This is a genomic window from Lacihabitans sp. CCS-44, assembly GCF_024343735.1.
Taxonomy (GTDB): Bacteria; Bacteroidota; Bacteroidia; order Cytophagales; family Spirosomataceae; genus Leadbetterella.
In genome coordinates this window covers 173,014-230,684 of sequence record NZ_RJUE01000066.1, presented here as the reverse complement: position 1 = coordinate 230,684, position 57,671 = coordinate 173,014, and the positions used below count along the sequence as shown (strand labels likewise).

Annotated in this window: 46 protein-coding genes and 1 riboswitch (1 of these 47 running past the window's edge); of the genes, 17 read left to right on the top strand and 29 right to left on the bottom strand. The window is 37.1% G+C overall.

Going from position 1 to position 57,671, the window contains the following annotated elements; genetic code table 11:
• From EGI26_RS20955 to EGI26_RS20935, 5 genes are all read right to left on the bottom strand, one after another.
• Window positions 1–158, bottom strand: partial view of a hypothetical protein gene (locus EGI26_RS20955; protein WP_255081036.1) — the beginning only. 277 nt of this gene lie to the left of the window's left edge; only the first 158 of its 435 coding nucleotides appear in the window; it begins with the start codon at window positions 156–158; its stop codon lies beyond the left edge, outside the window.
• 203 nt (window positions 159–361) lie between these two features.
• On the bottom strand, window positions 362–871 hold the full coding sequence (locus EGI26_RS20950; protein ID WP_255081035.1) for a hypothetical protein: 510 nt from the start codon (window positions 869–871) through the stop codon (window positions 362–364).
• A gap of 202 nt (window positions 872–1,073) precedes the next feature.
• A complete protein-coding gene (locus EGI26_RS20945) occupies window positions 1,074–3,776 on the bottom strand; it encodes a metallophosphoesterase (RefSeq protein ID WP_255081034.1) in 2,703 nt (900 codons plus the stop codon).
• Between the two features lie 214 nt (window positions 3,777–3,990).
• Window positions 3,991–5,034, bottom strand: coding sequence for a hypothetical protein (locus EGI26_RS20940; protein ID WP_255081033.1), 1,044 nt, complete (start codon window positions 5,032–5,034; stop codon window positions 3,991–3,993).
• Window positions 5,035–5,038: 4 nt separating this feature from the next.
• Window positions 5,039–5,350: a LytTR family DNA-binding domain-containing protein gene (locus tag EGI26_RS20935; protein WP_255081032.1), complete on the bottom strand. Its 312-nt coding sequence runs from the start codon at window positions 5,348–5,350 to the stop codon at window positions 5,039–5,041.
• Window positions 5,351–5,802: 452 nt separating this feature from the next.
• Between EGI26_RS20935 and EGI26_RS20930 the strand changes: the two genes are divergently transcribed.
• Together EGI26_RS20930 and EGI26_RS20925 are read left to right on the top strand one after the other, a co-directional pair.
• Entirely contained in the window at window positions 5,803–7,653 is a 1,851-nt protein-coding gene (locus tag EGI26_RS20930; RefSeq protein ID WP_255081031.1) for a beta-ketoacyl-ACP synthase III, read from the top strand.
• Window positions 7,654–7,661: 8 nt separating this feature from the next.
• Entirely contained in the window at window positions 7,662–8,552 is an 891-nt protein-coding gene (locus tag EGI26_RS20925; protein WP_255081030.1) for a DUF6999 family protein, read from the top strand.
• Between the two features lie 131 nt (window positions 8,553–8,683).
• Here EGI26_RS20925 and EGI26_RS20920 read toward each other — a convergent pair whose 3' ends face one another.
• The 7 genes from EGI26_RS20920 to EGI26_RS20890 form a co-directional block, all read right to left on the bottom strand.
• A complete protein-coding gene (locus EGI26_RS20920) occupies window positions 8,684–10,243 on the bottom strand; it encodes an OmpA family protein (protein WP_255081029.1) in 1,560 nt (519 codons plus the stop codon).
• 10 nt (window positions 10,244–10,253) lie between these two features.
• Window positions 10,254–11,153, bottom strand: a complete 900-nt coding sequence (locus EGI26_RS20915; RefSeq protein ID WP_255081028.1) for a hypothetical protein — start codon at window positions 11,151–11,153, stop codon at window positions 10,254–10,256.
• A 13-nt stretch (window positions 11,154–11,166) separates the two neighbouring features.
• Window positions 11,167–12,936, bottom strand: a complete 1,770-nt coding sequence (locus EGI26_RS20910; protein WP_255081027.1) for a hypothetical protein — start codon at window positions 12,934–12,936, stop codon at window positions 11,167–11,169.
• A 63-nt stretch (window positions 12,937–12,999) separates the two neighbouring features.
• Window positions 13,000–16,023 (bottom strand): hypothetical protein, encoded by a 3,024-nt coding sequence (locus EGI26_RS20905; protein ID WP_255081026.1) that lies wholly within the window; start codon window positions 16,021–16,023, stop codon window positions 13,000–13,002.
• Window positions 16,024–16,044: 21 nt separating this feature from the next.
• Entirely contained in the window at window positions 16,045–17,751 is a 1,707-nt protein-coding gene (locus EGI26_RS20900; RefSeq protein ID WP_255081025.1) for a hypothetical protein, read from the bottom strand.
• 180 nt (window positions 17,752–17,931) lie between these two features.
• A complete protein-coding gene (locus EGI26_RS20895; protein ID WP_255081024.1) occupies window positions 17,932–19,515 on the bottom strand; it encodes a papain-like cysteine protease family protein in 1,584 nt (527 codons plus the stop codon).
• A gap of 151 nt (window positions 19,516–19,666) precedes the next feature.
• Window positions 19,667–20,194, bottom strand: coding sequence for a hypothetical protein (locus EGI26_RS20890; protein ID WP_255081023.1), 528 nt, complete (start codon window positions 20,192–20,194; stop codon window positions 19,667–19,669).
• A 60-nt stretch (window positions 20,195–20,254) separates the two neighbouring features.
• Between EGI26_RS20890 and EGI26_RS20885 the strand changes: the two genes are divergently transcribed.
• Window positions 20,255–20,956: a hypothetical protein gene (locus EGI26_RS20885; protein ID WP_255081022.1), complete on the top strand. Its 702-nt coding sequence runs from the start codon at window positions 20,255–20,257 to the stop codon at window positions 20,954–20,956.
• Here EGI26_RS20885 and EGI26_RS20880 read toward each other — a convergent pair.
• The 3 genes from EGI26_RS20880 to EGI26_RS20870 all read right to left on the bottom strand — a co-directional run bounded on the left by EGI26_RS20880 (window position 20,928) and on the right by EGI26_RS20870 (window position 25,391).
• On the bottom strand, window positions 20,928–21,563 hold the full coding sequence (locus EGI26_RS20880; protein WP_255081021.1) for a response regulator transcription factor: 636 nt from the start codon (window positions 21,561–21,563) through the stop codon (window positions 20,928–20,930). The genes EGI26_RS20885 and EGI26_RS20880 overlap by 29 nt on opposite strands.
• A gap of 113 nt (window positions 21,564–21,676) precedes the next feature.
• Window positions 21,677–22,795: a sensor histidine kinase gene (locus EGI26_RS20875; protein WP_255081020.1), complete on the bottom strand. Its 1,119-nt coding sequence runs from the start codon at window positions 22,793–22,795 to the stop codon at window positions 21,677–21,679.
• A gap of 370 nt (window positions 22,796–23,165) precedes the next feature.
• Entirely contained in the window at window positions 23,166–25,391 is a 2,226-nt protein-coding gene (locus tag EGI26_RS20870; protein WP_255081019.1) for an NADP-dependent isocitrate dehydrogenase, read from the bottom strand.
• A gap of 208 nt (window positions 25,392–25,599) precedes the next feature.
• Between EGI26_RS20870 and EGI26_RS20865 the strand changes: the two genes are divergently transcribed.
• The 4 genes from EGI26_RS20865 (at window position 25,600) to EGI26_RS20850 (ending at window position 30,449) form a co-directional block, all read left to right on the top strand.
• A complete protein-coding gene (locus EGI26_RS20865) occupies window positions 25,600–26,184 on the top strand; it encodes a DUF1684 domain-containing protein (protein ID WP_255081018.1) in 585 nt (194 codons plus the stop codon).
• Window positions 26,185–26,293: 109 nt separating this feature from the next.
• Window positions 26,294–27,316, top strand: a complete 1,023-nt coding sequence (gene murB, locus EGI26_RS20860; RefSeq protein WP_255081017.1) for a UDP-N-acetylmuramate dehydrogenase — start codon at window positions 26,294–26,296, stop codon at window positions 27,314–27,316.
• A gap of 57 nt (window positions 27,317–27,373) precedes the next feature.
• The gene (locus EGI26_RS20855) at window positions 27,374–27,964 is read left to right on the top strand and encodes a hypothetical protein (RefSeq protein ID WP_255081016.1); all 591 of its coding nucleotides are present in this window, start codon (window positions 27,374–27,376) and stop codon (window positions 27,962–27,964) included.
• Between the two features lie 33 nt (window positions 27,965–27,997).
• Window positions 27,998–28,094, top strand: a riboswitch (TPP riboswitch).
• A gap of 129 nt (window positions 28,095–28,223) precedes the next feature.
• Complete coding sequence (locus EGI26_RS20850) at window positions 28,224–30,449, top strand: TonB-dependent receptor (protein WP_255081015.1); 2,226 nt, start codon at window positions 28,224–28,226, stop codon at window positions 30,447–30,449.
• Between the two features lie 158 nt (window positions 30,450–30,607).
• On the opposite strand, the gene EGI26_RS20845 is transcribed toward EGI26_RS20850, so the two are convergent.
• The 3 genes from EGI26_RS20845 to EGI26_RS20835 form a co-directional block, all read right to left on the bottom strand.
• Window positions 30,608–31,354 (bottom strand): DeoR/GlpR family DNA-binding transcription regulator, encoded by a 747-nt coding sequence (locus tag EGI26_RS20845; RefSeq protein ID WP_255081014.1) that lies wholly within the window; start codon window positions 31,352–31,354, stop codon window positions 30,608–30,610.
• A gap of 275 nt (window positions 31,355–31,629) precedes the next feature.
• Complete coding sequence (locus EGI26_RS20840; RefSeq protein WP_255081013.1) at window positions 31,630–33,126, bottom strand: RagB/SusD family nutrient uptake outer membrane protein; 1,497 nt, start codon at window positions 33,124–33,126, stop codon at window positions 31,630–31,632.
• Between the two features lie 12 nt (window positions 33,127–33,138).
• Entirely contained in the window at window positions 33,139–36,303 is a 3,165-nt protein-coding gene (locus tag EGI26_RS20835) for a SusC/RagA family TonB-linked outer membrane protein (protein WP_255081012.1), read from the bottom strand.
• Between the two features lie 554 nt (window positions 36,304–36,857).
• Here EGI26_RS20835 and EGI26_RS20830 point away from each other — a divergent pair.
• From EGI26_RS20830 to EGI26_RS20815, 4 genes are all read left to right on the top strand, one after another.
• Entirely contained in the window at window positions 36,858–38,189 is a 1,332-nt protein-coding gene (locus EGI26_RS20830) for an APC family permease (protein WP_255081011.1), read from the top strand.
• Between the two features lie 78 nt (window positions 38,190–38,267).
• Window positions 38,268–39,242 (top strand): polyprenyl synthetase family protein, encoded by a 975-nt coding sequence (locus tag EGI26_RS20825; protein ID WP_255081010.1) that lies wholly within the window; start codon window positions 38,268–38,270, stop codon window positions 39,240–39,242.
• 4 nt (window positions 39,243–39,246) lie between these two features.
• Entirely contained in the window at window positions 39,247–39,864 is a 618-nt protein-coding gene (locus EGI26_RS20820; RefSeq protein ID WP_255081009.1) for a rhomboid family intramembrane serine protease, read from the top strand.
• 98 nt (window positions 39,865–39,962) lie between these two features.
• Window positions 39,963–40,706 carry a LytTR family DNA-binding domain-containing protein gene (locus EGI26_RS20815; RefSeq protein ID WP_255081008.1) on the top strand — a complete coding sequence of 248 codons (744 nt, stop codon included), beginning with the start codon at window positions 39,963–39,965 and terminating at the stop codon, window positions 40,704–40,706.
• A 2-nt stretch (window positions 40,707–40,708) separates the two neighbouring features.
• Here the strand turns inward: EGI26_RS20815 and EGI26_RS20810 are convergent, their stop codons facing one another.
• Genes EGI26_RS20810 through EGI26_RS20800 form a run of 3 tightly spaced genes read right to left on the bottom strand, consistent with a single transcriptional unit; the run spans window position 40,709 to window position 42,719 of the window.
• Window positions 40,709–41,377: a hypothetical protein gene (locus EGI26_RS20810; protein WP_255081007.1), complete on the bottom strand. Its 669-nt coding sequence runs from the start codon at window positions 41,375–41,377 to the stop codon at window positions 40,709–40,711.
• Between the two features lie 59 nt (window positions 41,378–41,436).
• The gene (locus EGI26_RS20805) at window positions 41,437–41,934 is read right to left on the bottom strand and encodes a hypothetical protein (RefSeq protein WP_255081006.1); all 498 of its coding nucleotides are present in this window, start codon (window positions 41,932–41,934) and stop codon (window positions 41,437–41,439) included.
• A 53-nt stretch (window positions 41,935–41,987) separates the two neighbouring features.
• Window positions 41,988–42,719, bottom strand: coding sequence for an intradiol ring-cleavage dioxygenase (locus EGI26_RS20800; protein ID WP_255081005.1), 732 nt, complete (start codon window positions 42,717–42,719; stop codon window positions 41,988–41,990).
• A gap of 249 nt (window positions 42,720–42,968) precedes the next feature.
• Here EGI26_RS20800 and EGI26_RS20795 point away from each other — a divergent pair, with 249 nt between their 5' ends.
• Together EGI26_RS20795 and EGI26_RS20790 are read left to right on the top strand one after the other, a co-directional pair.
• Entirely contained in the window at window positions 42,969–43,667 is a 699-nt protein-coding gene (locus EGI26_RS20795; protein WP_255081004.1) for a hypothetical protein, read from the top strand.
• A gap of 76 nt (window positions 43,668–43,743) precedes the next feature.
• Complete coding sequence (locus tag EGI26_RS20790) at window positions 43,744–44,229, top strand: hypothetical protein (RefSeq protein WP_255081003.1); 486 nt, start codon at window positions 43,744–43,746, stop codon at window positions 44,227–44,229.
• Between the two features lies 1 nt (window position 44,230).
• Here EGI26_RS20790 and EGI26_RS20785 read toward each other — a convergent pair whose 3' ends face one another.
• Both EGI26_RS20785 and EGI26_RS20780 read right to left on the bottom strand, forming a co-directional pair.
• Window positions 44,231–44,644, bottom strand: a complete 414-nt coding sequence (locus EGI26_RS20785) for a DUF1801 domain-containing protein (protein WP_255081002.1) — start codon at window positions 44,642–44,644, stop codon at window positions 44,231–44,233.
• 20 nt (window positions 44,645–44,664) lie between these two features.
• Window positions 44,665–46,035 carry a DUF1214 domain-containing protein gene (locus tag EGI26_RS20780; protein ID WP_255081001.1) on the bottom strand — a complete coding sequence of 457 codons (1,371 nt, stop codon included), beginning with the start codon at window positions 46,033–46,035 and terminating at the stop codon, window positions 44,665–44,667.
• 187 nt (window positions 46,036–46,222) lie between these two features.
• Here EGI26_RS20780 and EGI26_RS20775 point away from each other — a divergent pair, with 187 nt between their 5' ends.
• From EGI26_RS20775 to EGI26_RS20760, 4 genes are all read left to right on the top strand, one after another.
• Window positions 46,223–47,071, top strand: a complete 849-nt coding sequence (locus EGI26_RS20775; RefSeq protein ID WP_255081000.1) for a sterol desaturase family protein — start codon at window positions 46,223–46,225, stop codon at window positions 47,069–47,071.
• Window positions 47,072–47,325: 254 nt separating this feature from the next.
• On the top strand, window positions 47,326–48,153 hold the full coding sequence (locus tag EGI26_RS20770; protein ID WP_255080999.1) for a universal stress protein: 828 nt from the start codon (window positions 47,326–47,328) through the stop codon (window positions 48,151–48,153).
• Window positions 48,154–48,320: 167 nt separating this feature from the next.
• Window positions 48,321–49,388 (top strand): 3-oxoacyl-ACP synthase III family protein, encoded by a 1,068-nt coding sequence (locus EGI26_RS20765; RefSeq protein ID WP_255080998.1) that lies wholly within the window; start codon window positions 48,321–48,323, stop codon window positions 49,386–49,388.
• A gap of 3 nt (window positions 49,389–49,391) precedes the next feature.
• Window positions 49,392–50,345 carry a YheT family hydrolase gene (locus EGI26_RS20760; protein WP_255080997.1) on the top strand — a complete coding sequence of 318 codons (954 nt, stop codon included), beginning with the start codon at window positions 49,392–49,394 and terminating at the stop codon, window positions 50,343–50,345.
• A gap of 97 nt (window positions 50,346–50,442) precedes the next feature.
• Here the strand turns inward: EGI26_RS20760 and EGI26_RS20755 are convergent, their stop codons facing one another.
• The 6 genes from EGI26_RS20755 to EGI26_RS20730 all read right to left on the bottom strand — a co-directional run bounded on the left by EGI26_RS20755 (window position 50,443) and on the right by EGI26_RS20730 (window position 57,643).
• Window positions 50,443–52,908 (bottom strand): outer membrane beta-barrel protein, encoded by a 2,466-nt coding sequence (locus EGI26_RS20755; RefSeq protein WP_255080996.1) that lies wholly within the window; start codon window positions 52,906–52,908, stop codon window positions 50,443–50,445.
• Window positions 52,909–53,565: 657 nt separating this feature from the next.
• On the bottom strand, window positions 53,566–55,311 hold the full coding sequence (locus EGI26_RS20750; RefSeq protein WP_255080995.1) for a gliding motility-associated C-terminal domain-containing protein: 1,746 nt from the start codon (window positions 55,309–55,311) through the stop codon (window positions 53,566–53,568).
• 153 nt (window positions 55,312–55,464) lie between these two features.
• Window positions 55,465–55,884 carry a hypothetical protein gene (locus EGI26_RS20745; protein ID WP_255080994.1) on the bottom strand — a complete coding sequence of 140 codons (420 nt, stop codon included), beginning with the start codon at window positions 55,882–55,884 and terminating at the stop codon, window positions 55,465–55,467.
• Window positions 55,881–56,333 carry a DUF3592 domain-containing protein gene (locus tag EGI26_RS20740; protein ID WP_255080993.1) on the bottom strand — a complete coding sequence of 151 codons (453 nt, stop codon included), beginning with the start codon at window positions 56,331–56,333 and terminating at the stop codon, window positions 55,881–55,883. The genes EGI26_RS20745 and EGI26_RS20740 overlap by 4 nt, the downstream gene beginning before the upstream one ends.
• Before the next feature lie 9 nt (window positions 56,334–56,342).
• Window positions 56,343–57,380 (bottom strand): hypothetical protein, encoded by a 1,038-nt coding sequence (locus EGI26_RS20735; protein ID WP_255080992.1) that lies wholly within the window; start codon window positions 57,378–57,380, stop codon window positions 56,343–56,345.
• Between the two features lie 11 nt (window positions 57,381–57,391).
• A complete protein-coding gene (locus EGI26_RS20730) occupies window positions 57,392–57,643 on the bottom strand; it encodes a hypothetical protein (protein WP_255080991.1) in 252 nt (83 codons plus the stop codon).
• Window positions 57,644–57,671 lie beyond the last annotated feature (28 nt).

Here is a 57,671-nt window from a genome sequence, read left to right as displayed (position 1 = left end):
AGTGTAGTGCCTTCGTTACTTTGAACGAATTTTTCAATTTTATTAAGTTGCTCAAACTCTGAATCGATGTTTTTTGCATCAAAATTTATTGGCTCGGCTGCTGTTGCCACAGTAAAGCTTAATGCCAAAATGGTGATTAGGGAAAGGATTTTTTTCATGATTTTAAAAATTTAGATGTTTAACGTTTTACAATATTAAAGATTAATAATATACGAATTTTTAAATATTCATATTTTTTTCACAATATAATAAGAATTCAAGGTTCGAATAAATTTTAGCTAAAAAAATGCTATAGGTTTTTTATTTAGAGGTAAATATAGGCTCTGAAATAAAAAATATTCCAATTTGCAAAAGCTTGGTTTTAAAACTTAAAAGTTATTCCTCCTGATGAAAAAGGGGCACCAAGCTCTACCATAAAACCCAGTTTGTCTTTGAACTGATATCTAGCTCCTAAATAGCCGCCATACATGAGTCCAGCATTTACACCGTTGTATCCAGCGTAGTTGTTATCATAAGTAACCCCTCTGAAACCAGCAGTAATGCCCAAGTAAGGGTCGAGTTTGTCCACCGAGACATCAAATTCTTTCAAGATTTTATTAAAGTGGTAGGAGCCTCTACCTCCTATTACTATGTAGTTTACGCCCCAGTTGGAGCCATAATAGCCGTAGTTTCTACGCGTAACACCGCCAACTAAACCCACACTGACATCATCTACCAAAGCTACCTCAACAGAGCCTAAAACTCCCACACCTCTGTAACCTAATCCAAGGCCTAAATTTACGGTTTTGGTACCTTTAGTAAAAGACTGAGCTTGAGTAGAAAAGCAAATTGTAGAAAGCAAAAAAAGGAAAATACGGCTGATTTTGTACATATAAAAACTATTGGTTTGATTTATTATGATGCAATTCTAACCAATCAAAGCCGCATTTTCAATGCTTTTCGACAGTTTTTTGAGGATAATTTTATATTCCAACAACAATAAACTTTGTATCAAATTCGAAAAAGGTAACAGATTTGAACAGATACCTCTGACGAATAAGTAAAAAAAGCAAAAATATTAAACAAATGCAATTCTACATGCCACCCGGCGGGCATGAAATACTTGTATTTATGGTGTCGCTAAAAATTGCCCCTAGCTCTGCTTGAAATAGAACGCCAGTGCCGGTGGTTACTAAGTTATTATGCACTTTGGATATAAAAGAAACATTGGCCATGTTTTTAATCAAACTCGTACTAGTGATAATGCCTGACGAACTGACCACCTCTGGAGTTGCGGTCGGATAAAATGTATTGTTTACGGTTACATTTCCCCAGCAAGAGCCATTAAAAGTGAAGCGATAGGTTTGACTTAGACACCCAAACTGGTCTTTGATAGTATACAAAGCACCTATGTCAGGTGTTGTTACATTTACCACTCCGGGACCAAAAGGACTAGAAGTAACACCAGAAGGATTTGTAAGCGTAAACTGTGATACTCCAGGCCAAGCCGGTGTTTGAATCTTTTGTAGAGCTGGACTCTCAGCAGGGAGTTCGTTTTGATGAATGTTGTTAACTATTGGAACGCCAGTATTTACGTCTTTGAGGATAGTGAAATTGTCTCCAACATTACCGAGCTCATTAATAAATTTGGCATCGAGTCGGTTGTTCTCAATTTCTAAAATCATTGTCCCCCCTGTGAGGTAGTCTTTGTATGGCATTGCATTATGCCCAGCTAAGCTACTAATTGTAGAACTCGACTGAACTGTAGAAGACGAACCTACAATAGCGTAAACTATTCCATTAACTGAGGCCGTGTTGGAAGAGGTAGAAACATAAGGACATGAGTCAGAACTACCATCAAATTTTCCCGAAGAGGAATTTATATTATGTACTGAAGAATTAAAGTTGGCATGTGGCAGGTATGCAGGTGAGCCAAACAGATTTTTTAATTGTCTTGAACGCTCATATACATGACTGTGGCCATTGAGAACCAAGTCTACCTTATGAGCTTCAAAAACAGGTACCAGATTGTTGGCTAAATCAAGCAATTCCCTTCTTGTGTCAGAATCATAAGATCCTTTGGTGTAAGGTGGGTGATGAAATATAATGACTGTCCATTTGATTAATGAATTGGCATCATTTGCTGTTAAATCAGCCATGAGCCATGTCTTTTGAGCACTTGCTAATGTTTCGCTAAGTTTGACATTGGTCTCGGAGCCGTAGCTATCTAAGCTAACAAAATGGATATTCCCATAATTGAACGAATAATACCCTTTTGCATTTGACGGAACTCCACCCGATTGCCCTTTTTCTAGGTTTTGAAAAGTTTCAAAAAAAGCATAATTTCTGGAGTTTGCATCAACAATATCTATGGTTGAACTTGTGCTTGGATAGATATTGGTATAGCTGTAAGGAATGCCATTTCGAATAGAATTCTTCAAACCACTTCCCCTTGATTCGTAATAGTCGTGATTTCCGGGACAAGAAAAGATGGTGGCTTGTTTCATCATTTTTGAGGACTGAAAAGGGTTGAAAAAGTAATTTTGATACTCGGTACTCGTTCCATTGAGATAGGCATTATCTCCGAGTAACATCCAAAAATCTAATTGGGGATTACCATTTTCTGTCATCCAAGTATTGAATCCCGTCAGTACTGAATCCTGTACCTCGTTATAATTTGCGGATGACGGTGCAAAAGGCAAGCCTGAGTAGTCAACGTCACCATTTTGGCTGTAGCCAGCATCGCCTGTCACCCATATTCTCGTTTTCTTGGCTGTAACCTCAGCGGTTGTAATTGGCCCGGTTAAGAAATAATTATTGGGACCAACCTCTAAACTCGTAAAAGATGGGTTGTTTACACCTATTTCATAAAAGTATTTTACATTTGGGCTGAGTCCAGTAATATTAATTATATGGTCAGTGCTGGAAGCCCCTGTCCAGACAGAGGCCGTAGTTGCCAAATCGGTTGATTTCCATACCTTAACAACACCCACAGAAGCTACGTTTGTAGTCCATCTTATTTGCTTGGTGGTTTCAGATGGCCTACTATTGGCTGTAGTTCCGTCATTTGCTAACTGCAAATACGGCCCACGGGTGATGGTGGGAGCAACTGAACCTAATACACCCGTTATGTTCAAATCGAAGAAGGAATCAGATGAGCTTGTCAATAATGGAGAACCAGCGACACTTGGAAATTGATGAATTTCTGCGGAAATTGTCAAGTTATTCAAGGTTGGGTGCAAAACAAGAATACTACTGAGGGTAGAGCCCGAAATGGTGACTGATGGTGCATTTACGTCAGTAATAGCACATGAACCGCCTACCAAACCAACGCAGTTCGAGGCTGCTGTGGTAGCCAATGGTATTGGAACAGATGATACGCTAGGCATATTATCCCTAAAAACCTCGACTCCGTTGAGATAAATAACAATACCATCATCTCTTACTGAATTAAGAGTCAAAGATGTGTAGCTCGAAAGAGAAGGCACCACAATTGTCTGCCTATAATAACTCACCAATGGCTTGTTGGCTGGGATGGTACCTGGAATTATTACCGTTCCTAAAGTAGAATAATTATAGCCTAAAGGTGCATTTGCCGAAACTTGCCAAGCTGGGTCAACAGTGGTATTGTAGGATGGAGATTTCCAGTCATATATGCCAAAATTTGGCGGAGACTGTGGAGAAGCATTATTGATGTAATATTTCCACCCTCCGCTGCCATAATTAAAGGGCATTTGAGCCTCTAAAAACCTACTCGAAAGCAGAAAGAGTACGGCTAAGAGTTTAATCGATTTCATTTATTTAGAATTTTATTACATGTAAAATCTGACTCAATTTATGCTTTTTTTTACTATAGTACTATGATAAAAATCAGTATCAATTATCAAAACATATCTTTTTTGCAAGAATATTAAATGTACTGCCAAAATTGCCTCACTAAACTATCTGTAAGTTCAATTTATACATTCTTAATTGTGAGTACATTTCAATAATCAAATATATTCAAATACGCTAGTTTACCTTTAGCCAATCTGTGTTTATTGACAAAATACTTGCCCTCTGACCGGGTGACAACACCGTTCCCAACCCTATCACATTGTGCGAAAGATTTAGATTTAGCGAGGTAGTGTTTACAATAATCAGTAACCTGCCCCTAGTAGAACTGGGTGCAGGAAGGGTAAAAGTCTGTGCAGTTGTACCTTGAAAAACCACAATGTGATCATCTTCCGAAATGGTATAATTCGTAGTTTTTAACACATAAGGTACACTAAAAGAACTTTTTAGGTTAATGGTAGAGAAATTACTTGTATTGTCTTTCTCTAAAACTAGCCTATCCTTATTGTCGGTTTTGAAGGCGATTTGGTTAAACAAACTCATTGGATTCCTACCTACTATTTGGGTATTTGTATTGCCAAACTCAAGTGCCTGATTTAGATTTATTGGATAATTCAACTTGTTTGGCCAAACGGATTTCCAAGCCAAGCCATCATTGTATTGAATGGCGTTATCACACATATTGTATAATAGGCGACCTGGGTTATTGCTAAATGAAAGAATATCATTGGTTGACTTAGTCGACAAATCAATATATTCTGGGAAGGTGGCAGTGGATGTACCAGGCCCAGCACTAACTGTGGATCCAGTGATGCTTAAGTTTTGAACAGACCCTGCCGGAGCCGTTGGAGATGAGGTTGGATAACCTGACCATAAAACTCCGGGACTTGTTCCATAGCTTTGCCATTGTGCACAATCTGGCGGAAAATTGGTGGGATAGGGCAAAACCGTTCTAAGGCTCAAATAAACATTTACGGACTCCATAACACCTATTCCCCTTTGAGCCATGTACCAATAGTTATCCCTTCTAAAAAGGTAAACATCACCTCCAAATAGACCGACCGCAGCATCGAATCCATAGTAGTTTATTCCTGTATCAAACGGACTGCTCGTACCAGCTCCCAGAATAGGAAAAGTAGTTCCATTGATTATTACTTGGGCTTTCATTTGCTGAATAGCAGCTAAAAATAATGTAAGAAATAACAGTTGCTTAAGCTTCATTTTTTTAGTTAATTAGATTAAAAAAATCCTTTGCTCTCCTGCGTGAAGGCACTATAACTTCACCATTTATCAAATAAATTTGGTTGTTTTTAATGCGTTCTATGCAATCAAGGTTTATGATGGTGGATTTAGTAACTCTGTAGAAGTTTGGGAAAGGCTGCAGTTGTTCTTGGATTCTTTTGAGTGTGGTGGCTACGGTTTCCTTTCGTCTGCCGTTTTGAAAACTCACAGTAGTGTAATTAATCTCACCTTTAAGACTAATTAACTCTTGAGGATTTACAGTTTTTCTGCCACCTATAGGTATTTGTGTTTCCATGATATTGTCGGCAAAAGTTTGAATTTGTTTACGTTACAAATCTCCGAAAGATTATTATTCGGCGGTATCACTAATTATAGGGAGGAATAATTATTGGTTCCAATAATTTGGAAGCATTGAAACTACCTAGTGGATTTATTGAAAAGCAATTCCCAAATTCACTTTTTCAATACAAGTTTTTCTAATATTACTAGGGTAAGTTTGTGTAAAACGCCAAATTACTCTCCCTTATACAGCAGAAAATGTTTTTTATTCAATGAGTTAACTTTCGAAGTACATTTGTAGGAAATTTAAATTTTTCGAAAAAAAATGAGCTAGAATTATACATTGAAATCTTTTGAAAACCAGATGTATGTGGCTCAATTTCAAAGGTTATTCTCCATTTCCAACATATGCAATTCTCTACAAAAAGATTCTACGAGACTTTTAACAATTAACGAATTTTTAAAACCATGAATGACGTTTTTATAACCAGTATGGGTGTTTTTTTGCCCAATAAGCCTATTGAAAATTCCGAAATTGAAGATTATTTGGGCAGAATCGATACGAAATCGTCAAAAATTAAGGAGCGGATTCTAAAACAGAATGGAATAAAACAGAGGTATTTTGCCTTAGACAGAAACCAAGAAAGTACCCACTCCAATACCGAAATGGCCACAAATGCCATAAAAGAGGCAATAAAAAAAAGCAATTTGCGTGCACAAGAAGTAGAAATGATAGCCAGCGGTACTACGCAAGCAGATTTGCCTGTTCCGGGTTTTGCAAGTATGATTCATGCGGCTTTAAATTACCCCAAATGCGAAATTGCCAGCTTTCAAAGCGTTTGTGCCAGCGGAGTGATGGCACTTAAAAATGCGTTTTTACAAATAAAAAGCAATGACAAAACCAATGCTATAGTTGTAGGGAGCGAGTTTTCGAGTCGCTTATTTAAAGCAAGCCGCTTTGAAGCACAAAACCTTACATCGTTGCCGTTTGATACTGAATTTTTACGATGGATGCTCTCTGATGGTGCAGGTGCTATGGTACTCCAAAACAAAAAAAACACGGATAGTATATCACTAAAAGTAGAATGGGTGGATTTACAATCAAACGCCGCGGAGTTTCCTGTTTGTATGTACACTGGCAAAATAGACAACAAAAACGAGACAGAAAAAACATGGCTCGATTACCCTGACTATGAATCGGCCTCTAAAGCTGGAGCATTAAATCTTAAACAAGACATTCGGATTTTAGACAACCTAGTTAAGAAAGGCGTCAGCCATTTTTTTGAGTTAATCGACAAAAAAATGATTCAAACCTCTGAAATAGACTGGTTTTGTTGTCATTATTCGTCTGAGTTTTTCAAAGAGCCTATTAAAGAACTGTTGCTAAAAGGCGGTGCAAATATACCCGAGCAAAAATGGTTCACCAATCTTCATTACAAAGGCAATACTGGTGCAGCATCTATATTTATTATGCTTGAGGAACTTATGTATTCTGGAAAACTCAAAAATGGGCAAACTATATTGTGTATGGTGCCAGAGAGTGGACGTTTCATAACTTCATTTATTAAACTGACGGTTGTTGGGAATGATAATGTTGAAAAACCAAAATATGAACTTCGTAAAATCGAAGCTCCCGAATTGGTAGTTAACCAAAATCCTACTTCGGAGTGGCTTGTTCGTCAACTGACCCAAATTTGGATTGACTTTGAATGTAAACTTCTTAAAGTACCCATTGTAGAAAAAATACATGCTGGTACACTTCATATTAATGACTATAAGTTGCTTTTGCATGATTTAAGACAACAAGTAATTGATGGTTCCCAGTGGATTTCTAGAGCTGCCTCAAACATAGATATAGATTTGTTTGAACTCAGGTCAGCTTTTATTAGACACACCGCTGCTGAGCATAAAGATTACCAAATGCTTGAACGAAACTTTGTGGCATTAGGAGAGTCCTTAGAAAAAATACAGACACAAGAAAAAAACATTGGTAGCTTGGCATTGAGTTCATTCATGTTTCAACAAGCCAGCAAAAACAATCCGATTGATCTACTTGGAGCCATGTTTATCATTGAAGGCATAGGCAAGCGTTTAGCGGCATTTTGGGGCAATCTTATACAAGACCAATTACATTTAAAAGAAGATCAAGTGTCTTTTTTTACGTATCATGGCATGGCCGACGAAAACCATTTCCATAACCTCGAGCAGGCACTAAATCACCCGGCTATGGATATGGAAGTAGCAAAAAAAATAGTGAAAACAGCAAAAACAACTGCTTTTTTATATAAATTACAATTAGAAGAATTAGGCAATTATTAAAACATATTATGCAAAATAACTTAGACATATCAAAGCATGACTCTAGAGACCCTAACCCATGGTTGGCTTTATATTTAGACAGTAGCATACCTATGTATGAAAAAACCAAGCAAGCACTCATGCGTGACAATGACTCTAAGTCGGCACGTTATTTATTGCCATTTATTTGGTTTATATCCAAGGTAGCCATGTTTTTTATCCATATTCTAAAGTTTTTCTTGCCCAATTTGTTCAATTCGTCAAAGGTACTTCATCGGATATTATCTTGGGGTCTTAAGCGTTTTGTCAGCCCCGACGCCAACCTGTTGATATTTAGACATTTTCATGTCGGCAGTGAAATTCTACAATTTATAGCTGGAAATATTCAAGATGTCGATATTACTTTAAGCCCTCTCAAACCTTATGATTTTGAGGATGTCAAAGGCGACTTATTCCTATTACACGACCTCAATCTGTATAACTTTATTATAAAACTTAATAGCCAGCTAAGAGAAAAAAATATTGTAATAAAGGAAAAAGAGACGCTAAATACAGACATGATAACTGTGGATGGCTTCAATCATATAGATTTCCCTAACTCCTGGACGAATATCCTTGACCTCCGCTCGGCTATTGAACTTTTCACACCATTCTATCAGCTATTCTTAACGGCCAACGACTTTGTGCGAGCCTCGAATTCATTACAACTCGACGAGACCATTTCTATTTATGTTTCTCAAATATTAGGAACTCCGGGGCATCTGGGCCTTGTAAACAACAAACACCCCATGATCCCAAGCACTACTTTCAGTGCGGCTTATCGATTGGTTTTGCATGGTTTAGCCGCTGAAACTTTACATGAAATATTAGTAAACATCAAGAAAAATATATCTCATGATGGCATTATGACTCCTGCCTGAGTTTTGTTGCCATTTACAATTCCAGTTTTTAATGCTTTTTCCCTTTAAAAAACAGCATTTATGATTTTGCCAAACCTAGCAGCCCAGAAAGAAACAAGGTTCTTCTGGGCTTAGTCTGCTGAATATGTTGACTATTTAATCACCTTCATTTCCACTCTTCGGTTTTGGGCTTTGCCCTCAGGGGTTGCATTGGTGGCAATGGGCTTGTTTGGACCATATCCTACTGCAATTAATCTATTTTTGTCAATACCGTTTGAATTGAGATAATTTACTACACTATTGGCTCTGTTTTGACTCAACTTAATATTCGAGGCGAGATTTCCAACATTGTCTGTATGTCCCTGAATCTCTAATTTTGTCTCAGGATTGTCCACCATGAATTGAATAAGTTTCTGCAAATCTTGTGAGGTGGCAGTATTAAGCTCTGACTTCGCAGTGGCAAAGAATATTTTGTTTAAAACTATTGTTTTCCCTTCTTTTGCTTCTTCAATTCCGAGTTGAAGTTTTACATATAGTGTAGCACTTCTGTTTAATCCTTTGGTACTCAAGTTTTCAATATTTGAGATATAGCTTGCTTTTTTTCCTACAATCACAAAGTCACTGCCTGATTCTAACTGTGATCTAAATTCACCATCGCTCTCTCTACTAGTTACAAAGGCCGTACTACTCTGGGTGTTGTTTGAAACTGTCACTATGGTATTTCCAACAGGCTTATTGTTCGACTTGTCAATGGTATTTCCGACTAATGTAAACCTCGGGTCATTGTGCGATAGTTTTACTTGAATCTGATTTCCCTTGGTGTTGAAGTCTTCTTTGCTAAGATTTTCCGAAGTCGCATTTATTTTATTTAATCTACCTAAAACCTCGTAATTGTTTGTTTCAATGTCTTTAAACTCAGCTTTGCCATCGCCATTTGTCAGTGCTGTGAAAATGTTTCCATCGGCACTTTTTAGTGTTACCTCTACATACTCCAAGGGCTGTTCCGTGGCCTCGTCGTTAACAATAACGGCAATGGTTTTAGTTATCGGCTTAACAACTTCTGCTAGCTTTTCCGGTTCTTTTGGCTTTATTGGCTCCGGTACTTTTGCTACCAATGGCTTCGGAGTTTTTTTCTTTGAAATACCAGTACTAATGCCAATACTATAAAATAATTGCGGTGACAGGTTATTACCTATTGGTGTACGATATTCGAACGAAGTATTGATAAAGGCTTCATTGAATGCATTTATTTGAAAACCTACACCTGGAATAATATTTACTCCACTTAGGTTTTTATATTTCGAAAAACCAACTTTGCCACTAATGTAAGGCACCACTATATGCTGGTCTGTTAGCAGTTTCAAGTTCGCACCAGCATTTAAATCTAGCAATAAGTTGTTACTACCAAATGGAATACTGCCGGGTAATAAATAGTTCACCCAGCTAGTATTTAGGTTTCCATTTAAATTAATTTTTTTTGTTAGTCCATGGGTATAATCTATCCCAAAACCACCTTGCATTTTAAGTGGTTTGTTCCAAAGATTATTCTTTAAAACATAACCTAGGCTATTTGTATTGATATTGTACGGCGTTTGGAAATCATTATAGAAAAAGTGAACACCTAATGTTGGAGGTTTAACGAGAGAGTCTTTTTGAGCCATAACCGACCCATAAATCAAGAGTATTGATATTAAACATATTATTTTTTTCATTGCCTGATCTTTAATTAAATTGCCAATTGTAACCTTCACCACATTTGGTTTTATCAGCACCTGCTTCGCCGCAGATGCCGAACACTCTGGGTTCGCTTCTGCCTTGACTATTTTGGTCCTGAACGTTCACTGGCTCGCCTCTGTAATCCAATGTTTGAACAGTCCAAATGAAAGTATTATACATGGAGTTTTTAATATTCATATTTGGCCGCCAAATGTATTGTGTGGTTCTATCAACATAAGTATCTAATATTGGTTGGTTGCTTCTTAAAGCTTGCATTGGAGTTTGATTGTTAAGTATCTCAAATACTTGAAGTCGGTAGGTGGTTTTCTCCTGTGAAAGTGGCACCAAACTTGACCACCGGAAAGTAATGGCACTCTGAGCAGTGTTGGCATCAAGCCAAGATTTATCAACAGGACTCAATAAATAGGGCAAAACGTAATTTATCTGATTGAATACCCTTTCAATTGTATTTACAATCTGCCTTCCAGTATTGGCGTCAAAAATCTCTACTGAAAAGGTATAAATGCCGGGGGATAATTTTCCACTTCGGGCCAAATTGTTGGCCAACGCCGTAAACTGTTGGTTTTCTAGTTGAAGTACCCTGTCCATTCGAATTGTGTTTTGTCCACGATTTAATGCAATCGTTTGGGCAGAATTGATATTGCTTTTACAAACCAAATCTTTATTACTATCAAAAATACTAGTCCGTATCTTAATTCCGATTAAGTCTACTTGTGCTGCACCTCCAGCAGTTATCAATAACTGTCCGGCTCGGCCATTGCCCCAGTCGCTCAAATAAGATGGTGGATTACTATTCAATATCAAATTGGCTTGAATTTGACCTAATCCTTTCAGATGAGATACTATTAGAAGAGTAAGAAGTATTATATATTTTGAATGTTTCATTTCACTAAGAATTTTATTCTTTTCCGAATTTATACTGTAACGATGTCCTTAAAGTACTCTCTAAATAGTGAGCTCCTAACAAAGCAGGCGGCGGTGTCAGTTCATCACCAAATTTAAAGAAAGTACCTGTCATATTTGTATTCCATTTTAGCCGTTTATTTATTTTATAATCAATACCCAAAGTTGCCAATATTGAGTTACTCGGGCTAGAAGTATTGATGGACGTATTTGTGTAAATAAGTTGGCCTTTCAAATTGATTTTTTGTTTTGGCAAACTCAGCCCTAATCCTGTAGTAGTTGATATTAAGTTCATTGTGGAAGGTATCGAAGATTTGTTTGTAAAAAACATCACTGAGAAATCAGGACTTAAGTTGGGTTTATTAAAGAATGTTGGAGCATATAACAACATTGCGGTGTGTGTATTATTGGTTGTGGTTATGTTAATTGGAACAGTCTCTGCATACTTACTCCAATTATAGCTAAGATTCAAAAGGTTACTCATTTTCATGGTGGTCCAAATATAATTAGGACTAATGTTGAGGTCATTTCCAATGTTTTTAATTCCTAATAATCCTGGGGTTTGAAAACCAAAATTGTTGTAACTGGTGTTTAGGCTAAGCTTTTCATTAATTTGAGAAAATACATTGATATTTGCTAATATCTGCTTCGTTCTGGAACCTGGAACACTCCAGTTTCCAAATCGCTGCCCTAGGCTGGCTACCACATTTGTAGTATTCTTAAATGCATTGAATTTGCTATTTACTGTATAATCAAGCCTATCATTTTGAGCAAATGGATATCCCATCGTATTATATCCTACTCCGAGCCATTTTATGCTTGCTCCCAGATCCCAACTTTTTGTTTTTTTGCCAATAATGGCAAACATGGCATGGTCTCGAAAACTACTGCTGTTGGTTCTTATAAACGGCAGAAAGTCAGGAACCAGCGTGCTTGGTCCAGGGGCTTGAGTATTTCGATCGCTTATGGTGGTGGCTATTTCGGATTTCCCATACCAGCCCATTTTTGTTTTGAAATTATTGCTAAAGCTCAGAATGAAATTATCGGCAGCATCTGGTGTGGTGGCTCGATTGGTTGGGATAATAATTGGGTTTAGAATACTATTGAAATTGTCTTTGCCTTTTACCAGATTGAAACCGGCAAAATATACATCTTCTTTGCCTACTCCCAACTGTGCCATCCGTATTTTACGCTTATAAACCCCCGGGAAATCTACGATTCCGCTTGAAGAAGCCAAACCCGTGACAGTCTGAAAAGCTTGCTGACTAACACCTTCAAAATAGCCAATTCTAAATTTCCCAGGTTTTAGATAAAACCCATAGCCAAATGCCCCGATGTCTCCAGTACTCAAATCGCTAAACTTGAGATATTGTGTACCTAACATCACCTCCGCCCATTTATAAGTAGGATTAAACCCGATGCTGTTTATTGGGTTAGTAAGCCATTGTTTCACAGTCTGCTTCGGGAAGCCCGGTAGATTACCAAAGCCGAAAGGAGCACTGCCGAAGTTGGTACGCATGGGGCTGAAGCTAAAATTCATGGGCATCTTAAAATTGCCATAAGTAATAACTGGCTGAAAATTAAACCTCACCAAGTTCCAAGGCCTGCGAGCAGGGTAAAAACTTGGTGTTTTTGGATTTACTGTTAAGCCATAGCCGTCGTAGGTTAGGCCAGCTGTGCCTTTTATGGTGAGTTTTGGAGGGGATGGGTTTTGAGCTGTTGCATACTCAAATATAAATAATAAAAAAATGATAGATTTTTTCATACGATTTATTTATTAATTGAACCAGAATCCAAAGAAATCTGGATTCTGGTTTAAATTAATTATCTAATTTTTATCTTGAAATGATTCCTTTTCAATGCAATTTTCACAAATTTCCGATTTTTCGTTGACACTTTTTTGTGTTGGCATCATCAGACGATTTTGAATTCCAATATTATCTGGTAATGAAATGGGTTTGTATAATGGTGCCTTTGAACAAATAAGTTTTTCACAAACATTACAATTAGCATCTTTTATCGTAATTTTTAGGCAATAATAGAACTCTCCATTACAACACGGAATATTTAATAAATCAGGCCTCATTATAGATAATGGAATACTTTTAGTTAGATTAAACGACGTAGGTTGACCTAAATTCCAACTAATTTGATTTCTGATATTATTTGGATTTTGCAATGCCATAGCTTGTAATAAGCCAGTACTACCTCCTATATTGAATGGCAACCCACCGCTAATACTTTGAATATTACTAACCCCATTACCTATTTTTAATGGTTTACACTCTTCAAAATTATAAATTACATGATAGTCAACTAGAGCAATTGTAACCTCTTGTATCGGAATAGGCCCAGCTGTAATATTAACATTTAGATTAAGCCAATCATTTGAATTTGAGGGTTTAGGTGATATACTGAACGATGACTGTGGAATAGAGCAACAATTTAATGGCTTAATACATGCAGGTCCAGAATAATTTTCTAAATGAATTCCTGAAAGAGTATTATCGGCATCTATTTTAAAACCAGGGTTGCAACATTCACCTACATAATTAGGCTTCGCTGTAACATTAACAATAACCTCCACAAAATCACCCGGACTCAAAACGAAACTCGAAGAGAATGCTATTGCAGTTCCAAAACTAGTTCCAATACTAGGAGTTGTGCCAGTAACACTTGTCCCAGTGACACTACCAGATAAATATTTTTTAATCGAAAATATCGTACCAACAGTAACACATGTTGGCATCATATCAGTTATTTTCAAATTTTTCAAATTTACCGAGCCAGTATTCATGAATCTAAGTGAAAACTGAAATGGATTTCCTGGGTCAACAAATGCAGAAGAGGAGGCAAAAGCATTTCCGGGTGCACTATTTACTAGTTTAGTTGGAGTGATATTCCCTAATGCTATAATGTTGTAACCAGCTTGAGCATTTAATGTGCCTGTTGAACTTACAAGTTTTGCTTCGTTATAGTAAGGCCCATAGGTCTGTGGTTTAACTTTTGCTTCAAATTCGATAATCAAATAATTTGCACTATATAGATTACAATCTCCTGGCATATTGTTTATGGCCCATTTTGGATTACTTAAATCAGCAAGATTAGGTGTTACCCATGTTGGCATACCTGTATTTGGAACTGAAGCGTTACAATCTAAATAACCATTCGAATATGGATTATAATTACCAATGCCCCATTGATAAGTTGGACTTCCAACCAATTCTAGGCTTTGAGGTGAAGATAATAAATCATTTAAGTTGCCCGAAAAATTTGCTGAGCCATGGTTTGCTACTAAAATTCTAAATTTAATATTGTCTCCAATAATATGTGAGCCAGTACCTATCACACATTTTCTTAATAATGGAATAGCTCGAGGTTGTTCAATCACAAATTCGTCACAGGCAGTTACATTGTTACCAGTTATTGGTGGTATAGGCAAACCACAAATTGTGGCTGAACCATTAAAGATGCCATCAAAAGTGAGCTTAGCACAGTTTTTAACCGTAGTGCCAGGGGCTCCAGTAATTGTAAATTCGATATCCAAATAAATATAATCATTAGTTAAACTCCCCGATGTAGTCTGGAAATTTAAACCAGAGAAACTACCTAAATACTGAGTAGAACTACCCGTATTGCCTATAAATGGACCACCGCCACCAGTTAAGCTTAAATTATAATTCAAACCTGCAGTACCTGAGATAGTGATTTTGGTAGGGTTAATTCCTGCTGGCATTAAATCCGTTAAATTTAAATTACCGATGGGGACATTGCCATTATTTGAAATTGTAATTCTATAAATACCACCACACCCAGTTGTATAATTTGTGGTAGAGCTAAATAAATGTGATTTGGCCAATGGGGCAGTTACCATATTTTGACCTTTAAGTACCACCGAGGCACATTCTTTACCAGAAATTCTATCACAACATGTTTTTGGAAGAGGGTCAATCGGTGTTCCAATTCCAGGTACTTTTTTTGCATTTTTCTCTGAAACTTTATTTGGACTTAATTCTGTTAATTCAGTGTCAGTAATTAAACTTACCGGTTTACCTAAACAAAAATTATAATCTAAACAGTTGGTAATAGTAGAATTTAGAGGTTCACATGAAGTAGTATGCACATAATAATTAACCTGCGAAGTGTAAGAACTAATAGTACCGGTATTCCATGTTGCAGTATTAGTCCCTATACCGCTGGCTGTAGTACTTACTCCAGTTATTATTGTTGTTGGCCCTGGTGTAATCATATCTTTGATGGTTCCAGAGTATATGTTTAAATCACCTTCGCCAAATGGGTGAGCAGCTTGAGCTAACGTTACTTTCCAAATCTGAGTTCCTCCTCGTAAGTCACCCCAAACATGAGTTTTAGAAACTGTCCAATAGTTTTGAGCAACCGCCACAATGCTTAAAGTGGTTTCACAACTGTCTATAACAGTACCACAAGTTCTTTTGTATTTTACTTTAAAAGTTCCTTTTTCTCCATTACAGGTTTCACCAGGCTTGAATCTAAAGGTTTGATCAATATTTTGCATCGATGCAGCACCCAAATGAACTGTGTATTTTGGAGGACTTGTAGATGTTTGGGTCAAAGGATGCGGATAACTGGTGGTAGGTATATGTTCTAAATTTTGACCTGTTTCGATGGTGATATCATAACTACATCCGCCTGCAGGAACAGAAAGAGCGAGAGTAAACCCTTTACCACTTTTTACGGATAGCTCAGATAGAGCAGCATAGGCCTTTGATGAACCAAGATTACATTCTGCTTTTTGACCATTTTGTCCAAATATACTTTGCTGAAATGCCAACAGAATTAAGATTAGGTTAAAAACTATTTTTATATTTTTCATTGTTTTTGCTTTAAAAATTAATTAGTATTTAAATTCTTTACACATGAAATAGGTACAATATTTACATGGTGCGTATTCTACTATTACTTTGAAGCAAGCCTTGTAAGCAACAGTGCAGCAGTTTTGTTGGATGGCCCACGCTGGTTTAGGTGGAACATTCATATTAAAAGAAAATGGAATTCCCGAAGCCGCATTTGTAGGTGAACTTGGTTTCCATTTAAAAGCTTTGCTAAGTGAAGATAACCCTGGAGTGGTACTGTATTGAAAAATTGAAGTACTAGTTCCAGAAACCAAAGGATTGGTAATTACCCCTGAATTTGAGACCAGTGATATTCCATCTGAACATTCACCAGGATTTGAACTAAAAGTCAATGATTCTAATTGTACTTCAAAACCATAAATTGGATTTGGCCCTGCAGTTACATTTCCAGTTAAATTAAAGGAGGCAGTGGAAGGGTTTGCTAAAGTTGCTGTATTGATGATTGGTTTTGCATCTATTATTTTAACATTTTCACAGTCTTTACAGTAACACAACGGCAGGTCTAGAGTCACCCCTATTATTTTATCACAAAACAATGAAGGATTGGTTGGGTGTGGAATAGTACTATTTACATTAAAGGAAACACTACTCGCAGTACTTCCATTTATATCAAAACCTATAGAAACACTTCCACTAGTTAGTATGCTCGCTTGAGGTGCGGGGGTTAGATTAGAAACAGTAAAACCAAAAGGAGTTATATAGGATTGTGTAGGGAAAAATCCATTTAACCCGGTTTTTCCATTATTTGTCCCTATATTTTTTAGTATCAAGTTTGAAATATGGTAAATTGGTTTTCCTGCTAAATCAAAACCTTTACATTCTATTTTATAACTAGATGTATCTATTTCGAAACAACCTTGCGAAGGGTCATCAATAATAATCTTAAACCCCGCAGTCTCACTAATAGCCAACACTTTACCATCTAATTCTCTAGCCTCTACATACCAACCAAAGTTTGGTTGATCTGAATTAACTGGCGGATCTCTAGGAACCCATCTTGGTCCACCTAATCGCATTTGGGTTTGGTTTTCAATTTCTTTTTCAAATAACACTTCCCCTCTTTTGCGGGCATCGCTTAAAGTTTGACCTTTTAAAACATCAAAAACAACTACTCTGTATTTTACTGTAGAATTGGGTTTGGGCAATATAGGTGTCCAACGAAAATTAATAGCTTGATTTTCTTCAGCTTGGGTTAAAGTTTTTCCGTCAGCCGGGAAAACCAAATTGGGTGCTGTGTAACTAACTTGTTTAACCTCTTCTATTGTAAAAGGCTTGCAGGATTCGGCCACCTGTCTTCCATCAATATTAAAAACTTGAACACAAAATTGGTATTGGCCCGGTTTTAGGACACAATCGTCTCCTAAAAGGCCAAGTGCCGATGCTCCACTCCAAGTTTTTACAGGTGTTGTAAGTTCAAAACTAGGTGCATTTTTCGAATTAAATTTACCGCAAACAGTCTGGTCTCCAATTTTAATTGAAGCAAAAACGCGAAATTCTTTCGGGTTCTTTTCCTGAGAAACAGGTCCTTTGCCCTGAAGGATTATCGTAACTGGCGGGGTGCTTTTTGTCCAATCTGCAGTATTGGCCGAAGGCTTATTCGGTAGGTTTATTGTTATTGATGCTCCTTGGTTTTGACCAAATGCAAATGCACAATAAAGAGTTAAAAATAAAAACAGGAAATTTTTCATAAGTGCTAATTTTGATTTTATCCATGTTTTCTCGCAATTTAGTCGGCCAGAAAATATGTCAATTGATATTAATTCCTCAAAATTAAACACTGCATTTTTCTCAAAAAATCACTAATAGTAGTGACAGAGATGCTTTCATTAATAACAAAAAATTAGGATTGATACTACGGATAAAGGGCATTACCTGATTTTCTCATCAGAATTAGGTTTGTCTAATTTATTACCGCTGGAACCTCTGGGGGGTACTGGAGTATCTTTTTTTTGATTGGCTCTGTCCTTTAGCTTTTCTATTTCCTCTTGTCTACTATCCAAATCATTTTTTAAACGGTTAACTCCAAGCCATTCAGCCTCAATTTTTATTTCTTTTTCCACTATTTCACCCCATTCAGGAATTTCAGCTTCGCTTAGGCGATAATAAGGTGTACCACTATTTGATATAAAAATAGCTTTGTGTCCCATTTTTAATTGCCTGTGCGGGTCGGCCACTATTTTCTCATCAAAAGGAGGCCAAGTGAAACTGTACACCATACCTCCAAACAAGGGTAAAATAGAAATATCCTCAATCTCAAAAACTTCATCGTCGTCTTGTAAGTCATCCTCAAACCAAGGCCCGTGTTTGTTAACGCTAGACTTTTTATCATTAGTTATTGAACCATTCAATATGGTCTTAATAGATGGATTATTCAATGCAACTCTAAAGTCCTTTTCAATTTTATCCCATTCTGCCCTTTCAGATGTGCTGTATTTCTCAAACCTCGACACGTACAAATAAGGATTTGATGACTTTGGTTCGTATTCGACGGTTATGTTAATGACTGGTTTACGGTTTTTGTTGGCGTTTATAAAAGCTAGTTTGAGTCCGTCAAAGATATAATCGCTTTTGGCGGAGGCTTTGAGGTCGTACTTCAAGAAAGAAACGGTATTGGTAAACTGATTCAAAGTCAACAACGAATTCATGTCTTTGCTCAGAGCATCCTTGGCAGGATTGTACTCAATCTTCATTTCTTGGTATAGATTCGGGTCAAAGCTCTTGAAAAGTTCAATTTGTAAACTAATGAGATTTTCTATGTCTTTTGACCTAATGTTCTTGAATTTTTTGGGATCCACTTTTACCAATGGAGGCGAATATATTACCGGTAAAGTTTCTTTTAAACTTGAACTGGAGAATATATTAAACACAGGCTCTGACTTCAAACTTGTGCTTTTAGAGGATGCCGAATAATTCATGGCCACATACTCTTGGTTGCCGTTGAATGGTCTTATGAACTGATTAAAAGCCAAAGCTGTTATTTTTGCCTTACCTACAGGCCAAGGGTCATTTACGATGAGCCATTGTGTATCGTCCGCCTCTTGAAACCCTCTAACGAGAAACACATGGGCGAACTTTTCGTTAAAATACTTGTATGTAACCAAGCCTTTGTTTGCAGCCAAATGCTCCTTAATTTTCCCCCAACCTGGGTCACTCACCCTGGCATATCTATCTGACTTGTAAGAATTTAAATATTTTGAGAGCGAATCAGTACGGATAGGTGCGGTATTTTCTTTGTTATTACCCCCGCTGTTTTTGGAGTCCAGCATCTGTAAGGTTGCCGCCCAACAAGAGAAATTTCCTTTTTGAGGGATTAAGGGAGTTTTTATGCTATAATAGGAAGCAGGATTTGTCTTTGGTTTAGTATTTGGCAAGTCAGTCTCTATTTTTTGGGCAAAACCATCTACTAGGAAAACTCCAAGGAAAATAAATGACCAAAGTATTTTAGAATGCATTGTTAAATAATTAGAATAGAAAGTTTTAGTTAGTCTTACAAAGAAAAATATTTTTTGTAAAAGTCTCCTAAAAACCAACCATTATTAAACTCAAAAAGCACCCATCTTTTTGAGATGGGTACTTCCAATATTTTTGAAAAATTAGGTTTTATCAAGGTACTGTTGGAGGAGGTGTTGGCCTAGGCAAAACACCATCGCCACCACCGCCACCAGAAAATTTTATTCCCGAAATTGGATTTCCTACCGGTACAAATGACCCCGAGGCGTCTAAACCACCCTTGTAGAAAAATACTACGGGTTCTAATTTTTCCTCGTTTGACCCATTTAATGCTAAACCCGAATATACAACTAGAAAATCCCACATGCTGTAATTTGAAGTGTCTTTAGGTATATTAATTCCCATTTCTGAGAACCCATTTATAGATTCAGTCAAAATTCTTTTTGGTATTACAACACCAAAATTATCACTCAGTTTCATTTTCTTTTGATATTGCAATTGTCTAATTAAAGCTTCATTTAGGTCTTTCGAACCTAAATTTTTTGTCCCATTAATCAGACTATCCAATTTTGCTTGGTGAGCAAAATTCACATCTTCAGACTCATGGGTTTCGTTTTTTTTGCAAGAGAATAACAGAGAAACACCTGCAAGGATTGAAAAAAGAATCATTTTTGTTTTCATCGAATTTATTTTAAGTTTACAAATTATATTAATAAAGAAAGTTAAACCATTATTATAATCATGCTACTTTACTCTAAAACACTGTATGCGATATATCTTAATTCAGGTAATTTTGGTACAGCATTCCTCATAATTCTAGCTTTTTTTTCTATTTTAAATTCCAAACATTTTAGAGATACTTATTTCTTTTTATTTCTAACATTTGTTTTGTACGCTATTATTGAAGGAATAAGCCCATATCTTTCCAAAACTTCTCAAAACTCACAATGGATTAATTATGTCTATGCTATTTTGGCTGCAACACTTCCTTCGGTATTTTATTTAAAATCGATAAAAAATAATTTGCTAAACAAAATAATTATCCCTTTTATTTTGGTGTTTGTCATTTTAAATATTTTCCAATTTGGATATGAAATTTTTTATAAAAAACCATTTGAACAGGTATTTCTATTTCCACTAAAAAACGTTATCGCAATTTTTTTAGCTTTAGTATTACATACCAAATTATCTCAGTCTACTAAGTTAAAATCTTTTAAAAATGAACCCTCATTTTGGTTTAATATTGGCTTTTTTATTATCAATGTTTCAAACTTAATAATCCTACCTATTTTTAAAGCTGTTACTCCATTTTCAGACAACTTAGGTTTTATTTTTGGAACAGTTTATCAGGTCGCTGACCCCATCACCTACACACTATGGGCCATTGGAGTTTATAAATTAAGAACCCAACCCTTCAGACCAATCGCATCTCTATGGCCTTGATGATGGCTTCGGGTGCTGAGTTTACGTGTAATTTCTCATATATGTGCTTCACGTGTGTGTTTACCGTTGCATAACTTATGCTACATGCATCCGCAATCATTTTGTAACTCATGCCTTTTACCAAACAACCCAGCACATCTTTTTCACGAGCCGTTAGGTCCACAAATGTCGGTTCCTTTTTCACAAATTGGTTCTGAAACATCTGCATCACTTTTGCCGCAATGGCTGGCGATAAATGCGAACCGCCTGCATTCACTTCTTCTATGGCCTGTACATATTTTTCTGGGTCAGGGTTTTTTATGATGTAGCCAGATGCTCCACCACAAATTGCCTGAAATACCCGGTCTTCGTCTTCAAAAACTGTCTGAATAAGGATTTTAGCATCGGGAACGGCCTTTCTGATTTCTATCATTGCCTGTATGCCATTCATGTATGGCATTTCAATGTCCATCAAAATCACATCAGGTTTTTGCTTTTTCACAATCGAAACCGCCTCTCTGGCGTCAGGGTATGAGCCAGTCATCCAAATATTCTCCGAACTAGCCAAATAAAGTGACAAACTTTCTCTAAAGTTTTTGTTGTCTTCAAATAAGGCTACTCTAATCATTTGCTTGGGTTTAGGTTTTATTTGTTGTAAATACGCTGTTGAAAAAGCAACCATTCTGTGTTATTTATTTCTACAAAATTGGCATAGTTTTCAATTCTAAAAAATCCCTAATTCTAGTGAGAGAGACATATAGAAAGTACAGTTCCTTTACCTTTATCACTTTCAATTTTCAATTCAAAATTTGATTCCGCAGCTCTTTCTTTAAAGTTTCTCAGGCCATTACCCTCGATTTCTTTATTGGTTTCAAATCCTTCCCCATTATCTTTTAATTCAAAAAATATCTTTTGATTTTTCTCTGAAACAGTCAAAGTGGCTTTGGTGGCTTCTGAGTGTTTTGCGATATTATTGATGCCTTCTTTTAATATCAAATACAGGTTTTTGCGGTCTTCCATATCTAGTTTGATTTTTTCAAACGAAATGTCTGCTTCTTGAAAATAACTGATATTTTTTTCGGCCAAAATTTCTTTAGCGTAGGCTTCTATCCGCTTAAAAAGTCGCTCAGGAGAATCGTTATTAGGGTTTAATGCCCACACGGTATCTTGCATCAAGGTTACTGATTCTTTCGAATTTGCGGTTATTTTATCTAAAATGGGTAAAAGCTCAGAATCTTTGAGGCCTTTTTTGAGCACCTGCGTATAGATGGCAATACTACTAAGATTGGAACCCACTTCGTCGTGCAAATCCGAGGAGATTTTGTTGCGAAGTTGCTGCATTTTCATTTTTTGACGGAAATTGTATAGGAAAAAGAAATAGATTCCGATTCCAATAACCAATAGCACATAAAATGCAATCATCGGGAAAAACCACCATTTCTGCCAGATAGCTTCTTCAATGTTTATTTTAATGTTCTTGAATTCCTTTTGGCTTGAAAGGCGATACTTTAGAATGTATTTTCCACCACTCAAATTTGTATATCTGATTTTTGGAAAGGCGGCAGTAAATATTTTTGAATCAAAACCTTCGAGTTGATAATAAATAGAATCGTTTCTTTGAGAAAACTCTATGTCTATGATGTTTTCTAAGCCTTTTATAGAAACTGAGTCTTTTTTTTCATTTACGAAACTTTGTTTCCCAAGGCCTTTTGCATAGATATTGGGCGAATTATTTTGGGAAAAGGCTAATTGAAAAGAAAAACAAAGAAATACAAATAATAGCCTAAAAGAACTCAGCCCAAGATGAAGAGTAAATTCTATTTGTGATTTATAGCGTATTTTGAAAAGTGGGAATCTCAATTCGTAATAGTCTTAAAGGGTTCAGTGTCACAAATTAAGAAAAATATTTTACCGTTAAATAAAATTTATTCGAAAATATGTATGCTTGCGTTAATGGGACACGGATGATACGGATACAAGTAGCACGGATTTACACGGATTTTTTTATATCAATTGGCTTAAAATTGAACACGGATGACACGGTACAAGTATCACGGATTTACACGGATTTATAAAGAATTTTACACTTAGTAAATGTTTATCTTCAGTATTTCTCGCAAAGTCTGCAAAAATATCTGTGCAAATCAGTCCAATCTGTGTTCCAAAAACACGCAAAAAAAAGCCCCAGAACGATTATATTCTGAGGCTCTTATACAATCTTAAATTTCAATCAAATCTTAGCCAGAATAGCATTGAAAGTAGCACTTGGACGCATTGCGGCCGATGCTTTTTCGAACACTGGCTTGTAGTATCCACCAGTATCTTGTGGTTTGCCTTGCGAGGCTACCAATTCTCCTTCTATTTTGCCTTCATTGGCTGTCAATTCAGCCGCGATTGGCGTAAAAATGGCTTTCAAATCTCCGTCTTTATCCTGAGTCGCCAAAGCTTGTGCCCAATACAATGCCAAATAGAAATGACTACCACGGTTATCTATTTGTCCAACTTTACGTGCTGGAGATTTGTCGTTGTCTAAGAATTTGCCAGTTGCTTCATCTAAAGTATCAGCCAATATTTGAGCTTTAGGATTACCAAATGTATTGGATAGGTGCTCATAAGAACTAGCCAATGCCAAGAATTCTCCTAAAGAATCCCAACGCAAATATCCTTCTTCTAAAAATTGCTGAACGTGTTTTGGAGCAGAACCGCCCGCACCGGTTTCAAACAATCCGCCACCATTCATTAACGGAACTATTGATAGCATTTTAGCAGAAGTACCTACTTCCAAAATAGGGAAAAGGTCGGTGTTGTAGTCACGCAATACATTTCCTGTTACTGAAATCGTGTCCAAGCCTTGAACGATTCTTTCTAACGAAAACTGCGTAGCTTCCATTGGCGACATGATTCTGATGTCTGAGCCAGTGGTATCGTAAGCTTTTAAATAAGTATTTACTTTGCCAATCAAGTTTACATCATGAGCTCTGTTGCTATCCAACCAGAAAATGGCTGGTGTTCCAGTAGCTTTAGCACGATTTACAGCCAGTTTTACCCAGTCTTGAACGGGCAAATCTTTGGTTTGGCACATGCGGAATATATCTCCAGCTTCAACAGCTTGTTCCATCAAAACTGCACCAGCTTCGTCAGTTACTACAACTTTTCCATTGTCCGACAGTTGGAATGTTTTGTCATGTGAGCCATATTCTTCAGCAGCTTGAGCCATCAAACCTACATTTGATACACTTCCCATTGTTACTGGATTCAAGGCCCCGTTTTTCTTGCAAAAATCTATCACAACTTGGTAAATACCTGAATAACAACGATCAGGAATTACATATTTAGTGTCTTTTCCTTTGCCATCTGGCCCCCACATTTGGCCAGAAGTACGGATGGCTGCTGGCATAGAGGCATCAATAATGACATCACTCGGAACATGTAGATTGGTAATTCCTTTGTCTGAATTCACCATAGCCAATGCTGGGTTTTTAGCATAAGCGGCATCAATATCCGCCAAAACTTCTGCTTTTTGAGCAGCATCTAATCCTTCGAGTTTTATCAACAAATCACCAACGCCATTGTTTGGGTTAACATTCAGTTGGTCAAACAATGCAGCATGTTTTTCGAAAACGTCTTTGAAAAATACTGAAACTGCCGCACCAAATAGAATAGGGTCAGAAACCTTCATCATGGTAGCTTTTAGGTGTATCGAAAATAACACATCTTCAGCTTTTGCGTCTGCTATTTCTTGAGCTATAAAGGTCTTTAGTTTACTCAAGCTCATTACCGATGTATCTATTATTTCACCGTCTTTAAGAGCAGTTTTTTCTTTCAATACTTTTTCATTTCCTGCGGCATCTATAAAAGCTATTTTTACAGAAGTTGCTTTTTCAACAACCACCGATTTTTCACTTCCATAAAAATCACCTTCTGCCATAGTAGCTACATGTGACTTTGAGTCAGCACTCCAAGCACCCATGCTATGCGGATGTTTACGGGCATATTCTTTTACCGCTTTTGGAGCTCTTCTGTCTGAGTTTCCTTCTCTTAGTACTGGATTTACTGCACTTCCTTTTATTTTATCGTACTTGGCTTTTGCGGCTTTTTCTTCGTCTGTAGTCGGCTCTTCGGTATAGTTTGGTATTTTGTATCCTTTATCTTGTAGCTCAGTAATGGCGGCCGTTAGCTGAGGCATAGAAGCACTCACGTTTGGCAATTTTATAATGTTGGCGTCTGGAGCAGTAGCCAATGCACCCAAATAAGCCAAGTCGTCAATTACTTTTTGGTCTTCTGTTAAGTATTCAGGAAAAACCGAAAGTATCCTACCCGAAAGAGAAATGTCGCGGGTTTCGATTACTACATTGGCGGGTTTCGAGAATGCTTCCACTATTGGTAAAAACGAGTACGTAGCCAAAGCTGGGGCTTCGTCTGTAATAGTGTAAATTATTTTTGCTACTTGTGTCATATAAGATAAGGAGATTTTGAAGACTAATTTTAAGAAAACAATTCAACCGAAGCTTAAAATTTGGTCAGGTTCTATGTAAAATTTGATATTGCAAAGTTAATAATTCTCTTGAAAAATTTGTGATATACTTTCAAATTCATTTGTTAAATTTCGAAGAATTTCAAAAAATGCCATAATGGTATCAGAATCTTACAAAAGTTTAATTTCAATGAATAAAATACTGTTGTCACTGTCTTTTTTGTTTACAATTTTGGTTTTTAAAACTGGATTTTGTCAAGATTATGCCGCCGAACTAAGTAAGCACAGAGAGAAATACATGGTTGAAACTCATGGTAGGTTTCCAGATCAAAAACAGGATTTTTACGAAGCAAACGAGCGTTTCAAGATAATTGCAACTTATAAGAAACCTCGCAAACCTAAAACTATTTCTGTGCCGACTTCAGGTGTTAAAATCAAAGATTATACAGAGTTTGCTGTTGTGAGTTTTATGGTAGATGGGAAAAAGCATAAGATTATGACTTATCGACCATCGCCTGTTTTGCCACTTTACAAAAACTTGGTATTTGTGCCTTTCAAAGACCCCACCGCTCCGCAAGAAACTTACGGTGGTGGCCGATATATGGATATGGATACAGAAGATTTTAAAGACGGAAATGTTATAATAGATTTCAATAAGGCTTACAATCCATATTGTGCTTTTTCAGACGGCTGGAACTGCCCGATTCCTCCAAAAGAAAATCACCTAAAAGTCAAAATAGAAGCTGGGGAAAAAGTGCCACTTAATGGGCATTGAATTTCCTTTAAACTTATTCAGCTGTCTATGATATATATTTGGCAATGTGTTTTTAAAAAAGCTTTCAAATAAAAATTCTTAAATTGCACCAAAATTTAGACCCAATAAAATGCCCGAAATTTCAGAAAATGTTTCTTTAAAACCTTACAACACATTCGGACTGGAAGCCAAAGCTAAATATTTTTCTGTTTTCAGGTCGGTGGAAGAATTGATAGAAATTCTGTCTGACCATAAATACAAGAATGAAAAAAAACTATTCTTGGGAGGCGGCAGCAACATTTTGCTGATGAACGATTATGATGGCTTAGTTTTAAGAAACGAAATTATAGGTATTGAAGTAGTTTCAGAGAATACAGAAAAGGTAGTTTTAAAAGCAGGCGGCGGTGAAAATTGGCATTCTTTTGTTTTAGAAACTATCGAAAGAAACTTATCTGGTATTGAAAATATGTCGCTAATACCTGGAACTGTGGGAGCAGCTCCTATGCAAAACATTGGAGCTTATGGTGTAGAAGTAAAGGATGTTTTTGTGGAGCTGGAAGCCTTGAACTTGTGGAATTTTGAAATCGAAGTTTTTGATAAAGACAAATGTAATTTTGGATACCGAGAAAGTTACTTTAAACACGAAGGCAAGGGTAAATATGTAATACTAAGTGTGAGTTTTGAACTTTCAAAAAAGCCAGTTTTTAATGTTTCTTACGGTGCCATAAGGGATACTTTAGACCAAATGGGCGTTAAAGAACTCTCCGTGAAGGCAATAAGCGATGCCGTGATAGCTATCAGGAAAAGTAAATTGCCAGACCCAGCAGAAATAGGCAATTCTGGTAGTTTTTTTAAAAACCCTGAGATAGAAAAGACGCTTTATGAAAGCGTAAAACAGCAATATCCAGCAATTCCTTGCTATCCAATTGACGAAAATACAGTAAAAGTACCAGCGGGGTGGTTAATAGAGCAAGCAGAATGGAAAGGTAAGCGTATTGGAGATATTGGAGTGCATACCAAGCAAGCATTGGTGTTGGTCAACTATGGTGGCGGCAAAGGGCAACAAATTGCTGATTTAGCTTATAAAATTCAAACATCAGTTTTTGATAAATTTGGCATAAAAATTACTCCAGAGGTTAATTTTATTTCTTAATTTTCAAAAAAAGCTCAATAAATAATTATTTTTGAAGATATAAACCTTAAAAACTCAATGCAAATAAGCCACGTAATTTCAGATTTGATATTAGCCGCTACTGGCCTTTATGTGTTCTTTGTGTATTTATCCAGACTAAATCTCACCAGTACCGTACTTTGGGAGTCCTTTGTACTTTCTGTAACAGCGGCCGCTATTTTTGGAGCCATTACTTTTGCTGGTTTTCCCGACGCCAACCCTATCTCATTGTTTTTTCAAAAGCTCGCTACCATCACAGGCGGTGTAGGATTGGTTGGAGCTACTTTTGCTTTGATTTCCGGAAAAGATTTAAATAAAATTTCTTGCTACTCACTTCTTACGCTGGGCTTTTTTTTGTTCGTACTTTCAGAAGGCTTTGGTATCAGTCAGGTAGGAGCTTGGGTGCCCATTGTGGCCATGAGTTTGGTTGTTGTTTTAGCCATTTTAGGATTTAGCATGGGAAAAAGTATAATTTCTGTTTGGCTTTTGGTTGGTGTAGCATTTTTTGCAATAGGTACATTCAGGGCTCAAATATTTGGTAAAGAAGATATCACCATTGATATTTTTCACTACTTAACTGCCGGTGGATTATTGAGTCTTGGAATGGCGAATTCTAAAAAATCTGCTTGATATTAGAAAAAAACCTTATACATTTGCAATGAAATCTCATAAAAGGGGTGCCTGAAAACAGCGGGCTGAGATCATACCCATTGAACCTGATGCGGCTAGTACCGACGAAGGGATTTGAAAGATTTTTTGATTTGATACCGGTTAAAATCTAAAATTTCTCAGAAATTTCAATAGTAAAATTAAGTTTAACAAGGTCATAAGACCCGAAGACAGCGTTTTGCTCCTTTATCTGCTTCGTAATAATTTTTCAAAAATTGTTATGAAAAAATTATCTTTTATTGGACTCTTTGTCCTCATTTCAAACACTAATTTACTTGGCCAAAGGGCTAAAGACTCTACAGATGTCAATACGCTCAACGAAGTAGTGGTAAACGCTACTAGGGCAAAAGAAACTTCTGGAATGGCCTTCTCGAATGTTTCGCAGAAAGAAATTAAGAAACAAAACTTAGGTCAGGATTTGCCATTTTTGCTCAACCAAATGCCCTCTGTGGTAGTAAGTTCTGATGCCGGTGCTGGTGTGGGTTACACAGGCATTCGAATTAGAGGAACCGACCCAACTCGAATCAATGTCACTTTAAATGGAATACCTTACAATGATTCAGAGTCGCAGGGGGTTTATTGGGTCAATATGCCAGATTTTGCTTCTTCTGTTCAAAGTATTCAGATTCAGCGAGGCGTAGGTACATCCACCAATGGAGCTGGTGCTTTTGGCGGAAGTATTAATGTAAACACTTTGCAGCTCAATCGCGATGCATTTGGCGAGATAAACACTTCTGCAGGTTCTTTCAATACATTGAAAACCAACTTTTTGGCTTCCACGGGGCTTTTAAACAATAAATTTGTTTTTGATGCCAGACTCTCAAAAATCGCTTCTGACGGTTTTGTGGACAGAGCTTCTTCCGACCTCAAATCTTATTTTTTGTCAGGGGGGTATTATATGAAAAACTCTTTCATAAGATTGAATGCTTTTTCTGGTCATGAAAAAACCTATCAGTCGTGGAATGGTATTCCTGAATCTTTAGCCAAAGGCAACGTTGCTGGTTTAGATGCTTTTATCGAAAGAAATTATTATGATGAAGCCTTCAAAAAGGATATGCTTTCGAGTGGAAGAAAATTTAATTTTTATAATTACGAAAATGAGGTGGATGACTACCAACAAAGTCATTTTCAGTTGATTACTTCGTGGCAATTAAACAAAAACTGGAGATTCAATCCAACTTTGCATTATACAAAGGGATTAGGTTTTTATGAACAATACAAAGCTGATGCGAAGTTTTCGGCTTATGGTTTGTCCAATATAAAAATTGGTGCAACTGAAATTAAAAGGACAGATTTGATCAGAAGAAAATGGTTGGATAATGATTTTTATGGTGCAGTTTGGTCGCTTGACTATGAAGGTGAAGGGAAATTGAAAGGGAATATTGGGGGTGGTTGGAATAAATACGACGGCGACCACTTTGGCGAGATAGTTTGGGCTAAATATGCTTCAGAAAGTAACATCAGATACCGATATTACTTCAATAATAGTTTGAAAACAGATGCAAATATTTATGGAAAACTATTTTATAAATTGAACGAGAAATTGGACATTTATGGAGACTTGCAAGTTAGAACAGTGAACTTTGGTATGAATGGCACAGCGGATGCTCTACAGCAATTGTCTTACAAGAATAACTATAGCTTCTTCAATCCGAAGTTTGGCTTGACTTATCAAATCACTAAAAACGCCTCCACTTATCTGAGCTATGCGAAAGGAACAAAAGAGCCAAGTAGACAAGATTTTGTAGACAATGCTCCAGCTGTGCCAAATGCCGAAAAGCTTCATGATTTTGAAGGGGGCATAAGAATGGGAGTGAGCAATTGGAAAGGAGAGGCGAATCTGTATTTTATGAACTACAAAGACCAATTGGTTTTGACGGGTAAGATAAACAATACTGGCGAAGCTATCAGAACCAATGTAGCCAAAAGCTACAGAGCTGGTATAGAATTACAAATTGCCGGAAAATTATCGGAAAAATTCTCGATAGCTGCCAATGCGACATTTAGTCAAAACAAAATCGCCGATTTTATAGAAGTGGTGCCAAGTTACGACGAAAGCCCTGAGCTTGTAAACAACATGAAAGACACCGACATTTCTTTTTCTCCAAACATCATAATGGGCGGTAGTTTAAATTTTCATCCAGTCAAAAGCCTTGAAATAAGTTTGTTGCCAAAGTACGTGAGTAGTCAGTTTTTGGATAACACTTCATCAAATGATAGGCAATTGGACGCATTCTTTGTAAATGATTTAAGAGTAGGCTTCACTCCTCAAATGAAAGCTTTTAAAGAGTTGAACTTTAGCTTAATGGTGAATAATATCCTTAATCATGAGTACGAATCTAACGGATATACTTACAGTTATCTGTACGGCGGAAGAATTACCGAGAACTTTGTGTTTCCGCAAGCAGGTATCAACTTTTTGGCAGGAATGAGACTAAGATTCTGATTTTTTATAGCTATGAATAACCGCACCCTCTTCTGATTTTATTGGATGGGGGTGTTTTTTTGATTTTATAATTAGAAGCGTAATATATAATAGCTCAGTATCAAAAATGAATGATTCTTTTCAGGTTCGATTATCGTCTGACCACTACATACAAGAAATCATACTTTTTCAACTCCTTCAAAACCCAATAAATCAATACTATCCGGTTCTAGGTTTGTTACTAAGGTATTTAATTTAGAAATAGGGCAGATTTGATATGCTTCTACAACTCCGATTTTCTCTTCCACTACGCAGCAAATTGTGCTTTTGGCAGAAGACATCATTTGTTGTTTCAGTATAGATTCTTCATAGTTTCTTAAGCTAAGGCCTTTGGTTTTATCAATACCATTTATACCCATAAAATAGAGATCAGCATAGAATCTTTTTAGCTGATTGCTCACTTCAGGTCCCATGGCTATTTGGTATCTTTTGTAATACCGGCCGCCAAGCAGTATAACTTCCACGTTTTCGTGATCGTTTAGTGCCATTGCCAATGGAGGCGAATTTGTTATTACTGTGAGTGTAAGATTTTTCGGTATTTGTTCGGCCAAAAAGAAGTTCGTGGTGCCGCCATCCAAGATAATTATCTGATTGTTCTTCAAAAATTTTAAGGCCTTTTTGATAACTATTTCTAGGTCGCCGCCTTTTTTTACGCCTTTGCGTTGGCCCGACAAGATATTTAGGTAGCTATTGGACACGACACCGCCATGAACTTTTTTCAGTAAACCTTTATCTTCTAGCTCAATAACATCACGACGGACACTGTCGTAAGAAACTGTAAGCATGTTGCTTAGGTCACCTAAGTTGATTTTTTTTGCCGTTTTTAAATGCTCCAATATGAGTTGTTGTCTTTCTTCTTTTAGCATTTTAGGGTTGCTTTTCTCAAAATAATGAACTGAATGGGGTAAAAATAGCAATTATTGAAAATATTTGCAAGTTTTTGCAAAATATTGCATATAATATTTGCACAATTAAAAAAACTTTGCATAAATTTGCATCACTCAAGTAAGAAAGAAATTTAATAGAACCTATGATGAATCAAAATGACCTTGGCTATGCTGGGGTCTTTTTTGTTTTAGGGGTATAAAAAAAGGAGGCTGATGAATCAACCTCCTTTAGAGCACTGCAAGAATTATTAATTTTAATTCCTAGACATCAATTTGTTAACCTGTAATTCTGAATTTGGAATTGGCCAGATATAATTAATCGAAGATGGTTCTACGCTACCTATTGATGCTTTAGCAGGAATTGTAGCCAACAATCTCATTAGATCATTGTTTCTTAATCCTTCGCCCAAAAACTCAATTCTTCTTTCCAACAAAATAGCATCTATTAATGCTTGTGGTGTAGCGAAACTTGCAGCTGAATACGTTTTTGAAGCATCCGAACGGCCTCTTACGGCATTTAGGAGGGCAATAGCTTCAGCATTTACGGTATTGCTTGTTCTCACTTTAGCTTCTGCAAGGCTTAGTAAAACCTCAGCATATCTAATAACAGGGGCTTTGTCCAAAAATGGGGACGGAGATGAGAATTTCATCCAATAAGTATCGGTAGCATCTGTCAATATAAAATCACGTCTTACGTCTTTTGGACCAAAAGCCGTAGTATCGGCTATGATTCCGGCTTTGTTTAAACCATATTCTCCATTACCACCTTTACTTGTTGGCATGTAGTAAAAGGCCACAGGGTTTTGTGTTCCTGGAGCATTTTGAGTACTAAATCCAAATGCAAAAATATTTTCGGCAGTCTCTTGAGGAAGAGCAAAAACAGACTTCACTGAAGCTTCCAATTTGTGGGCAATCCCACTTGTTGCTGAAAATGGAGCGGAGGTTTGGCCAACAATCTTAGCAGCTTCTGTTGCTACTTCTGCATATTTACCCATTGAAAGGTAAACTCTGGTTTTTAAAGCAATGGCAGCGTTTCTATGAGCTCTCGTTACCTTTGCTTCTGAGGCAGTGTAAGTCAATGGAAGGTTTGATTCAGCAAAGTTTAAATCTTCAAGAACTTGAGCATAAACTTCAGCAACTGTACTTCTTGCCAAATCATTGTTTTCTGAACTTTTTTCAGGTTTCAGTCGCATTGGCAAACCTGGCTTACTTCCATTTCCGTCGGTATAAGGTCTTGCATAATATTGTACCAAACTATAGTAAGCCAAGGCACGAAGAAATCTTGCCTCTCCTTTGTATTGGTTGGCTTTGGTACCAAAGTCAGCTGGAAAAGTGGGAAGTACAAACTTTGCGGTGTTGTCTTCCATTCCTTGAAGAAATACGTTTATTTGATTAATTGCGGCATAACCATTGTTCCACAAGTTGATAACATCGTTGGTTGATGTTTCAGTAAGGGTATGGTTCCAAACCTGCATACCAGTTACTGAGTTGCTGGTACGATTCAAAAAATCATTGGCTCGGATATCACCATAAACTTGGTATCTACCACCTAAAAAGGCACCGTTTTTCATGTATTGATACAAACCGTTGGCTTGTAACTCAATTCTTGCTGGGGTGTCGAATACTACTTGGTCAGAAAACAGTGTTTCTGGTATTGGATTCAAAAGATCATTTTGACAAGATACTAGAGCTCCTGAAATAGCCACTACTAGCGTAGCTTTTTTCAATATATTTTGATATTTTCTTTTCATTTTTAACATTTTTTAGAAGCCTACATTAAGTCCGATTGTATAAGTTCTAGCCTGGCCAACAGAGTTTCTGTCAATACCCATACCAGTGTTGCTTTGCCCATTTGATGAGATTTCTGGATCAATGCCGGTGTATTTGGTAAGAAGAAGAGCGTTTTGAACCTGACCATAAAGTCTCAAGTTAGACACTTTAATTTTATTCAAAAGACTTTTGTTGAATGCGTAACCAAGGGCAATATTTCTGATTCTAAGAAAATCGCCTTTTTCTACGTTTTCAGAGATTACCAATGCTGAACCATTAGATACGTTGTCGCCGTAAACAATACGCGGCACTGTGCCTTCTTTGTTAGTCGGAGTCCATCTGTTCAAAATGTCAGTATGGTTGTTCCAGAATCTTTGATCTCTCAAGCCAGCTTTGGTACCGTTATAGATGTAGTTACCACCTGAGAATTGCGTAAAGATGCCCAAATCAAAAGCTTTGTATGTAAAATTATTGTCTAAACCACCGTACCATTTTGGAAGTACTGGACCATAAAACTCACCATCGGCCAATTGACTTGGAGCTGTTACAGTTTTTCCCTCTAACGTAGTCCATCCAGTACCTAAGTGGTCGTACTGTACAATAGTACCATCTTTTTTCTTAGCTAATCTTCTTCCATTTTCAGGATTTACACCCAAAGTAGGAACAGCAAGGATTTCGCCCACTGATCTACCAACGGTTGTGTAATTAGAAGTCTCCAAGCCTGAAGTGGCAGTACCAATACGCTCGCCTTCGCTACCTGTAAGTGCCAATACTTCGTTTTTCTGAGTGGTAATATTACCCGTTATTTTCCAAGTGAAGTCTTTCTTAGCGATGGCACTGTAAGTTAAACTAAGTTCAACGCCTGTGTTTTGCATAGATCCTACGTTAGCCAATATAGAGTTTCCAGGAATACCTTTTGAAGGAGACTGAGGAACACTCATTATCAAACCGTCCACCAGATTTTTGTAATATGCAAACTCTCCAGTGAGTTTGTCATCCAATGCTCCGAAAGTGAAGCCAACATCAGTTTTCTTAGAAGTCTCCCAACTTAATGCCGTGTTACCCGCTCCACTATAGTAAAGCGTGGCAGCGTTTATATTAAGACCTGATGAGTAAGACTGAAGAGAAGCAAAATCGCCAACACCTTGGCTATTGCCCACCTCTCCGTAGCTACCAGTAACCTTGAAGAAGTTGATTTTGCTCAACAAAGGACTGTTTTTCCAGAAAGCTTCCTCAGATACTATGTAGCCCAATGAAAGACCGTAGAAATTACCCCATTTCTGAGCCCATGCAGAGTATCCGTCTCTACGAAAGTTTACCGAAGCAAAGTATTTTCTGCCGAAATTATAGTTGAATCTGCTGAAATAAGACAATAAATAGTTTTCTCCTTGGCCGTTACCGTCTGGAACGATGTTGGTAAAGTTACCTTGGAAAGTAGTAAAGAATGCATCTGCCAAGATGGTTCTATTAGCTCCCCATCTGTCAAAAGTACTGTGCTGCTGCTCACCACCCACCAATAGTGATAAGTTATGATTATCAGCAAGAGTTATGTCGTATTGGGCAGTATTTTGCCAGTTCCAACGCTTGTTGGTTCTGTAGTAATTACTTGCTGAACCTGTACTTGAGAATCCGTCACCAGCTATACCAGCATAGAAAATTTGATCTTCAAGAGACATATTATTCAAACCAAACTGTGTTCTTAGGTTTAAACCTTTCAAAAGATTTAAGTTAGCAAATACACTACCTTGTACTTCGTTACCTTCCGATGAAAATCTATTCAAGTCCAAGATTGGAGCAGGGTTGTAGTATCCAGTCACTAACTGCCCACCAGTGGCAGGGTTGAGGTTAGCTCCTGGTCCGATACCCGCACCAGCGAGGTTGTAAGAGCCGTCAGCCAATAAAGCTGGCACGTTTGGAGGTAATACCAACGGCAAACGACCTAAACCAGCAATGGAGAATCCTGAACCAAACGAACCTGAGTTCGGGGCTGAGTTGAAGTTATTTGAATATCCAAAAGTTACACCAACTGTGAAGTTTTTAAACACTTTATGATCAACATTGATTCTTGCATTTGTTCTAGAGAAATCGTTGTTTACCAACATACCTTTCTGCTTGGTATTACCTAAAGAGAAATAGTAAGAAGTCTTATCTGTCCCGCCAGAGAAGCTCATAGCGTTGTTGTAAGAGAAACCAGTTCTGTAAACATAGTCATACCAATCTGTGTCAACTGTTTCGCCATTAATACTCATTGGCTTAAAGCCTTCAACGTTCGTACCTGCTTTTCCTGTTCTGATAAGCGTGTTTTCGTTAAGATTTTTAACTCCTTCGTTTTTAATGGTCATATACTCATCAGCATTCAGAACATCAATAAGTCTGAAAGGCTGTGTGACACCTACCCAAGAGTCAAAATTGAACTTGCTTTTACCTGAAGAACCTCTCTTGGTAGTAATCAAAATAACACCACCACTTGCTCTAGAGCCATAGATAGCACTCGCAGAGGCATCTTTAAGAACCTCAATACTCTGAATATCTTCTGGGTTGATATTACTCAAAGGGTTGTTAGAAGCCTGGCTCGCACCGTTGTTTCCAGTAAATGCAGGAATTCCGTCGATCACTATCAATGGATACGAACTCATATTGATAGAGTTTACTCCACGGATAAAGATAACTGGGGGGTTGTTCAATACACCATTTGGAGTAGTGATGTTAACACCCGCCGCTCTACCTTGAAGAGCCTGGTCGAAACTCTGAACTGGAGCTTTGGCAATTGATTTACCTGCGATAGTAGAAATAGACCCAGTTAAATCCTTTCTTGATTGTGTACCGTAACCAATTACAACCAATTGTTCCAGTTGGTTGTCGTCGTTTTGCAAGGCAACATCAATCATGCTTTTGGCACCTACTAATACTTCCTGCTGTTGCATTCCAATAAACGTAAATACAAGCGTTTGATTAGAAGCTACTTCAATGGAATAAGCACCATTGTAGTCAGTTTGAGTACCTTTGGTAGTACCCTTCACTAGTACAGACACTCCTGGTAGTCCTGAGCCATCGTCAGCAGAAGTGACTTTTCCTGTTACTTTACTGGTTTGGGCAAAGGATGCATTTAACCCAACCAAAAACAACAGCCCCAAAATAAGTTGGAGAGTTTTCTTCATAATAGAATTATTTAATAGTTTGTTAATAATAAAAACACTGCAAAGTAAAATTCACAGCTTTTGACATCCAAGTTAAATTTTAAAATCTCGGAAAGTGTGTAGACGAAATCCGATAACTTCTCGAAATTTTAATCTGATTTTAATATAAAATGCAATTTTTCGAGTTAAAACTTTGAAAGGGATAACCATTTTTCTTTGGTTTATGGATGATTATAATTTTAAAAAAACAGCTTTCTGTAATTTTAGGTATCAAAACTTTGGAAGAGATTGTTGTTTTCAATTCTTTTAAACTACCAAATCGGCATTTTTTTTTACCCAAAAATCTAAGTTAATTTCGTCTAGAATTCCATAAAAAGTTCTTCAGTTCGGAGCAATTCAGGCTAATGATTATTCAAGGAAAATCATTTGCCTAACAGAAGTGACCTCAATATAGAGTAGATTCTGATTTTTGGATTGTAAGAAATACAAAACCTCTTTACAAAAGCATCACAAAACCTCTTTTAGTGACTAAAGGAAACTTTTTTTGAATTATATTGCATTTCTAACGGCAAACTATGACTCAAAAAACATCAAATCAATTACTAAAACTTCTGGGTGTGGGTTTCGGAATAGCCGTGACCATTGGCGGCACCATAGGAACAGGAATCTTGAGAAAACCGGGAGCTATAGCTGCACAAATAGGCGACCCCACCATTATTATGCTCATCTGGATATTGGTCAGTATTTACGCATTTCTTGGGGTTTTGTGTGCTATTGAGCTTGGAGTTTCGCTTCCACAGGCGGGATCATGGTATGTTTATGCCCGACGAGCATTTGGCAATTATTTCGGATTTATAACGGGCCTTACGAGCTGGCTGGGCACGGTGGCGGCCTTGGGTTTTGGAGCTTACACCATGAGCGAGTACATCATTCTGCTGCTGCCAAGTATTGGAAACTACATACAATTGATAGCCATCAGCATATTAATAATCTTGACTTCTTTTCACTTTCTGGGTACTTGGGCAGGTGGAAAATCGCAAGAAATACTTTCGTTTCTGAAAGCCATTGGCTTACTAGTTTTTGTTGTTCTGTGCTTTGTTTATGGAAAAGACGTAGATTATTCGCTTTTGAAGGCCACAGCAGAAAAGACTCAAAAGCCTGCATTGCTTTTTGGAATAATAGCCGCCTTGCAATCAATATTTTACACTTTTGATGGTTGGCACACGGCCTCTTATTTTTCTGAAGAAAACGCAGATCCAGCCAAAAGCTTACCAAAATCAATGATTTTAGGTGTTCTGATGGTGATTTTGATTTATCTTTTGGTAAACGCTGCCATACTCTATGTAATACCGATCGAACTTTTGGCAAATTCTAAACTCGCCGCTGCTGATGCGGTTTTGCTTATTTTCGGCGAGAAATCTGCCAAAACCGTTACTTTCTTCCTTATGCTCTCCATACTTGGCATGCTCAATGCTCAGACCATGTTTGCACCAAGGGTAATTTTCTCTATGAGTCGAGATGGACTTTTCCATAAAGCGGTACAAAAGGTGAACAAAGCCGGTACGCCTTCAGTGGCTATGCCCATTACGAGCATAGGATCTATTCTGTTAATTATTTCTGGCAAAGAGATTTGCGGAGTACTCTCCGACATAGCCACTTTTTTCTTTGTAATGAGCTATGCCGCAGGGTTTGCTTCATTAATAAAACTTCGTAAAACAGAGCCCAATTTGGCTAGGCCTTTCAAAGTTCCGGGTTTTCCGTTTGTTCCATATTTTTTGTTGGTTTGTTCCATATTATTTTTGGTAGGAGCTGTTTTGCAGGATTTAAAGAGTAGTCAGTTCGCACTTATCTTTTTAGTTTTGAGCTATCCTTTGTACAAATTACAAATCAGAAGAGTTAAAAATTAAGTTTTTTTGACTGACTATTAACAAAATAAGCCATAGCTTTGTTTCTTATATGTACTCTTGAATCTAAAATACTTATTGATGCCCTTTAAATCCTATCTAGAAGCCATAAACAAAGAATTTGAGAATTATTCTTATGGAGAAAATCCAATTGAACTGTATCAGCCTATAGCATACATAATGTCGTTGGGTGGCAAAAGACTGCGGCCTTTACTTACACTTATGTCGGCCAATATGTGGCTTTATAACTGGCAAAAAGCCATTAAACCAGCTATGGCAGTTGAGGTTTTTCATAATTTCACACTGATGCACGACGACATCATGGATCAGGCTCCCTTGAGAAGAGGCCAGCAGACCGTTCATGAAAAATGGAACACAAACACCGCTATTTTGTCGGGAGATGTAATGCTCGTGGCAGCTTATGATTTACTTCTACAAGTTGAAGACAGACATTTTAAACAGGTTGTTCGTCGTTTCAACAAAACCGCCGCCGAAGTATGTGAAGGACAGCAACTCGACATGGTTTTTGCCACCAAGAAAGACGTCAAAAAAGAGGACTACATCGAAATGATTCGTTTGAAAACGTCGGTTCTGTTGGGTTTTGCTATGGAATTGGGTGGAATAGTGGCAGATGCCGATGATGAGTCTGTAAATTTGTTAAACGAAATAGGCGTAAACTTGGGCCTTGGTTTTCAGCTGAATGACGATATCCTAGATGTATATGCCGATCCAGAGAAGTTCGGGAAGCAAGTTGGTGGAGATATTATAGAAAACAAAAAGACGTGGTTGTTGCTTGATGCCATAGAAAAATCGGCAGGAACAGATGAGGCAAAAACGTTGGAAGCCTGGTTGAAAAAGAAAAAATTTGATGCTAACGAAAAAGTAGAAGCCATAAAAGCCGTTTATGACAAACTAGAAATACGAGCAGAGGCAGAAGCAGAGGCAAAGAAATATTTTACAAAAGCCACTGCCGCCCTTGATAAACTATCGGTAAGTGAGGACAAAAAACAAGTTTTGAGATCATTTGCGGAGCAATTAGAAAACAGAGAAAATTAAAATCATGAGTTTAAGCGTAATAATAATCATAATAACGGTAGGTATCAGTTTCATGGCATTTAGAGATGGCGGTTTGATGAACAAACTCATTCATAATCCATATTCGGTAAGCCACAGAAAAGAATATTACAGAGTACTCACCTGCGGATTTATTCATGCAGATTACATGCATTTATTGTTGAATATGTATGCCTTGTATCTATTTGGAGGTGCGGTAGAGAGTTATTTTGAATATCTGTTTGGAGGAAATACCCACTTATATTTTATGCTGTTGTATTTATTGGGTATTATCGTTTCCAATATTCCTGATATGATAAAATACAAAAATATGGCCTTTTACAACTCATTGGGTGCCTCGGGTGGAGTGAGTTCTATTGTTTTTGCCAGCATTATTTTATCGCCAATGACCAAACTGATGATGTTTCCTATACCCATACCTATGCCAGCATACATTTTTGCAGTAATCTATGTGGCTTATTCCATTTATATGGACAGACGTCAAGGTGACAATGTCAACCACATGGCTCACCTTTGGGGAGGTCTTTGGGGAGTGGTTTTTATGATGGTGGTTTATCCTGACGCTATCAAAGGCTTTTTTAACCAAATATTGGGCTCGTTCTGAAAAAAACAATAAGCATATTTTTTCAGCCCTACCCGCAAAGGGAAAGGACTAAGCTTCAAGCGGCACTTCATTCACTTGGAGAAGGCGTGTTTTTGTATTTGTTCTTCGTTTTTTTTCAGCCATTTGATATTTCAGAATGGTCTGACCCAAACAAATTCTTAAAATTGATTGGCTTCGCCTTGATTACCTCCATCTCAACCTATTTTCACAGGCAGGCTATTCCTTCGCTCTTTCCGAAGTTTCATGAGGAAAAAAACTGGGTAATCTGGAAAGAAATACTAGGCGTTTTGATATTGTTGCTCATCATAACCACGGGCAATGTTGCTTACGGATCGGCCATTTTTAAATGGGAGTTTTCATTAAGCAACTGGCTCACTTTCTTTGGCTGGGTATTAGGTATTGGAATATTTCCGACAGTTTTCTGGGTTCTTGCAGACTATATCTATCAGCTGAAAAAGTATTCAAAACCTGTTGTAATTAAAGATATTAAGGACGAAATGGCCGAAGAAAAACTAAAGCTTGTAGCCGAAAACGAAAAAGATTTTGTAGAGTTAAGAAACAAGGAGTTATTGTACATAGAGTCTTCAGATAACTATTCTTCGATTGTTTATTTAAAAGATCAAAACATTGAAAAAACACTTTTGAGAAGTAGTCTGACGAGAATCGAATCGCAAATTGCAGATGAGAACATTGTCAGAACCCACCGCTCATTTATAGTCAATCTTGATCATGTAATCAAAGTCAGCGGCAATGCCCAGGGTTACAAACTGCATTTAAAATTCACAGATTTTCTAGTTCCTGTAGCTCGGAAGTTTTCTTTTTTGATAGAAAAACTCAGGTAGTCTTATTCTACAAACACCAACGCAATACTATCTTGGCCCAGTGATTCAAAGTCGAGACTGTCCACCGAAACAAAACTTGCACTGTCTCTGTTGTGAAGGAGCATACCGTTGGCTTCAAATGAGCCATGGATTACAAAGAAATAAGCTTTTCTATTTTCTTCAAAATTGATCAAAAACTCTTTCCTGGTAGAGAATTTGCCCAAATATATTTTTTGAGGAAGAGATATTTCTAGTTCAACGAGATTATTTAGTTCGCCATCTAAATTGAAACGCCCGGTTGTGCTATTATTTTCTTCTAAAGAGGCAAAACAAAGTTCTATAAAGTTGATGTGTTCTGTTTCATAAGGATTTTGAAGCACGAGAGAATGCTCTTCTTTACTGTTATGACAATAAAATTGACCGGGTTCTACAAAGACACTCTTTTCGTTTTGTATTATTTCCAAACCACCAACCATTGGTATAAAAATGGTGCTGCTACTGGAGGCTTGGACAATCTCCATTTTCTTTTGAGGTGCAATGGTGACATCTCTAAAAAGCTTGAGTTGCTGTAATAAATCTGACTTGTCAATTTCGGCAATGGCAGACGGGATGCTGCTAAGAACTCTGTAATCCTCAGTTTGAGTTATTTCCCTACTTTCGGCCCAGTGAATAATGCTAGGCTTATTTTTCATATATTTATTTTTTACAGATAGGTTGTAAGGGAATAATAATTGCTTAGCCTTTCTAAAGCTTACGGATTCAAAATGGTGGTAATCATTAAATTATTCTGCAATTTCACCATGAGAGTCTCTGTTTTTTCCTCTGTGTTGGAGTCAGGCAAACCCAGCCAAAGTGTATCTGCAATGGATTCAATATAAAGAAGTGGAGTAGATTCAAAGTCTAGTTGAACAACAAAATCGTCCTTTTTATTGAAATTGGCATTGAGAATCTTGAAATCATATTTTAGAAATGGAACTGACCTTTTGCCCAAGGTATCTGCTATGTCAGGGAAAAAATTATTTAACCGCTGAATAAGACCCAAACAGCCTAAACTAGTAAGATAGTGAAGTTTTTGAGCTTCTGGTTTGACCAAAATTAAGTCTTTGAAGATCGGATATTGAATATCACTGTCGTAAAATTGAGCTTTCATACAATATTCAAGAAACGCTGCTTCCCAAACTTGTCTTTCCCAGTTCTTGGTACTGGTTTTATCAATAATCTTTTTGTAGTGTAGGGTAATTTTCTTCATACTGGGATATTATAATAAATGGCGAACTACTTGTCGCCATTTATGGTTTATAATCAAGCACTTACCACAATATTATGCGTAAGCATATAGCCGTCAGCTATACTTCCGGTGAGTGTCCCCAATTCATTTGCAAATCCATCGCCAAAGACATTGTCACTGGCATTAGTGGTGTCTTGTTTTCCATGGCTTTTATAATCCGTGGCAGTGGTGTACACCGTGTCGCAAATTGCTTTATCGAAGGCAATTTGTGTCACCAAAAGCGACTTGCCGCTGGCATTGTATACATGTACGTGAATATGAGGAGCCCTTCCCGAGTACCAACCCGGAAATATGGATGTAAAAGTAACCAAGCCGTTGGCATCTGTGGTTTGTCTGCCCCGAAGCCAGTGAGCCGAAGTCCAGTTGGCAGCCTGCATACCAGTACCACCATATTCTGAGTATTCGCCCTTGGCGTCGCAATGCCAGATATCCACAATGGTATTGGCCAAGGCCGCACAGCTATTATTTTTGTTTTTGATGTTTATTTTTACCGTAAGTTTTACACCTGGTCTATCTCCTGTAATATCCATTTTCACCAAAGAGGCTGGGTCTTTGATTGGGAATGGCCCCGCAGTTTCGCTGTTGGTTACCGAGCAGTCGCTGGCTGTGCTGCCATTTGTAGTACCCGTGCTTGTGGTAGTGTCTGTAGCTGCCACTTCGGTTTTTTCGCATGCCATTACAATGGGCAATGCCGTAAACAATCCGAGACTTATCAAACCTTTTTTTAGAAATTCCTTGCGTTCCATTCAGTTTAGAATTTAAAATTATACTGTAATTATTCTGAGATATATAGCTTTACGAAAATTCATAGATAAATGTTGTCTCTGACATTCCAAATTAAACACCATTTGCAAAAAAACTTAATTTGTCAAACATCCCAAAACGCCTTCAAATAACCCAAAAACTTGCTTTTTACCCCTAGCATTTGACCGTTGACCCTTTAATTTTTGATTATTCAAAACGTCCTATACTTTTGAGCATTAAACAAAAACAAGATGTTAAAGGCAATTTTCCAATCGGCATTATTTCTACATGTATTGGCAGGTATTCTGGCACTGGCTTCGGGATTGGTGGCCATGGCTTACGGAAAAAAAGGCGGAAAAGTACATAATGCCTCAGGTCTGGTATTTTATTGGGCTATGTTTTTTATTTTCATTACTACTTTATTGTTTTTTGTACTATATCCCGAAAAACTAAGATACCAGTTTTTCTTAACCATTGGTATAGTTAGTTTTTACCCCAACTGGTCAGGAAAACGAATGTTGAGCATGAAAAAAGGACTTCAGCCAACATGGTACGACAAACTCGCCGCCTTTGCTATTGGTATTTCTGGCTTGGTTATGCTGGCTTATGGTGCATACGGCGTACTTGATTCAGAAAAATTTGGGGGTTTGCAATATCTATTCTTAGTGTTTGGAGTGGTAAGCTTGTTGAATTCTTACGGAGATTTAAAATACTACCTCAACTTTAAAACTGCTCAAAAAATGCATTGGCTTTTTGCTCATGGTGGCAAAATGATGGGTGCATACTCTGCCGCAATTACCGCCTTTTGTGTTAATATTGTGCCACGTTATTTGCCAGAAAACTTCCCTTTCTATGGCTACTTAATTACTTGGATTGCTCCAGGTATTATACTTGCCGTTGTTTCAAATAGAATTTTAAATAAGTATAAAGCAAAATTCAAAATGGTGTAAAATAATTGTATTATTTTACAAAAATATATAAACATTATTAGAAAATATTTTTACTTTTGTGTGAAAATACGTTCAGATGAAATCAAAAATATTGGTCTTGATAGCGATTATTACACAAAGCTGCATAAGTACAAGGCCGTTTGTGGTGAATACTTATACTGACCAGAGTTATGAATTTAAGAAAATCACCTATACTTTGGTAAAAGACGAAAAAAGCAACCCAGAAATTTGGAGTGCTATGGAGCATAGCCTTAACAAAAAAGGGTATTTCCAGGACGATGTAAATTTCGATTTGGCGGTTTTTTACAAGATATATAATGAAAAAACCAAGCTTATTGATATGGATTTTGTGAGTAGCGGCAATGTGTTGTCCAAAAAGCATACAGCTGGCAAAAGCCTGATGATTCAAATAATGGATAATAAGACCAAAGAAATTTTTTATAGAGGAACTTGTAGCAGATTGCCAAATACGCTATCAAAAAGCCAATTAAAGGCCATTGTAGGTCAGGTACTTAGAAATCTTGACGAGGTTTCTAACAGTCAATTTTCGTTTAGGAAGTAGATTACTCCACCATCGAAACCCATTCTTTAAGAATCTGCTGAAACGCTTTTTTCTTTTCCAAAAAATCAGATACGCTATAAAACTTAATGAGTCTTCTGCCGTCGGGGTAGTTACCTTCTAAAAGATTATCAATGTCTGTCAGTTTTGCTCCAGAAGGTAGAACAGCCAGAATATGATCCTTTTGCCTGGTGTTAAAGACTAACATATCTCTTTTGTATTCCTTGGGGTCATAAGGTTTCATTTCGCCCTTGTAAAAATAGGCAGGAACATTCCATTTGATAAATTCATCAATCTGTTCGTCGGTCTCCAAGATAGCTTTTCTTATCAATTCGCACAATTCTGCGTCCTCGGGCTTCATTTCTGAAATATACTTCGTAACCGATTCAGAGTCATTTTTATAGATATTTTTTGCCATTTTTAAAGGTTTATTTAAGGTTATTTTACAATTTCTATAGCAGGCGGAGCCCATTCTCCTGAATAAACCAATTCGCCAGGAGCAAAAACTTTAAGTACCAATTCGAAATTTTGTGAAGGTGTGGGCACCCAATTGGTTTCAAATCCTTTCGGCGGCTCAGCTTGTAAGTAAATGGTGAGCGAACCATCCTTATTATATTTTAGGCCTTTACTTTTGTTCCCAATACCATATTTTCCTTTCGGGTTTTCAAAAACCTGCTTGTCCGATTGGAGCACATTTAACGTCCAAAAAGCTTTGGTTTGAGGCAGCTGAGTCTTTTTCAAAGTTAGTTTGTATTTTTTATTTCCTTCTAACTTTTCCTTGTTTATGTCTATGGAGGTTTTGTATTTCATGGTCTCTTCAGAGGCCGTCTGATTGAAACCATTAAACGCCGAAGCCGCACTTTTTGTGTATTTGTTGCCCCATTTCCCTTCGCCAACATTATACGACCAGCCGTTTTTGTTGTAATCTTCCTGTCTGGGAGCCTCCGTTTTTAACAGCTCCGTGGCATCCGCAAATCCCTGCTTTATACCTTTTTGTTTTTTGTTGCTTACTTTGGCATCCTCGAAATCCTTTCCAACGAATATGCCCAAGTCCTCAAAATCCAGTACATATTTTTTTTGATATTCTTGAAGTTGATTTTCCTTCAAAATCTGACTCATAAACGCAAAGTATGACTTCCAGTCCATCGCTAGGGCTAGTTCTGCAGGGTTTCCAGTGGTTTTGAGTTTAGGAAATGTATGGCGTTCTGTCCAAGTTTTTTTACTTTCGTTTTTGTCAATTTCAGTAATCTTTATGCTTTCCAAAAGTTTTTTTGACTCGATCATTTCCAGTTTATCCAAAACCGAAACTTTGCCTTCTACCCAAGCTAGGTTCGTAGGAGATTTTATGATTTTCTTAATTCCTTTCGGTATTTCACCTTTCCAGTCGGGTCCTACTATCAGAATCGCCTTCTCCTTGCTGATGTTCTTTATTGAACCAAAAACCTCAAAAATACTGCTGTAGGCATCTGTAAAAGTTAAAGAGTAATATTTTAAGTTATTCAAAGGCAGGGTGATAAGCAAAGGGCTTTCTTTAAGATCCAGAAATGCCTTTGAGTAAATGATGTCTTCGTTTGAAATGGTCTTTTGCTTTATGTTTGACGATATTATCGCAAAATTATTAAACTTGGCTCTTTCGGGATTCTGCACGAATTCGTCAATAGTGAGCGACAATGTAACCAAAGGAAAACCCCAGACGTAAGCATTGTAAGCCGACTTGTAAGCTTCTAATTCGTTTTTATTAGTTATTTGTGCATATCCAGAAACATAAATTGTGATTAGGATTAAAAATAGGCTTGACGTTTTGGTCATATAGTATTTTCGGTTTTTGATACAAATATATAGATATCCTCAAACAAAATATCTTGTGTAAACGAAATCAGAATTTGTTTTTTGTGTACAGACCAAAAAATGGCTGTGTAATCTATTGTATTTGGAATACAATGGTATTTTATAAAGAAAAAATATGTTATTTTCGCACATCAACAACAAAACATTTATGGAACCAATCATAGAATATTTTAAAACAATTCCCTCGCTACACAGGTCATTATTATTAGTTGGAGGTATAACTTTTTTCTGGATTTGGGAGTCGGCATTACCACTTTTCAATTTTAAATATCAAAAAGTAAAACATGCCGGTATAAATATTTTCTTTACGGTTACTAGTGTCCTAATTAATTTTTCTTTGGCTTTAGTATTGTTAAAATCCTCAGATTGGGCTGTTGCAAATGATTTTGGAATAATAAATTGGCTGCCCCAAATGCCGCTTTGGTTGTATGCCATTTTGGGTTTAATGGTTTTAGACTTGATTGGGGCGTATTTTATTCACTGGCTTGAGCATCAAGTAAAATGGATGTGGATGTTTCACCTGATTCACCACTCCGACTTACACGTTGACACCACCACCGCCAATCGTCATCACCCTGGCGAAAGCGTGTTTAGGTTTATTTTTACCACCATTGCAGTTGTCATTACTGGAGCTCCCATGTGGATGGTCTTTTTGTATCAATCGTTGTCTGTGGTTTTGTCGCAGTTTAATCATGCCAATATTACTTTGCCCACCTGGCTCGACAAAACCCTTAGCTATATAATTGTTAGCCCAAACATGCACCACATACACCATCATTACACACAGCCGTATACCGACAGCAACTATGGAAACATTTTTTCGGTTTGGGACAGACTCTTGGGTACTTACAGGTTTATGGAGCAAAAAGATATAATCTATGGTATAGATACCTACATGGAACCCAAAGAAAATGAGCATCTTACGCCCTTGTTAAAGATTCCTTTCGAGAGTTATAGACCGCCAATTGGTGCAAAGTTTGACAAATTAGAGAAGTGAAAACTTCTTAAAAAAACAATGGACAATTTTTTCTCAAAGTCCGATGTTTTTAAACGGTGAATTCGCTCTTTCAACTGAATCTAATTCTTCTAACTGACTTTATACGTGGGTTTGGTCTTTTTTGTTTAAAAAAAAGCAGGCCAAAATCATGCAATAAATCATAATTTCTGAAAGTATAAATCATTCTTTTTTTTTGATGTTTTTATGACATTTATATCCAAAAGAGATTCAAAAATGTCCTAAATAAAAATATCATGAAAAAGATTTTGGTTCCTACTGATTTAAGCGAAATTGCCAACAAAGCTTTGGATGTCGCTGTAGAAATTGCTAAAAAAATAAACGCAAAAATTGAACTTCTAAACGTGAAAGTCTATCCTACTGCTAATGTAGGTGCATACTATTCGCTATATGGTGCCTCTGGTGTGTCTATAGATGACGCTTGGGAGGATATTTTGAAAGCTGCCAAGAAAGAAATGAAGGAACTCATTTCAAGGTACTCGGGGGTGCAAATAAAGCCATTAATTGAAGAAACGAGTGAACATTTTGTAGAGTCCGTTTTAGAACACAAGGCAGATTTGATAGTGATGGGTTCAAATGGTGCCGAAGGCTTTAAGGAGTTCTTTAGTGGCTCAAATAGCGAGGAAGTTGTGCGAATGGCCTCATGCCCAGTGTTGGTAGTAAAGGATTCTCAGGATGTTTTTGAACCTAGAAAAGTAGTTGTGGCTGTAGATTTTATACATGAAGAATTTATAAAAAAAGCAATAGATAGTCTTCCCTTAAAAAAAGCGGAGTTTCACTTTTTACATGTCGATGATGGTAACAGAAAAGTTGATTACTTGGAGGCCGAGGCTAAAATGCACAAACTTGCAAAGAAACTGGGACTTGCAAACTGCAAATTTGAGATATTTAATGCCAACACAGTCGAATACGGCATACAAGAATATGCCGAAACTGAACAAGCAGATCTAATAGTGATGTACACGCACGGCAGAACAGGGATTGCTCACTTCTTTAAAGGAAGCATTGCAGAATCGGTAGTAAATCATGCCAAAACCTCGGTTTTTACTTATGTTGAAAATTAATTTTTGAAGATTACCATAGTATTTGGATGTGAATCTTCTCTGATGATTCACATTTTTCCTTTTTTAGAAAAGATTTTTTATCAAAAAAAGAGAATCGTCTAATTGTATGATGGAATAATGTAATTTTGTGTAATTGTTGAATCAAATACCATCAAACGAAGACCATTTTGAAAACCATCATAGCAGCTACAGGTACTCAAATGCCTGAGCGAAGAATACCGAACTCTTATTTTTTAGATAGAAATTTCCTTAACGAAGATGGCTTACCAATGCCCAAGTCTACCGAGGAGATGGTTGCCAAACTCGAACAAATTACCGGGATAAAAGAGCGAGGATATATTTCAGAAAAGGGAGATTCGGTGCCTTTGATGGTGGCTGCATGCGAAAACGCCCTTTCAGAGTGGGGGAAAGACAGAAATCTCATTGATGGCATCATAGTGGCACACAATGCTGGCAACATGCTTGAGGGTAGAGATGGCTTTCATACTGTACCCAATTTGGCTGCTCTTCTGAAAAATAGACTGACTATTGCCAATCATGAATGTTTTGCCTACGATATGCTTTTCGGCTGTCCAGGTTGGTTGCAGGGAATAATACAAGCCCACCAAACCATACAAATGGGCGATGCAAAAAATGTGTTGGTTGTAGGCTTGGAAGTCGCTTCCCGATTGATGGATCCGCATGATTTGGACTCGATGATTTTGGCTGATGGGTGCGGGGCAACTATAGTAACAAGCAGTGCCGAAGACGACAAAACGGGCATAATTTCATACGCCACTTATTCTCATGCACAGGAGGATATTTCGTGCATTTATTTGGCAAAATCTTACAACAAAGAGCTCAAAGCACCGACACTTTTCAAAATGAACGGAAAAGATGTGTACAAATATGCCACAGTATGGGTGCCAAAAGTAATCAAAGCTGCATTAGACAAAGCCGGATTGACTGCCTCTGATGTGGACATGTTTTTGTTTCACCAGGCCAATGGCAAAATGCTCCATGCATTTGCCAATAATTTAGCACAGATGTATGGTTTAGAGGGACTTTCTTTCGAAGGGAAAATACCCACCACCATCGAGTTTACTGGCAATACTTCGGTAGCAACCATTCCTACCATGTTAGATCTGATTAGAAAGCATGATTTGGGTAATTACGAAATTACCTCAGGAATGAAGGTGGTTTTTGCCTCAGTAGGAGCGGGGATGCATTGCAATGCCATGGTTTATCAGTTTTAATTTATGCTATTCAAACCGCCTTTTTTACAAATAAACGGACACCTACAAACCATTTATCCGAGTCTGTTTCGGAAAATTCCTGTGCCTTATGTGCGGGAAAGGATTTCGCTTCCAGATGGCGATTTTTTGGATTTAGATTGGGTAAAAACTGGTAGTGAAAAGCTCATGATAGCTACGCATGGCCTTGAGGGTGACTCCACAAGGCATTATGTCACTGGAATGGTTGAGAAGTTTTGCAAGAATGGTTTTGACGGACTCGGCTGGAATTCAAGGAGTTGTAGTGGGGAAATTAATAAACTACCACGGTTTTATCACCACGGCGATGCTGGAGATCTCAAGCTTGTGGTAGAATATGCCATTTCTTTGGGTTATAAAGAAATATTTCTAGCAGGCTTCAGTATGGGCGGGAGCCTGACATTGAGGTTGTTAGGCGAATACGCTCACAGTGTGCCATCGCAAATATTAGGTGCGGTTGTTGCATCAGTCCCTTTAGATCTACCGACATCTGTCGCCGAACTGGACAAACCAGGAAAACGTTTTTATATGAATCGTTTCTTGAAAAAACTAGGGAAAAAGTTGGAACAGAAATCTCGGATGTTTCCTGATAATAGACTTCTTAATATTGATAATTACTGGAAAGATGTCAAAAATTTTGAAATCTTTGACAACCGATACACCGCTCCATTACATGGATATAAAAACGCTCAGGATTTTTACAAAAAAGCTTCTGCCAAACCTCTTTTAAAAGACATTTGTATCCCCACTCTTATTGTTCAGTCGGTAAATGATCCGTTTTTAAGTCCGGAATGTTTGGATATAAAAGGTGCGGAAAACAATAAAAACATCCACCTAAAACTTACTCAAAATGGAGGCCATGTGGGTTTTATGGTAAAAGGACAAAAGCATAGTTTGGTTGAGGAATTAGGCTGGGAGTTTTATTCAAAATTGCCCAATTAAACATAAAAAAGACACTCTCATCTAATGAAAATGTCTTTCGAATTCCTTTAAATTTTAATCGCTACAAAAAACTGCCCACTGGGCAGAGGATAATACTTTACCCTTGTCCACCACCTGCTCTACTTTTCAGGTCGTCAGTGGCGGTACTTCTTCTTCTTGCACTCTTAACATTCTGATTACCAAAGTTATACGTGAAGCTGAGTGTTGCTCTGCGGCTCGACCAACGATTGGTTACGGCCAAGTCAATGTTTTGATAGTCAATTTTTCCATTAAAGAATGAGGTTAAAAACATGTCATTCACGTTAAGTTTCAATCTAGCTTTTTTGTTCAATACTTTTTGTACTCCAGCATTTACAGCATATTGTGGTTTTGTTGCTTTTATGATTCCGAAAATATTGGGTGAATTATACCACATATTGGCTTCTGCCGACCAGCCTTTTTTAAGAGAAAAAGTGTTACCTGTGTAAAAATTATAAGCAAAATTTCCGATGTCTAACACACCACCAGACACATCACTGTCTCTAAATCTGTTGTAATATCCGCTGATGTTGTTGTTCATCGTCCACCATTTCCTGACAGTAACTGGAAAAGAAATATTTACTGAAAAATTCTCTACTTTTTCTAGATTGGTAGTAGTCTGGAAGGTCTTTCTGGTGTCATCCTCTTGCTCTATTACATCAAACATGTTGTCTTTGGTGAAAGAATAACCAAACGCTATCGATGATGCCCCTTTGTAGGAATAGGTAAACTCTGCATTGTCGGTAAACTGTGGATTCAAAAATTCATTGCCTTTCTGGAAAGTATAAGGGTCTAAGAAAAACAAGAATGGGTTGAGCTGCTGGTAGTTAGGTCTTCCAATTCGGCGGCTATAGGTATATCTTGTGCCATGGTTTTTGCTGATGTTGTGGTTTATAAACAAAGTAGGAAAAAGACTTAAGTACTCTTTCGGAACTACTTTATTTAGTGTCAAAGAATTACCCTCTGATATCGTATATTCGGCTCTCAAACCTGACTGTATTCCCACTTTTTTCCATTGTTTACCGTAGTTTATGTAAGCTGCATTCACAAATTCTTTGTATACAAAATGGTTGGTTTTGCCCTCGTCATTTACCCAAGTGTTGTCAAGTAATTGCTCAAAAACAAAGTCATTGTCTGTTTTAACATAGCTCGTTTTGGCTCCTATATCTATCTTTGCTTTGTTTTTGGTTGGCAAAGAAAAGTCGAATTTTGCCGCATAAATATCTATGATGGTGGAGGTTGGATTTCTTTGAATTTGATTTTCAGTTAGTTTATTGGTTGCATCAAAAAACTTGTTTTCAAAGTTAGAAAGCGACGTGTTGTTAAAGCCACTGTAGTCTAAATCGACCGTCAATTCCTTGCCTTTGTCGTCAAAGTTATGTTTGAGGTTCATGTTGGCCGTAATGTTAAAATTAGCATTGTCGTTTTTAGAACTAGGAATCAAGCTACTAGCTGTACGCACACCATTTTTGATTTCTACGATATTCGTCAGGCCAGAATTTACGCCGCTTCCTTCCCAATTGTTGGCATCTAACATAGCTCCCAAAGTGGTTTTGCTGCTGAGGAAATAGTCAGCACCAATTTTTCCATTTGTAAAAACTCCACTTCCATTTCTTTGAGATTTTTGATCAAATTCGCTTCTCAGCCCCTCGTAGTTGGTTGATCTCACTAGAGTATTATCATTATACCATGTGTTTTTGCCTGGATTTATGTTTCCATACAAATTCCATTTCTTATTGCGGTGGTTGAGACTGAGGTTTGTAGAAAGTCTATAAAGATCTTTGGGGGCATCTGGCAGAAACGTATTTCCTGCAGAAACAGTTAATGTTCCGTTGGTTCCAAAAGATAGATTCTTCTTCAATTTTATGTTTATGATTCCGGAGTTTCCTTGAGCATCATATTTTGATGAAGGATTGGTAATGATCTCAATAGAAGCTACTTGTTCGCTGTTTAAGTTCGAGAGAAACTGTATTAAGGCTTCGTTAGAGAGGAAATTTCTGCGGCCATCTATCATCACTAAAACACCATCTTTATTTTTAAGTTTCAAGGCATTATTTTGCCTATCTACTACTACTCCAGGAGATTTTTCCAGAATTTCTAGAAGTGTATTTCCTGTAGCGACTATGCTGTTTTCGACATTTACAACGGTTTTGTCTATTTGTTGCTCTATAAACGGTTTTTTGGCAGTAACACTGACTTCCTTTAACATTTGAGTTTGTAAAGTCAACTTTATAGGCTCAAATTTAAAGTGAGGGTTGGCTTCATTCAAAATGAACTTTGGCGTATAAATTTCTCCATAACCCACCATGGAGATTTTCAATAAATAGTTGTTGAAGGCGGCATTTTCGATTAGAAATTTGCCGTCAATGTCTGAAGTCACTGCCTTCGCCAGTGTACTGTCTTTGGCTTTTAATAGTAGAACATTCGTGAATGGGAGTATTTCAGATTTTTCATCCAAAACCACTCCAGTTACTGACCCAGAATTTTGGGCAAAAGAATTCATTGTTGCCAATAAGGCAAAAGTTAATTGTAATAGCTTTTTCATTTTTTAGTGCTTGTCTTTTGTAATAGCTTCTTTTTTCAATGCAAACTTAATGGTATTATGTAATGCAAAGTAGTGGTTAATACATAAATGGTTTATTTTCTTGTATGAGCGGTTTTTGGTATATGGATGCAGTAAATAGGGGAGAAGTTGCATGTGTAGAATAAAAATATCGAATTTATTCAAAGTTTCTATTTACTTATTATTTTAAATTCAAGGGTCATCTTATTTCTTGTTGTGTTTCTGAAAATAACGAGAAGACGAGTTTTTTATCACGGAGAATCATTTAATTGTTTGAAATAGCACCTGTTTGCTTGCACTCTAGTTTGTGTGCTAATTGTAAGTCTGAGTTTTATTTTATAATGTGAATTCAGTTATTAAATCCAAAAAAGCTACTATTTATAGCCTGAGTTTTGATAGATCCATCTTACCCAGTGAATCACTAGTCTGATTTTTATATTTTTCATTAATAATTATTTTATGAGAGTCTATTTTTTATAAATAAACATACTGTTCTTAGTTTTTAGGTCTCTCAAAAGTGTTAATTCTTTTCTAATATTTTACAAATTATTATGTCTTTGTACTCAAATGATTACAATTTTTACAGCACAGCCCATAGCTTTTTATTTATACAATGTATTGATTATCATTTAGTTGGATTCACCTGAGTAGATTAATCGGGCCTTCGAATTGCTCTATGGAGCCATCTAAAAGTTGTGCTTTTGCTACGTAAGTGTAAAGTCCAGGAGACAATTCTTTACCAGCTTTCTTGCCATCCCAACCGTAGTTTTCGTCTGAAACAGGAATATTTTCTGTCATAAATACCTGTTCACCCCAACGGTCAAAAACAGTTAGACTGAGTAGTTTGGCAATGCATTTACTTCCAAAACCAAAGAATTTTGCATTTAGCGGATCAGCATTTGGCGAGAATGAATCTGGAAAATGTACCATACAGGGTACGACCTTTATAGCGGTGGTGTCTGTCCGTTTACAAAGTCCGGTTTGACTTACAGTTTCAAAAAAATAATTTTGGTCAGAAATGGGTTCTAAAGTTATTTTGTGGCAAGCGTTACATAGTTCTTGAGTTGTACTTAGCCATTTTGTGTTTCCTTCATTTCCATTTGTAGTTTCACCCACAAGTTCGATGGGGTCTCCTATTGTAATTCTTTGGTTTTCAGTTGCTTTTATTTCAAGTTTTTCAAAATTCACGTCTGCATTTACCACTGAATCGCACTTTCCGGATCTTTGGATTCTGATTCTGTAGTTCCCGCTTGTGGTAATTATGGTGTCTCTTACAGTGACACTTTCTCCCTCACATTTATTTATGATGGTGTTGAATTTTGGTACTTCACTTACCAAAAGTTCGAGATTAACTGTGCTGTCGCATATTCCGCCTCTTGATATTATTTTGGTATAGCTACCAGTGGTTGTGTATACTTGGTCATCTATTTTGAAGTTTTCTCCGTCACAAATCGACGCTTTTAAGTTTTGGCTAGTCGTTTTGAAAGGAACAGTATAAAAAAGCGAGAAATTGCATGCGGCGTCTAAACTTGAAAAAGGCGTAATGGTAACTTTAAATGGCTCACCAAGTACTGTTTTGGCCGAAAGTGCTTTGCTCAGACTTCCGTTGCTCCATTGGTATTTTTCAAAACCATCGGGTGCCAAAAGAGTCATGTTTCCATTAATATCAGGGCAAACGGAGGCTTGTTTTATCTCAGATTTTAGCAATTCAGCGTCAAAATAGGCATACCCAAAATGACCTTGTCCTGTGCAACCGTGTGCGGTTACTTCCACTTTTAAAGTTTTTCCAATATGCTGTCTCAGATCTATGGCTCCAGTTGTCCAGTTTCTATATTCTATATCGCCTTGGGCTTTGAAACCTGCCAAAAGATTACCTTCGAGCTGTACATCGAAGTCGCCACAAGTTATTTGAGTACCAGCCAAATCTGTGATTTTTAACGAAAAACCGGGTTTCTGAGGTTTGGTGTGGCGTGTGCCGTCATCTTCTTGCAGCAAAACGGCAAAATGATACTGGAACAAAGTATGATTAGCTGTTATTTTGAAAGTTGTGGCGGCTCTTTCCCAAGTATTTCCATTTTGAGTTTTACCTATTCGCATGGCGTAGTTTCCTTCTTTTCCAACCAGCGGAATGGACTCATTGCTTATTTTGGGGTCATTACCTTGAAATTTAGATACAATTAAATGTCTGTTTTGGATAGTGCCGTTTTGGGTGTTTTGATAATCGATTTTATTGTTGACCAATTTCACATTTCCATAGCTGAGCGTCCAGCCGTCAAAATTGCCTTTTTCGAAACCCAAATTACTCGTATTGTCTACCTGCCCATAGCCAAAAAGGCTTAGCAAAATTAGGCACAAAGTGCCGCACATTTTTAAAAATGTGACCATGCTTTAGGTTAGTTAATTAATTAGTATATAAGCGATTACGAATATAAGTATTATTTCGCTGCTTAAAAAAAAGAATGTATGAAATTTATAAAAAGGCAAAAAACTTCTTTCGGTCTTCGAATTTGTGCTTTTTTAATTATTGAAAAAATAGAATCATTTCAAGTCCTCTCCAAATTTATCGTCAAAAGAAAAACTGTGGATTTGCCAAGTCGTATTTGGTTTGTAAAATTCAAAATCAAAGCGAATAGGCTGGCGGTCATATCGGCCCACATAAGTCAAGAAAATGTAGTTTTCTCCAATTTTCTGCTCTTTTATGAGTTCATAACCATAGAATTTTCCTACAAAATCTAGGGTAAGGGCATCCAATTGTGTTTTTAGTCCAGAGACTGCATCTGCCGAAAACTCCATCCATTTGTTGGAAGCATAGAGGTTATCAATCGATTTGGTTACACCCAAATTTTGGTATTCTTTGAAGAATTTTTCTGCTGTACTTTTTGGTGTGATTTGGCCAAAGGTAACACTGCTGATTAAGTATAAACCTAATACTAATAATTTGATAACAAGAGTTTTCATAGTTTAAATGCTTTTTGAAATATAATACCGAAAAATATAAATACTAAACCAATACCGCCTAAAATAAGGATTGGAAACCAAGAATACCCCATGCTGGCATTTTCTGGGTCATCACTTTTATAATAAATATCTACATATTCGCCCACCTGATATTGGGGAGGTCTACTAAAGACCATGTGATAGTGTAGATGAGCTTGCTGACTTTTGTCTAAAAACTCTACAACAGGGGCATAGCCTTGTCTATATGCTCCTCCATCAAGCCTTAAAACCACACCTTTGGTTTTTGTGGCATTTTGAATAAAATAGAAGTTGTAACAACCAATCCCTAGGCCAATTACCAAGAGTAAGGTTCCAATCCAAGTGAAAACTTTCGGAAAGTTTTTCTCCCAAAATCCTGGCTTTTTATAAAGGTTTTTTTGTAATCGGGCTTTTAATTCTTCTTTGTTCATGGTGTTAGTTTATCGCCAAGCTGGCCTTTGGTTGTAAGTTACGTAAGTATCTCCATCTATTACTATCATTGGATCGCCGTTTTTTGGGTGGTTTCGCTTTTCAAACGATAAAATCTGGAATCCCTGAGAACGAGAATTGACATGAATTTTGTTGCCTACTACTTTCCAAGTGCCGCTGTCGGTACTTTGGCTACTTGAGCCACCGTAATAACCTCCTCCATAGCCACTTATAGAGCCTTCGGCGGCGTATGTATATGTTCCATTGCCGCTTATATTGATACATTTGTTACTCGAACTACTCGCTTGCATGTTTCCTGAGGCTTTTACCCAGCACCATTTGCCCAAAATGCTCTGGTCTATTCCTCCACTGACGTAATTATTATCTACTATTTTGTTTTCTGTTGAATTCTTCGAAATTTCGGCTTTGTATCCTTTATGTCCTCTGGTTAAAACTACGTTAATGCCAGCTCCGCTCAAAGAGAGCGATTCGCCCAAAAACATAAAGAAAAAGGTGTTTGTACCTGTGTTGTCGGTACTGGTAAGGGTGTTACCATTTATAGAGTAAGTGAATGGATTACCATTGTAAATTCCTTTGCCATTGGTTTTAAATTCTATGTCAGCACCTTCGGTGGTCCATTTTCCAATCAATTTTTCGGCCTTTGAACTTTTTTCATCTTGACTTTTGGTATTTGTTGTTGAAAGGTTGCTTTTTGAGCTAGGTGATGACGAAGAACCGTTCTTAAAAAAAATCGTAGGATTGTCTAAATCTCCACCAGAAAGCGTTAGGGTATTTTCTGAAAGTTTAAAATTGTAGGCAATCGTTTCTTCCTTAAACTTTATGTTTATTTTACTGCCTACTATCTTATAACTGATGTTTTCGTCCTCAAAAAGACCTTCCCCGCTATCGTTGAGTTGAAGTTTCATGTCATAACCAAAGTCTTTGTTTATCCATATACCCATAAGATTGGTTTTGGATGTGGGTATTTTTGAGCTTATTTGGGCAAAAATATTTACCGAAATAAAGTAAAGAAAAATTAATTTTTTCATGCCTAAAAAGTTTAAATTCTGTAACCTAAAAATTTGCCCACTTTTGCCCACATTTTGAGTTTCCAATGAGGTGGTTTTTTTATCCTATCGAGGTGTTTTGAAAAGAACAAAGCCGTTATAAACTTTGCCTTCAAACTGCCCGGCTCTTTTATGTTTTTTAGTTTTAAATACCATCCATATTCATCCAAAAAAATCTTTATTTCAGAATCTTCGCCCACCAATTCTAAGCCTTGCCGTAATATAAAATCCTCGTTGAATTGCATGAGTGAATGATTTGAATCTGAAAATTTT

Excerpts from the sequence above, each read along its gene's own strand:
- EGI26_RS20950 (WP_255081035.1), bottom strand. The coding sequence starts at position 871 with ATGTACAAAATCAGCCGTATTTTCCTTTTTTTGCTTTCTACAATTTGC.
- EGI26_RS20945 (WP_255081034.1), bottom strand. The coding sequence starts at position 3,776 with ATGAAATCGATTAAACTCTTAGCCGTACTCTTTCTGCTTTCGAGTAGG.
- EGI26_RS20940 (WP_255081033.1), bottom strand. The coding sequence starts at position 5,034 with ATGAAGCTTAAGCAACTGTTATTTCTTACATTATTTTTAGCTGCTATT.
- EGI26_RS20935 (WP_255081032.1), bottom strand. The coding sequence starts at position 5,350 with ATGGAAACACAAATACCTATAGGTGGCAGAAAAACTGTAAATCCTCAA.
- EGI26_RS20930 (WP_255081031.1), top strand. The coding sequence starts at position 5,803 with ATGAATGACGTTTTTATAACCAGTATGGGTGTTTTTTTGCCCAATAAG.
- EGI26_RS20925 (WP_255081030.1), top strand. The coding sequence starts at position 7,662 with ATGCAAAATAACTTAGACATATCAAAGCATGACTCTAGAGACCCTAAC.
- EGI26_RS20920 (WP_255081029.1), bottom strand. The coding sequence starts at position 10,243 with ATGAAAAAAATAATATGTTTAATATCAATACTCTTGATTTATGGGTCG.
- EGI26_RS20915 (WP_255081028.1), bottom strand. The coding sequence starts at position 11,153 with ATGAAACATTCAAAATATATAATACTTCTTACTCTTCTAATAGTATCT.
- EGI26_RS20910 (WP_255081027.1), bottom strand. The coding sequence starts at position 12,936 with ATGAAAAAATCTATCATTTTTTTATTATTTATATTTGAGTATGCAACA.
- EGI26_RS20905 (WP_255081026.1), bottom strand. The coding sequence starts at position 16,023 with ATGAAAAATATAAAAATAGTTTTTAACCTAATCTTAATTCTGTTGGCA.
- EGI26_RS20900 (WP_255081025.1), bottom strand. The coding sequence starts at position 17,751 with ATGAAAAATTTCCTGTTTTTATTTTTAACTCTTTATTGTGCATTTGCA.
- EGI26_RS20895 (WP_255081024.1), bottom strand. The coding sequence starts at position 19,515 with ATGCATTCTAAAATACTTTGGTCATTTATTTTCCTTGGAGTTTTCCTA.
- EGI26_RS20890 (WP_255081023.1), bottom strand. The coding sequence starts at position 20,194 with ATGAAAACAAAAATGATTCTTTTTTCAATCCTTGCAGGTGTTTCTCTG.
- EGI26_RS20885 (WP_255081022.1), top strand. The coding sequence starts at position 20,255 with ATGCTACTTTACTCTAAAACACTGTATGCGATATATCTTAATTCAGGT.
- EGI26_RS20880 (WP_255081021.1), bottom strand. The coding sequence starts at position 21,563 with ATGATTAGAGTAGCCTTATTTGAAGACAACAAAAACTTTAGAGAAAGT.
- EGI26_RS20870 (WP_255081019.1), bottom strand. The coding sequence starts at position 25,391 with ATGACACAAGTAGCAAAAATAATTTACACTATTACAGACGAAGCCCCA.
- EGI26_RS20865 (WP_255081018.1), top strand. The coding sequence starts at position 25,600 with ATGAATAAAATACTGTTGTCACTGTCTTTTTTGTTTACAATTTTGGTT.
- murB (WP_255081017.1), top strand. The coding sequence starts at position 26,294 with ATGCCCGAAATTTCAGAAAATGTTTCTTTAAAACCTTACAACACATTC.
- EGI26_RS20855 (WP_255081016.1), top strand. The coding sequence starts at position 27,374 with ATGCAAATAAGCCACGTAATTTCAGATTTGATATTAGCCGCTACTGGC.
- EGI26_RS20850 (WP_255081015.1), top strand. The coding sequence starts at position 28,224 with ATGAAAAAATTATCTTTTATTGGACTCTTTGTCCTCATTTCAAACACT.
- EGI26_RS20845 (WP_255081014.1), bottom strand. The coding sequence starts at position 31,354 with ATGCTAAAAGAAGAAAGACAACAACTCATATTGGAGCATTTAAAAACG.
- EGI26_RS20840 (WP_255081013.1), bottom strand. The coding sequence starts at position 33,126 with ATGAAAAGAAAATATCAAAATATATTGAAAAAAGCTACGCTAGTAGTG.
- EGI26_RS20835 (WP_255081012.1), bottom strand. The coding sequence starts at position 36,303 with ATGAAGAAAACTCTCCAACTTATTTTGGGGCTGTTGTTTTTGGTTGGG.
- EGI26_RS20830 (WP_255081011.1), top strand. The coding sequence starts at position 36,858 with ATGACTCAAAAAACATCAAATCAATTACTAAAACTTCTGGGTGTGGGT.
- EGI26_RS20825 (WP_255081010.1), top strand. The coding sequence starts at position 38,268 with ATGCCCTTTAAATCCTATCTAGAAGCCATAAACAAAGAATTTGAGAAT.
- EGI26_RS20820 (WP_255081009.1), top strand. The coding sequence starts at position 39,247 with ATGAGTTTAAGCGTAATAATAATCATAATAACGGTAGGTATCAGTTTC.
- EGI26_RS20810 (WP_255081007.1), bottom strand. The coding sequence starts at position 41,377 with ATGAAAAATAAGCCTAGCATTATTCACTGGGCCGAAAGTAGGGAAATA.
- EGI26_RS20805 (WP_255081006.1), bottom strand. The coding sequence starts at position 41,934 with ATGAAGAAAATTACCCTACACTACAAAAAGATTATTGATAAAACCAGT.
- EGI26_RS20800 (WP_255081005.1), bottom strand. The coding sequence starts at position 42,719 with ATGGAACGCAAGGAATTTCTAAAAAAAGGTTTGATAAGTCTCGGATTG.
- EGI26_RS20795 (WP_255081004.1), top strand. The coding sequence starts at position 42,969 with ATGTTAAAGGCAATTTTCCAATCGGCATTATTTCTACATGTATTGGCA.
- EGI26_RS20790 (WP_255081003.1), top strand. The coding sequence starts at position 43,744 with ATGAAATCAAAAATATTGGTCTTGATAGCGATTATTACACAAAGCTGC.
- EGI26_RS20785 (WP_255081002.1), bottom strand. The coding sequence starts at position 44,644 with ATGGCAAAAAATATCTATAAAAATGACTCTGAATCGGTTACGAAGTAT.
- EGI26_RS20780 (WP_255081001.1), bottom strand. The coding sequence starts at position 46,035 with ATGACCAAAACGTCAAGCCTATTTTTAATCCTAATCACAATTTATGTT.
- EGI26_RS20775 (WP_255081000.1), top strand. The coding sequence starts at position 46,223 with ATGGAACCAATCATAGAATATTTTAAAACAATTCCCTCGCTACACAGG.
- EGI26_RS20770 (WP_255080999.1), top strand. The coding sequence starts at position 47,326 with ATGAAAAAGATTTTGGTTCCTACTGATTTAAGCGAAATTGCCAACAAA.
- EGI26_RS20760 (WP_255080997.1), top strand. The coding sequence starts at position 49,392 with ATGCTATTCAAACCGCCTTTTTTACAAATAAACGGACACCTACAAACC.
- EGI26_RS20755 (WP_255080996.1), bottom strand. The coding sequence starts at position 52,908 with ATGAAAAAGCTATTACAATTAACTTTTGCCTTATTGGCAACAATGAAT.
- EGI26_RS20750 (WP_255080995.1), bottom strand. The coding sequence starts at position 55,311 with ATGGTCACATTTTTAAAAATGTGCGGCACTTTGTGCCTAATTTTGCTA.
- EGI26_RS20745 (WP_255080994.1), bottom strand. The coding sequence starts at position 55,884 with ATGAAAACTCTTGTTATCAAATTATTAGTATTAGGTTTATACTTAATC.
- EGI26_RS20740 (WP_255080993.1), bottom strand. The coding sequence starts at position 56,333 with ATGAACAAAGAAGAATTAAAAGCCCGATTACAAAAAAACCTTTATAAA.
- EGI26_RS20735 (WP_255080992.1), bottom strand. The coding sequence starts at position 57,380 with ATGAAAAAATTAATTTTTCTTTACTTTATTTCGGTAAATATTTTTGCC.
- EGI26_RS20730 (WP_255080991.1), bottom strand. The coding sequence starts at position 57,643 with ATGCAATTCAACGAGGATTTTATATTACGGCAAGGCTTAGAATTGGTG.